Here is a 46,376-nt window from a genome sequence, read left to right on the forward strand (position 1 = left end):
AGTGGCTGGGGTCCACATCGCTCGCTCCAAGATGGCCTGAACAACCCCTTGGAATCACGAGTGCCCCAGTCGCTCAACCCTTTCGGGACGGGCTCTGAGATTTTTTGTTGAGCAGGCACTTTTTGTCTTAGTTGCCTGCGCTCAATCGCCTGCCCACCCGCTAACTCCCTGGCGATCCGCTCTTTCGCATAGCTCAAAATTGATTGACGCAATGCAGGATTGCGAACGGCCTTGGCGAGGGCGCGCTCGATCGCAACAAGCTGCGACCGAGCCGCTTTGACGGCTTCGTCGCCTGCCATCTGTCTTGCATCACCCGTTCGGAATTCCTCCGAGCGAGCCTGCCATCGAGCGCGCTGCAGGTCTCGTGGGGTGCCACTTTTTAGGGCAGCACCATCTATCGTCACGGTTGGGCGCTTTGTCGAAGGATCCTGAGCATTCTCGGGGATTGCCGTCGCTGGTCCTTTCGCAGTGTTCCAGCTTCGTGACGCACCAGCCTCCGGGAGTTCGCCTCGGGTCTTCAACCTTTCGTCACGACTTTCCGGAGGCATGACCGTTACATCGATTGGCCGCCTCGTCGCGACACCATCGATGGTCATCGTTTCGGATGCCGCAGCTTCGTGGGTCTGTGGTTTTCGAACTGTCCGTTTCAAACCCGTCTCCGGCTTTGCTCGAAACGCGAGCGCAGCTCGATCGACTGGATCGGGGTCATGGCCGCGAACCGCAAGCCCGCGCACCGACGCCTCAAGCCATGCAGTCCGCCGGAACTCCTGCGATCCGCGAACCTCGACTTCCGTCCAGCCTCGATGCTGCGCGACCGAGACCATATCCCGAACGACGCCAGCGTCTTCGAGCCGCGTCGTCATCCGTTCGGTCGAAACCTTGAATGCGAGATACTCGCCCCGCGGATCGGCATAGACCTTAGCCTCGTTGCTCGCGCCTGTGTCCGTAACATAGTATTTGCGCCGGAGCCGGTCAGGCATTCCGCTTTCAGATCGGCCTTCGTTCGCACCGCCAAGATTGAATTCAGCCTGGCCGGACCGCCTTTCGCCCTCCGGCGCTTTCGAAGCACCGCGCGATGACGAGCTGCCAGCGCCCGCATCCCTCTCTCGGCCGCGTTCAATCGTGAACTCGCTCTGATCCTGACGCTCACCTTGCACGGCGCATCTCCTTCACTGATCCGCCGGCTTCCTTTGCCGGGATGATTGCAGCATCGATAACCTGCGAGCACCAGTCTTTCAGTTCGTCCTCGGACAGGCCTTCCAGATCGACAGGCACGTCCCCGAAATCAAACGTGGCGTCGTCCGGGATAAGCGAAGGATCGGCGATCTCCTCATCCGTCATCGGGCGGGTTCGAAACGTCGCCTGCAGCTCGGCGACGGCGGATTTGAGCTCGATGATCTCGCTCGCCAGCAGCATGTTCGACGGGCCGCGATTGGGCGCGATGACCGGCGGTGTCTTTAGGCGCGTGGCGAAAGCCTTGTCGTCGAAGTAGATGATCTTGTCGCAGATGATTGGCGGCACGCTGGCCGCCAGGATGAACGCCTTGGATGACGGGATCAGCTTAAGCTCCTGCGGCAACATCAGCGCGCGGCGCTGGTCCGACATGGATTCGCTGCGCTTTCCCGCCGATAGCCCCCAAGGGCGTGAGCGGCTCTTCGCCTGGACCGTGTCATAGCCGATCCGCTCCGACAGTTCGTTGGCGACGTCCTGCTCTTTCGGCGCGAACACAACTTCGATCGCATGGTTGGTCATAATCGTCTTGGCGAGATCGGGGCCATAGATCGCCCGAAGCTGCGCCGGGCTCTGGATGATGGTCAGCAGGCGGATGCCGTAGCCGGCAACGAAGGCTACGGATTTGGCAAGCACGCCGACATGGCCGAGCGCCGGGAACTCGTCGAGCAGCAGCAGGACGCGGCGATTGAGTTTCGGGTTCTGCTCCGGCAGGTCGCGGCTGTTCAGATCGATGACCTGCTGGAAAAACAGATTGAGCAGCGGCGCCATGCGGTCGAGATTGTCCGGCGTCACGCCGAGAAAGATCGACATCGGCTGGGACCGAAGCTCGCGCAGATCAAAGTCGTTCGCGGAAGTTGCGGCGTCGATGCGCGGATTGAGCCAGAGGCCGAGCCGCGCCGTCGTGGTTTTTCGGACCGAGTTCATCGTGTTCTCGGAGGCCGACAGAAAGTCGTTCAGCGCTCCGATGCAATGTGAGGACAGCGGCGCCGTGCTTTTTGCGCGCTCCTTCATCGCGGCCAGAAAATGCGCCTTCAGATCGCTTGAGGCGGAAAGCTGCCGCAGGATCTCGCCGATGGTTAGCGGAAGGCCCGGCGTCTCGGCGACATAGCCGCCGATCGCGACGAACGCCGAACGCGCGGTTTCGAACCAGAACGGGTCGGCCCGGTTTTCGGCCGGGAAGAGCATGACCGCGATGCGCTGGAGATCGTCGTAGAGGTCGACCGGATCGCGCCGCACATAGGCAAGCGGGTTGTAGCGCGCGGTGCGCCCCTGCTCATCGAGCGGGTCGAACAGGAAGACGGCCTGCCCGCTCGCCTCCCGAAACCCGGCGGTGCGGTCAAAATTCTCCTTCTTGACGTCGAGCGCGACGACGGAGTCCGGCCAGTTCAGCAGGTTCGGGATGACATAGCCGACGCCTTTGCCGGATCGCGTCGGGGCATAAACCATCACGTGCTCGGGGCCGCCGAAGCACAGGAACTTTCCGTCTTTCCGGCCAAGCAGGATCCCCTGCTTCGACCTCAGGCCCGCCTTGCGGATATCGCGCTCGGTCGCGAAGCGCGCCTCCCCATGTAGCGAGCGCGGTTTGGTCCGCAGGATCAGACCCATCAATCCGAAGGCCGCGATCGTGCCGGCCAGCGTGCCAAAGGTGATCCAGCGGTCAAGGCGCTCGTTTGTGCCATAGTGGGGCCAGGCGATCGCAAGCTCGTTCCAGTGGAACCCGCCATCGTGGCTGCGAAGGCCCAGCAGCAGGACGTTGGAGCCGACGAACAGGAAAATGGCGATGCCGGCAAGCGCAAGCGCGATCCGGAGCACCACCCTACGCGCTGGCGAGGCGCTTTCGAACGGGGTCATAGTCGATCTCCGTGATGCGGAAGCGGCCGTGCTCGCGTTTCATCTGGATGACGATGTCGACGGTCTGGCGCAGGAGGTTGCGGATGTCGTCGCGGGCGAGGTCCCGTCCTTCCGCGCTCTCCTTCACCAGCAGCGTCAACTGCTCGAAGGCGAGACGTGCGGAATCGGCATGGACCGTCGTAATCGAACCGGGATGGCCTGAGTTCACATTGCGCAGGTAGAAGAAGGCGGTGCCGTCGCGCAGCTCCTGCAGCAGGATGCGATCGGGCCTCATGCGCAGGCAGGATTCGAGCAGCTCGCGCGGTCCGACCTTGGCGAGCCCCTGCCCGTCCTTGGCATAGAGCAGCCTGACATGGTTGGGCTGCGGCACCACCAGTTCGGCCGTATCCTCGATGGTGATGAGGCGCTCGTTCGCCGGAATCTGGGCGATCAGGCCTTTTGACAGCGTCGTCTTGCCCGATCCGGTTGCGCCCGAGATGATGATGTTGCGGCGGCTGCGAACGGCGAGCGCCAGGAATTCCCGCCATTCGCCGGCGTCGCGCAGGCGCACCAGCTCCGTCTCGTCTTCGGCGAGGTCGTCGGTCGTGACGCGGATGTCGGAGAACAGGTTGCGCTGCTCGAAATCCTCCAGCGTCATCGTGACGATCGAGGGCTTTCGGATGGTCAGGCTAACGGTGCCCGTTGGCACCGCCGGCGGCACGACGATCTGGCAGCGCTCCTCGCCCGGAAGCGTCGTCGAGACGATCGGATGGTCTGAGGCGATGTCCTGCCGGGTGTAGCCCGCGGCTGCCGTCGCAAGATGCATCAGATGCGCATGGCTCAGATCGTGGAGCTCATGGCGATGCCACCCGCCCGGGCCTTCCGTGAACACCTCGCCCGGGCGGTTGACGACGATCTCGGTGAGGTCCGGCTGCGCCAGGAAGCGCGCGAGCGGCGTCAGATAGCGCTCGAGCACGATGCGGCTGGCGCGTCGTTCGGAAGCGGTCGGAGCGGTCGGCGTGGCCGGTGCGACCGCAACGATGCAATTGGCTTCGACGGGCGCAGGCGCTAGCGCCGTCATGGCTTCGTAACGCGAGAGCTGGATGCCACACCGGCATCGATGCCGGGCACCGTTCGATCCAGAATCCGCGCGCGGCTTTCGATCCGTTTCAGATCGTAGACTGAGGAGAAATCCAGATCGCGGGCGACGAAGATGTTGACGCGCTCGCCCTGGTTCTTGTTCAGCGTGGGCGGAATGTCGATCGAGCGCTCGACGGCGATGCCGGCTGCCGTGTTGGCCGCGCCCGACGTGTTGCGGATTTCTATATCGGCGTCGTCGAGCTGCTGTCGGCCAATCGCGGCCGCGTCACTGACGATCGAGAGCAGTAGCGCTGCGCCAAACCGCTCCCAGAAATGCGTGTCGATCTCGCCGTCGAAACCGGCCCGGCCGAGCGCGTCGGTCGCTGGCGAGGCGAGCGCGACGATGACGCCGGTCGGGGTTTTTGCCCGCGTCCAGAGCACGAACATGCGCTTGGAGCCCTTCCGGACCTGGCCGCGATATTCGCCGACAATCTGGGTGCCCTTTTCCATCAGCACGACGTGGCCGGAATCCGACAGCACATCGCGCAGCACGACACAGGAGACGAAACCCGGAACATCCGATGACATTGCCGTCTCGAGCACGCATGGGATCGCAGTGCCCTGCGTCACCAGGAGATTGCGGTTGGGCAGGCGCGCGGCGCGCACGCCCTCTATCACGGTCGCTTTCAACTTGTCGGCGAGCTCGTTGCGCGGATCGGCTGCGCCCGCCAGCAGAGGCGATCCCGGCAGAGCAGCGCCCTGCCCTGCCCCGTCGCTTGCCGGTCCGCGCCCCGGTCGATTGAAGGCGAGCACCGGCGCCCGGCGGGCGCTTTCCATCAGCTTGTCGGTTTGCGGCGGAGTAGCGGCAGGAGCGAGCTGAGGCGGCAGAACCGGCAGGGCGGCCTGCTGGATGGGCGACGGCGCTGGCGGCTCTCGAGCGGGCTCGAACGCAGTGGTCTGGCGGATGATCGGCTTGGCGCCGCCCTGCTCGACGGGTTTCTCGGATTTCCAGGTGCTCCAGATCACGAGCACCGAAAAGACGATCAGCGCAGCCGCGCCGATGCCGCGCTTGGCGAGCGCCCGGCCCGAGCCCTCGACGGGACCTGAGACGGGGGTGATGCCGCGTTCGCCTTCGACGCCGGATGACGCGTTCTGATCGGTCATGACATGCTCCTCAGCGTCGCCGCGCTGGCGCTGGCTGCTTTTGGGTGCGGGCGACACTGGGGCTCGTCGTGCCGGTGCCCGGGTTCACGCCGACGGCGTCAAAGGCCTCGTTGAAGATGCAGAGCACCTCGCTGCCGCGGCGCAGCCGGAATTCGCGCGCGGTGGCATGCACCACGACAACCTCGCCGCGAACGTCCTTGGGCACGAGGCTTTCGGCGCCATCTGAGCCGACCATGTAGATCGCGGGCACCTCCCGATTGCCGGCGAAGCGGAAGCTGGTGACCTTGCCGTCGTCGAACACGCCGTCGGGTTCGAGATCGGCCGGGCCCTGCGCTGAAAAGCGCCAATTGCGCGCGCCATATTGCTGGTGAAGATCGAAAGTCTGGTCGATGACCGCGCCCTCGCGCTGCTGGCTGCGCGCCTCGTTCTCCGCCCGGCGGCGATCGGCCTCGTCGCTCGGATAGGAGTACTTCACGACGAAATAGCTCTCCTTAAGCGAGGCTTCCGCGATCGAGAGCTCGAACTGGTAGGAGCGCTTGCGGCCGTCGCGCCGCGTCGTCACGACCTGCAGGTTGGTCGGCGGATGCTTTTCGCGGGGCTTGAGGAAGAGGATCGAGCCGGCCGGTGCGACCTCCCAGGCGATCGAGTCGCCGATCGCGACATGGGCGATCTCTTCGTCCTCAGCGAAGATCACCTGCGTCGAGGCCCGGATCACGCCGTTGACCTTGACCACGTTGGCGGGGTCATAGGCGACGAACCGCACCCGCTCGTCGCGCGCGCCGGCGGTCGGGAGTTGTAGCGCGAGCGAAGGAAGCCCGAGGCCGATCGCCAGAAGTAGTCCGCACCCAACTGTGATGATGCAACGGCTCATGGCGCGACCTCCGGATCGGCGCGGTATTCCGAGACGAGGAAGCCGAGCGGGTTGATCAGACGGTCGGTCGAGGAGACCGGCGCGTTGACATAGGCGAAGGTCAGGGTCGCGATCCAATGCGTAACCTTGACCTCCTCGCCCTTGCGGCTTTCCTTCAGAAACCGGACCGAGGCGAGGTTGTCGGCGAGCAGCGAGATCGCTTTGATCCGCACCTCGGCAACGCCGAAGCGGCCATGCAGAACCTGCGGGCTTTCGGGGTTCGAGCCGCGATAAACGGCGGCGAAGCGCGCCTGCTCGGCTTGCGACGACAGCAACGCCACAGTCTGGAAATTGGTCGCCGCCTCGGCCTGGCTAAATCCCTCGCGCGAGCGGACATAGCGCCCCAGGAAATACTTGGTCACCGCCTCGTCGTAGCTGCGCGGCGATACCCCGAGCGCCGCAACTGTCTCGACGATGCCGGTCGCATTGTCGACGCGGATGACGAAGGGCTCGACGGTCTTCAATGGCGCCAGCGCCGCGACCGCGCCGACGGCGGCCGTAGCCAACACGCAGGCTGCGGTCGCGACGAACCAGGCCAGCCGCTTCGAGCGCTGCGCCGTCAGCAGCAGATCCTGTTCCCAGCGCCGGGCATTGTCGAAATAGTCCTTCAGATCGTCGGGCCTAACCATGGTGCGTCGCCTCGCTGCACGACCGGAACGAGCGCGCGATGTCGAAGGCAGACCAGACCGTGGAAGCCTGACCGATGCCACGGGAAGGCAGCTCTGGCTGGGCCTGGCCGAGCCGTTTGACGGCAGGCGTACCAGGCTGCGTCGCAGCCGGTGGCGTGGCTTCCCAATCCCAAAGCGATCGGTTCAGCGGGCGCTTGGCTGAGCCGTCACAGGACGGCGCGCCCTTGTTCCAGCCGGCGCAGCCTGACACCACCGTGGCCAGCACGAGGCTGGCAATCACGCGACAATTCATCGAATCAAATCCTTCTCGGCATCCTTGCGCGGATGCGGTTGATCCTGGTGTGGAAGGGACGTTCAGACGCGTCTGATCTCGCCGCCCTGTCGTCGCTCGCGGATTCTTGCCGCCGTGCGGCTCGCCGCGGTCCGCGCGCCGGCATAGGCGCCGACGGCGGCGGAGGCTGCGTTCGCGGTGATGGCGCTGGTGACGACCCGGGCCGCGAGCGAAGCGCCGCCACCAGCGAGGCCGCCCGCGATGGCGGGGAGCTGCAGGGCAATGTAGGCAGCAAGACCGAGCACGGCGCTGATCGCCACCGCGCCGACCATCAGCCCGCCGCCGGTCGTCGTGCTGGCTCCGTACTTCTCGACGAAGCCCTGGACCGAAGTGAGCATCAAGCCGACAAGGGCGACGACCAGCACATGCAGGATCAGGAAGTTCGCGACCTGACGTGTCCATGCTTCCGTGAACGGACGCGTAGCGTCGAACAAGGCGAGCGCGATGAAAATCGGCCCGAGCGCAATGACGACAGCCAAGCCGATTTTGGCGTAGAGCAAGATGGCGAACTGCAGGAAACCCGAAACGGCTGTGAAAACGGCGAGGATGGCCGCAATGAGGGCTGGGGCGATCGTGGTAAGCCCGGCCTGCTCATAGATCTTCTGCGACACCTCAATGCCTTTGGTCAGAAGGCGATCGAACGGCTGGCCAGACGACGTGTCCAGTGCGCTTCCCGCTAAAGCGTTCCCGATCTCTCTCGGCAACGACGTGAAGAAGAGATCGGTCACGTACTGCTGAAAAGAGCTCGCATTCGACGCGAGAAGCACGATCAGAACGAGCCTCATGGCTCGCCAAGCAAACTCCTGGATCGGCTCGGCGATCGCGCCGCGCATGACCGCAAAACCGTACAGCACGACATAAAGCAGCACGGCCACCCGCAACGGACCATCGACAAAGGACGCGAGGTTCGAGACAGACGTCGACACGAAGGTCGTGATCGGCTGTTCGAACTCTTTCAAAAAATCGTCGAAAATCGTGATGGCCATGTCTGATCACTGCTTCAGGGAACTGAGTGCGCGCTCCCGGCCGAGCATCAGCACGCGTTCATGCGCCTGACCGGCATTCACGCACGCGGCTTTGGAACCGTGCTCGCCGGGATTGGACCGACACAGCTTCCATGTTCCTTCCAGCGCATCTGGATTTTCGAGGAACCAGACGATTGTCGGAGCCGTGGCGCGACTGATCAGCTGGTCGGGGCTGCTGTCGTTGCTGGTCGATGCGTCATTGGACTGTTCGCCGCATCCAACGAGCAGCAGGGAAACGGCCAGCGAGATCACGAAAACTCGCGTCACTGCAGCGCCGCCTTCATCTCGTCGACAAGCTGGCGCTCGCGCTCTTTCTGACGCTGGCCGTCCATGTCGCTCCGCGCCTGCTGCACCATGGCGAGCCCCTGCATGCGCAGCACCTCGTTCTGGAGCATCGCCTGCTCGGCTTGAATGCGGGCGGAGAGATCCAGCACGTCCTTGGCGTCCTTGGACGCCGTGATCTTCTGGCGGAGCTCCTCCAGCCCGTCGATGCGCTTGGAGGCCGTATCGTAAACGCTCTGACCGATCGAGTGCTTTGCGCCGGTCTGGCGCGCGATGCGGTCGAGCTCGGTGCGATAGAACGAGTTCGCGTCACCGCCCTGATACGCGCGGTTCTGATCGAGATAGCGATCGACGACGCCGGCGAGCGATCCGCCGCCACCCGAGACGAGCTTCTCGATCTCGCTGAACTCTTTTGGCAGATGCTTCCGGAACTCCTCGCTGCTCAGGAGCGAGGCGATGTCGTTGACGTCGGTCAGCTTGTTGAAACTCTCGTAGAGCTGCTTGGCCTGCGTGAGCTGCGCCTCCATCGTCTTGATCTGCTCGGTCAGCTTGCCGATCTGCTCGACATGTTTTGCGATCGCGCCAGCGTCAAAGACCGGCACGCCCTGCTGGGCAAAGCCATGTGCCGGCAGTCCAACCAGTGCTGCGGCGATCAGGAGGCGAGACACTCTCATCGGTCGATCCTTCTTTCGGCATGGAAGCGGGGCAGGAACGCTGCAGGTTCATCGCCGACCACGGTCCGGATGCGATCGAGCAGCTCGACGGTCTCGGTGCGGCCCGACAGCACGGCGAGCGCTTCATCCATGCCGCCGAGGTCGAGCTCGGCGACGACGGACTGGCCGTTATGCTTGATCAGGAAGCGCCGGCTCTCGGCCGAGAGCTCTTCCTTGATCAGCCGGAACTCGGTCTCGGTCAGATGGAAGCCATCGACATAGTCCGAGCGCGTGCCGCGCGGGTTCGGCATGAAGATCTGCGTCGGGCACTGCTCGACGATCGTGTGGGCGATCGGAGACGCCAGCGCATCGCGCGGCGACTGCGTACCAAACACCATGACGCCGTTTTGCTTGCGGATGGTTTTGAGCTTGTCGTTGGCGAGCGCTCGAAAGGCGTCATCGCCGAGCGCCTTCCAGAACTCGTCGATGTCGATGATGATGCGGCGGCCGTCGATGAGCTGTTCGACGCGATGGAACAGCACCATCATCAGCGGCGTGCGCACGACGGGGTGATCCAGCACATCGGTCATGTCGAAGCCGATGAAGCTGGCATCGAGTGCGATCGCGTCCTCTTCGGCATCGAGCACCCAGCCGAGAGGTCCGCCGCTGCACCAGCGTTCAAGCCTGGCGCCGATGCCCTCGCGATCCTGCTGCCCGAGAAACGCCCGCAGCGCCGATAGCGAGCGCTCTTGACGCGGCAGAGCGCGCATCGCCTCGAGGCTGGAATCGATCCGCTCCTCGTCGACGACGGAGAGCGCCCTCCCCTCCACCGTGACGAGCTTGCGGACGAGCTCGCCGAGGAAAGCAAGATTGGCCGGCGTCAGCTCGAGCGCCTTCAACGGCGCGCATCCAGTCGGGACGCCGTTCTTTAGGGTGAGGTAGGTTCCGCCCGAGGCGCGGACGAAAATCTCGGCGCCGCGGTCCTTGTCGAACATGACGCGTTGGCAGCCGAACTTCTCCGCCTGGGCGAGCAGGAAGTTCTGCAGCACCGTTTTGCCCGAGCCCGACGGGCCGCAGATGAAGGTGTTGCCGAGATCGCCGGCATGGAAGGAGAAATGGTACGGCGAGCCCGAAGCTGTCTTCAGCATGGCGACGGACGGTCCCCAATGGTTCCCGTCTGGCTTGCCGACTGGATAGCTGTGGAAGGGTGACAGCGCGGCGAGATTGCGCGAGGTGATCGCCCCGGACCGAGCGCGGTGCTTGAACAGACCCGGCATCTGCGCCCAGTAGGCGGCCTCAAGCCCAAGATCCTCGCGCGCGACGACAGCGCCGGCCTCGGCCAGCACGCGGCGCGCCTGAGCCATCGTCTCCAGCAAAGCCTTCGGGGTCTCAGCGCGGATCAGCAGCGAGAGGTGGTGATCGCCCATGACGAAGCGGTTGGATTCGAGGTCGTCGAGCGCATCGTTCAGATCGTCGATCTGGGAAGCGGCGACATCCTGGGTCGAGACGAGCTGGTTCTGCTTGCGAGTCAGCACCGTCTTCGCGTCGGTCTTCGACAGGAAGGCAAAACTCTGCGAGAGCACGAACTCGAACGGGGCCGAGAGCAGGCCGTTCAGCATGCCGGGCCTGGTTGAGGCCGGGTATTCCTTGAGGCCGAACATCCCTGAGAAGAGCGAGCCGCCTGCGGCGCGAACCTCGATCGCCTCGCGGCCGAAGATGACGCGGTTGGTATAGATCGCCGATCCGATCCGGCCCTGCGGCAAGGCCGTCGGCATATCCTCGCTGGACGCCAGCAGATGCAGGAGCCGCATTGGCTCGGAGAAAATGAGGCCGTTCTCTTCAACCAGGCTAAGCTGAGTGGCGCCATAGCGGCCGAGCGCGGCGGTGACGTTGCGAGCGGCGTCGTTCAGGCGTTTCAGCGCAGCGGCATCGACCTCCCCTCCCCCGCGACGCGCCTGACCGAGGCGTGCCACGAAGCCGGCTGCGACCTCCGCCCGGTCGCGGCCGGGATGGGCGACGATGGTGAGGAAAAGCTCGTTGCGGAACAGGTTTGCGCCCTGAAGCGCCTCGCGATAGCCGATGTCGAGATCACGCGCGAAGGCCGAGCAGAAATCGCCCTCGGGATAGCCGGTATCTCGCCGCCGGATCAGATGCGTCCAGATCGCGAGCCGATCGTCGGCGAGATTGCGCAGTGAGAGATTGAGTTTGGCGTGCAGATCGTTGAGGTCGCCGATGTCGGCGGTCTCGAAGGCAATGCCGTCGAGGCGGATCGTCGTCATCAGCGCCCGGGTCGCGAGGCTGATCACCGTCTCCGTTACATGCCGGACGTAAGGCAGATGAACGTCCGGTTCGACCTCACGAGCCAAAAGGCGGGCGGCGTCAGCCATGGGCCACCTCGGCGGTTTTGTAGCGGCGCACGAGGCGCAAGGGCGTCGGCGACGAGCCGCCCCAGAACGCGGCATTGCGTGCGCGACCACGGGTTTCCAGCCAAGCGACGAGCAGCCGGAACTGGTTTGGATCATGCCGGCAGATTGCGCGGCAGATCAGATGGATTGGCAGGGCGATCAGCCCATAGACGATCGAGCCCGCCATCAGGAACAGGATGCAGGAGGCCATCACGTTGATGGCCATCGCCTCCATCGTGACGCCCGCGATCATCGCAGGCCTTGTGCAGGCGAGGAACAACGTGTCCTCAGTCAGACGCTCGGGCTCTGTCGTCATCACGGCCGAGCCTCAGGTGCCGCCGGTCAGCGTGGATACGATCTCAGAGGCGCCGAAGACGATGGCGACACCGAGCACGACATAGGCCGCCTTGCGCAGATCGAGATAGCCGAACATCCAGGCGATGCCGACGATGATCACGGCGAGCGTCGCCAGCAGGCGCGCGACATTGCCGGTCAGCATCGTGACGATGTTCTGCAGGACGCCCTCGATATTGGCGGTCTGCGCGAGCGCGGGTTCAGCAGCGAGGAGAACGAGCACAGCCGCGATAGCGGTCGGTGCGGCAATTGTTCGAAACGGCAGGGGCATTCACGGTCTCCAGGCAAGCGTGTTGGACGCCGCACATCGCGGACGATCAGGGGAATGGAAGCTGGGTTGACTCAGCGGCTGTAGATCAGAAGCGAGGAGCCGCGTTTTGCGCCGTAGACGTTCCAGGACGGCGGGTCGTTTGCGGATGCGACCTCCTCTCGCGGAAGGTCGGCCTCGGTCTCCAGCTCCGACGGCGTGTCCGGCTTGGCCGAAGCGGCAGCAGGTGCTGCGCTCCGAGTCGATTTAAAGGACGATCGCGCGCGTTCGTCCGCGGCTTTATTGTCAAGGCCGCCCGACACGAGCTTCGCCTTCCGCTCCTGAAACACGCGCCCAACGCCGGCTATATGCACGCACGGGTCGAAGGCAGCAGAGATGGTGAGCCCGGCTGCTTTGAGGTCGGCAGCATCGAGCTGAGCCAAGCCGATCCGAACAGGCTGTCCCGCTGCGACGGCTTCGCTTGCAAGCGCGATGGCCTCAGGCTTCGAATCGGCCAGAACTCGGATCGCTCGCTTGCTCGCGATCGTCACCAGCAAGGGCTCGAACTCGCTCGCCTGGCGCATGATCGCGGCAACCGGCCGCGCCAGCGTTGGCGCGGCGCAGCGATCGATCAATGTCATAATGTCAGCGGCTTCCATCAGAACCGCACTCGCGTGCTGACGCCGTCCGATCCGGTGACATCAATGAAATTGGGTTGGGCGCGATGGCGGACCGCCTGGACGTCATGCGGCTGGCAGGCTTCGTCCGCGCGGTCGCAGTCGTGAACCGGCTTGCTCGACACACAGGCCGGTTGACTTGCACCATCGCGCCCAAGCTCGCGCAGGACGTAGCCATCCTGGCATGGCTCATACGGGTCGTAGCCGATCGGCGATGCGCTCGATCCCGCACCTGAGCAGGTCGGAAAGGCCCCTCCCCGCTTCAGATGCGACCAGAGCCGCGTCACGGGCGGGACGCAAGCTGCGTATTGCGTTGGCCCGCTCGGATTGGCGAGGCACAGCAGGACAGTGCAGCCCCAGTCGTCGGCGCGAGCAGCGCCGGCCGACAGGCCCACAAGGCCGGCGGCTAGAAGCGTGATCCTGATCATCTGCACAGCCATCACGCTGCGAGCGGCAGCGGGATTTCGATCGGAAGCACCGGTGCGGTCAGGCCGCCATGGCGTCGAACTGCTGCGAGCGCAGGCTGCCCGATCGGCAGCAAGCCTGCGACGGCGATGGTCGATCCGATCCGCCGTGGCGCGCCGAGACGTTCAAGCGTCCATCCCGCCCGCCGTAGAATGCGCTCCATGCGCAGATCGGTCACGGTCGCGATCGACGCCAGTCCCCTCGCCTCGCCCCATTCGAGCATGGCTGCAAAAAGCATGAACGTCGCACGTCGCAGCCCGCCATCGGTTTTGGCGTCGGTCGCTTCCGTATCGACGCAGAAGCGCGAGCTTTCGGCGATGAGGTGGGAACGTGGCGCGGGACTGCCGTCGAGCAGCTCGGGAAACGTATCGGCCAGCATGTTTGGCCCGGTCGTCGGCAGTAGCCGCACGCAGCCCAGAACTGCACCGCGATCGGCGACGACCAGGTAGCTCACATCCAATGTGTCGTAGCGATCCATCTCGAGATCGCCCGTGGTCGATACCGACCAGTCGAGCCGATCCTTGAACACTTTTCGCCGCAGCCGATGCATGCCCATCAGCAGCGAGATGTTGGCGCCATATCCGGCGCGGCTCAGTTCGACGACCTGCATGGCCACCTCCGAATCGCGTTGATCTGGCAGCCAATCAATCAGAGGCGGCCTCGAACCGAACCTGTCGGATCTGACAGGATAGATTCGCTCTAAGGTTGTGGCCGCTCTCTCGCCACATCTTCCCGGCAAAGGCCGTCGGCATCGATCGCATGAGGATCATCAGGCGCGTGAAGCAAGGCGCCGCAACACAATGGAGACCCGATGAAAACGGTCGAAAGGGCCTATCAAGAGCTGGTCGACGGTCTGCACTCGTCGGGCGCGGAAGCGGAGTTTGGGCGCGTCGGCCAACGTGTCGCCGAGAGCATGGGCTTCCGGTACTTCGCCTATCTCGGCTTTGGTGAAGCCGATCCGGTTTTGATCTCGTCCTATCCCAAGCGCTGGAGCGAGCATTACTTCGGAGAGGCCTATCAGGACGTCGATCCCGTGGTTGCCTTCGCACGAAGCGGGCGCTCGACGCTGCAATGGACCCGCGACGGTGGGCACCGGTTTCCGCTGCGCGCCCAGAAGCGGCTCTTCGATGACGCCGACGAGTTCGGCATCCGCCATGGCGTTTCGGTCGCGATCGCCGGCGGCTTCGATCGGTTCGCGGCCTTCACCTTTGCGGTCGACGAAGTCAGCTCAGCTCATGGGAGGATGGTCACCGAATCGAACGACATCGTCCAACTGATCGGGCTGACATTCCACGCGCATGCCGAGGCAAAACTGGGGCTGCGGCCCGCATCCCAGGACGCTTCACCGCTGACCCAGCGCGAGCGGGAATGCCTGACATGGGCTGCTCGCGGGAAGTCCATGGAGGCGACCGCGAAGATCATGGGTGTCACGCCGCGGGTGGTGAAGTTCCACCTCGATAACGCCCGGGCGAATCTCGGGGCCGAGACCCTGCCGCAGGCGGTCGCGATCGCGCTTAGAAGGCATGTCATTCGCTGAGTCACGTACCCCCCTCTGGACGACCCGAGTGCCGGCGGCTTATGGACGTTGGCCGCAGAAAGATATACATTGCTCCGAGTAGATCAGGGAGGCCGTCTTGCAGGTTGCGCGTTGGGGAAACAGCTTGGCAGTGCGACTGCCTTCGTCCGTTGTCGAGGCGCTCGATCTTAAGGAAGGCGATGAGATCGCGATCCAGATCGCCGGCGAACGCGCGTTCGATGTCGAGCGAGACCGGAGCCGAGAAAGAGCGCTCGAGCGCATCCGCGTGCTTCGCAGGCCCCTCCCCTCGGGTTGGCGCTTCGATCGCGAAGAGGCCAATGGCCGGTGACATCGCCGCGTGAGTTCGTGGACACGAACGTCTTGATCTACGCGTTCTCTATAGATCCGAAGTCGGTTCAGGCCGAAGCGCTGCTGGCCAAAGGATGTGCGACGAGCGTGCAGGCACTCAACGAGTTTGCCAATGTTGGGCGCCGCAAACTGTCCCTTGACTGGCGCGAGCTGCGAGACGCGCTCGACGCCATCAAGACGCTGGTAAAGCCGATCGCAGCGCTCGATCTCGAAATCCACTCAGTCGGGATTGAACTGGCTGAACGGTATCAATTCTCCGTCTATGACGCGATGATGTTGGCGGCTGCATTGCGTATGGAATGCTCGACATTCTGGTCCGAGGACATGCAGGACGGCTTTGACGTCGATGGTCGTCTGACGATCAGGAACCCGTTCGCCGGTGGGCCGCTTGACCCATAATGCAGGCACCCCGCCATTTGGAATCGGCGAGTTGCCGGCCGGCAACTTTGTCAGGCGCCCATGTGTTAACCACTCATTAACCCTTAATCGCTTGCCAGACTCAGGGAATCGGGTGATCTTGTCACGGCAATCGGCGCTATGCGCGCTACTTTCCGTGTTTACGCGAGATCGCTGTGGAACCCGCCTTCAATCCTGTCCAGTCCAAGAAGGCGATCCACGAGTTGGTCGGCGCTCACGCGCGCGAGTTGTCGTCTAAGCTACAAGCTCACCGACTCCAGCTCTTCCCGCCTGAAGCCCGCAAGACGCTCAGGCGCTTTTCGTCAATCGAAGCGGCCAAGCTGATTGGAATAAATGACGGCTACCTGCGGCGACTGTCTCTCGAAGGCAAAGGCCCGCAGGTGGATGTCGGCCGGCAAGGACGGCGGTCATACACTGTCGAAGATATCCAGGCGCTCCGAGAATTTCTCGATATCGGCGGAAAAGCCGATCGCAAGTATATCCCGCGTCGTGACCGCGACGAGCATTTGCAGGTCATCACCGTGGTTAACTTCAAAGGCGGCAGTGGCAAGACGACGACTGCGGCCCATCTGGCCCAGTATCATGCTTTGCGCGGTTACCGCGTCCTAGCGATCGATCTTGACCCGCAAGCTAGCCTGTCGGCCCTCCACGGTTTCCAGCCGGAATTCGACGTCGGCGACAATCAGACCCTCTACGGAGCGATCCGTTATGACGAACAGCGCCAGGATCTAAAAGAGGTTATCAGAAAAACCTACTTTGCCAATCTCGATCTGGTGCCGGGCAATCTCGAGCTGATGGAGTTTGAACACGAAACTCCGAAAGCGCTCATGGGCCAGAAGCAGCTTGAGACGATGTTCTTTACGCGGATGGATGCGGCGCTGGCATCGGTCGCAGACGATTATGACATCGTCGTCGTCGATTGCCCTCCCCAACTCGGTTTCCTGACGCTGTCAGCCCTGTGTTGCGCGACGGCGGTGCTCGTGACGGTTCATCCGCAAATGCTCGACGTCATGTCGATGTGCCAGTTCCTCATCATGACATCCGATCTGCTCAGCGTCGTCGCAACTGCCGGCGGCAACATGGGCTATGACTGGATGCGATATCTCGTCACCCGATATGAGCCCGGCGACGGCCCTCAAAACCAGATGATGTCGTTCATGCGCTCCATGTTTGGGGAACATGTCTTGAACTATCCCATGCTGAAGAGCACGGCCATTTCGGATGCTGGCATTACTAAGCAGACGCTTTACGAGATCAGCCGCGACCAGTTCACCCGTTCGACCTATGACCGAGCGATCGAGGCGTTGGACAACGTCAATGGCGAAATCGAGCAGCTGGTCCTCTCTGCCTGGGGCCGAGGCTGATGGCACGCAAGAACCTCTTGGCCGGGCTACTGGATGAAAAGTTGCCGGCCGGCAACTCAGCTGTGGCGCCGCAACCTGCGAGCCCGACACAGCCAATCCAAGGCATGCAATCGAGCGCATTTGGCCCGCGAGGTGGTGCCATTGGCGCGGTTACGCGTTCGATCGAACAGCTGAAGGCGCACGCGGTACTCGACCTTGCAACCGACGTGATTGACGCGTCACTGATCGCCGATCGTCTGGCAGACACAGGCGACGACCACAAGCTTCTGGTGGCGTCTATTCGAGAACATGGCCAGCAGGTGCCAATCCTGGTGCGCCCCCATCCAGACCACGAGGGCCGATATCAAATAGCCTATGGCAGGCGCCGGCTACGAGCGCTGAAGGAACTCGGGCAGACCGTTCGAGCTATCGTCAAGCCTCTTTCGAATGAGCAGTTAGTCGTTGCTCAGGGGCAGGAAAACAGCGCGCGTACGGATCTATCCTTTATCGAGAAGGCCCTCTTCGCAGCGCGCCTAGAAGAAGGGGGATTTGACCGCGAGACGATCATGGCGGCTTTGTCGGTCGACAAGTCCGGCCTGTCCCGGCTGATCTCCTCGGCCGTCAGAATTCCCAACGACATTATCGAGGCTATCGGGCCTGCGCCGAAGGCTGGGCGCGATCGTTGGATTGAGTTGTCAGCGAGGCTTGACGGCGCAGCTGCCATTGAAAAGGCGCGTAAAGCGATGGCTGCGGCACAGTTCTCTACATTGAGTTCAGATGAGCGGTTCAGCAAGATCTTCGAGGGCGCGGCGCCAAAGAAAGCAAAGGCCGTACGGCCGACGATATGGAGATCTGACGACGGCCTTCGCATCGCCAGCATTCGCGATGATCCAAAAGCGCTGACCGTTACGATCGACAAGAAGGTAGCCGCAGATTTTGGTGCTTATCTCGTCGAGACTATTCCTGAAATCTACGCGGCGTTCAAACGCCGCGCAGGGGCGTGAACCGCGTACTATCAACACGGAAAGGAGCGTTTGAAGCAAAGAAAAAGGCCCCCGAAACGATGTTCCGGAAGCCCTTCTCATTCCTGGCAGTCTGAGAATCGCACTTCCACGAATCACCGTCAAGAGTCTCGTGTGAGATTCAGCGCCGTTTCGGCGAGCAGGATTTCTTTGCCCTAAACGAGGCAAGGATCATGGAAACACGACCCTCGACGACGCCCTTTGGGCGGCGATCGCTGACGCTTGCACATGTGGCGAGCCAGGCGAGCGCAAAGACGCGACCGCCGGAAAAGGCAGTCCACAAATGGAACATCTTTCGGGCGATCTGCACAGCCAAGAATGCTTTGGGTGTGCCTGAGCGCACTCTGGCCGTGCTGGACGCGCTATTGTCCTTCCACCCCGAAACCGTCCTGACGGGCGAAGGCCTCGTCGTCTTTCCTTCGAACCACCAGCTCAGCCTGCGGGCGCACGGCATGCCGATGGCGACGCTCAGGCGCCATCTGGCGGCTTTGGTTGACGCCGGCCTGATCATCCGGCGCGACAGCCCCAACGGCAAGCGCTACGCCCGCAAGGGCAGCACAGGGGAGATCGAGTTCGCCTTTGGCTTCGACCTGGCCCCGCTCGTCGTGCGGGCCGAGGAATTCGAAGCCTTGGCGGCCGAGGTCGAGGCCGAAGCGCGGGCGCTGCGCCTGGTCCGCGAGCGGATCACGATCTGCCGGCGCGACATTGCGAAAATGATTGCGACAGGGATCGATGAAGGTGTCCCAACGCAGCAGGGCGGTCAGGGCCCGGCCGACTGGGCAGAGGTCCATCAGCTCTATCGCGGCATCATGGCGCGGATTCCGCGCAGTGCGACGCGCCTGGTGCTGGAGCCGATCGCAGACGAGCTCTCGTTGCTGGCTGACGAAATCCTCAACCTGCTGGAAACTCACATCAAAACTCAAGATATGAGCGGCAATGAGTCTCAGAATGAGCGTCACATACAGAATTCAAATCCAGACTCCTCTGTTGATCTTGAACCTCGCTTTCCAAAAAGCAGGGGGGCTGGTTTGGAGATCGTGCCGGAACCGAAGCGGATGCCGGAAGGGACGTTCCCGCTCGGGATGGTTTTGGACGCCTGCCCCGACCTGATCGATTATTCGAAAGGCGGGATCAAAAACTGGCGCGACTTCCTCGCCACTGTCGGGGTTGTGCGGCCAATGCTGGGGATCAGTCCCAGCGCCTGGGAGGAAGCGATCGGCGTCATGGATGAGGTCCAGGCCTCGATCGTCGTGGCGGCGATCCTGCAGCGCGGCGAGGCGATTTCTAGCGCCGGCGGCTATCTGCGCGAATTGACCCGAAAGGCCCAAGCCGGCGAATTTACACTCGGGCCGATGCTGATGGCGCTGATCGGCAGCCGGCGGCGCGAGAAGAAGCGGGCCTGAGGGTGATGCGGCGCCGCCACGCTCGACCTGGATGTTTGCTGGAGCCGAGCGAGACCTTGCAGGCGCCGCCGCAAAAGCTTGTGATGACCGGCATGGCAAAGCTGTCGCGCGCGATCCTCACCGTACTGCTCGCAGGCCGCCACGCGGCGGTCGGGGGACGCAACTCTCGCGAAAGAGCGGCCAATCTGGTGCGGATCGCGGCGGCCTATAGCCGGGTCGAGCTCGAGGCGGAAAAGGGCATTGGACCCGCGCGGGCGACGGCGGTCGAGCGCTGGCTGGCAGGGCAGGGGGTGTCGCTGAGGGTCGAACGAGATTGCGCTGTCTCGACGATGGCTCGTGCCGAGGTGATCATGGCGGGCGGCGCGGAGCGGGTAGAAAAGTTGGAACCCCGATGACGGATGTCAGCTTCTGTCCGGCAACGATGTGCCCGCTGTTCGCAGCCGAGGGATCGCGTTTCAGCGGAGCGGTCAACGCGCTCTGCGAACGCGAGGCGTGCCGCTGGTTCGATGGCGAATCTGTCAGGCCGGACGCGTTGCGACCGGCGAGGTCGCGATGGCCTCGGCTGGGCAGGGTGGGGCCTGGCCACACCTGAACGATCCGATGCGTCGTCGCGAATTCGATTGCCCGCGCGCGCATGAATGTTCCTGGCAACAGCAATCGCCGGGTGGCCTGTGTGCTCCGCGTCGCGCCTTGGCGCACGGGCTCGACCCCCGCCGCTGTCGATAGGAGGCTACCGGGGCGGGTTCGAGGAGCGCTGTTCCAGGCGCAACAGGGCCGCGGCTCGACACATTTTCTCCTCCTGCCAGCGCGCCTCGACCTGATCGGCGATCAAATCCCTGTCGACGATGACGATACGCAGCATGCCGAGCTTGAACGAGACCTCCGACAGCAGCGACAGCTCGTCTTCGGGCAGATCGTAGGCGCCGCCGTCGAATACCGGGGCCAAGGCCGCCTTGGCCGCGTCGATCGCCTGGTCGAGCTGCGCGCAAAAACGCTGTCGGTTGTCGTCGCTCATCGGCATGGCTGCGTCTTTCGTGAATTGTCTGGAAGCATGCAGGCTGTCGGACCCGAAAGAAAGCTCAGATCGCCAGTCGCGCCGCCTTGCCCAGCGCCTGATCGGCCTCGTTGTAATAGCGCGCGGCCTGCTGGACCGAGCGATGCTGGGACTGGCGCATCGCGGCGGGCAGGGCGACGCCGTTGCGGGCGGCCTCCGTGAGATAGCCGGAGCGCAGTCCGTGCGCGGAAAACTCCACCGGATCGAGCCCGGCGATCGTGCAGCGACGTTTCAGGATCAGATTGACCGCCTGCGGCGTCAGGGCCCGATCGTCGATCGCCTCCCAGCGGTCGATCGCCCGGAACACCGCGCCCTTCTTGATGTCCGCCCGCTCGATCCATTCGCGCAATGCTGCGACCGGTGACCCGATCAGCAGCACGCGAGAATCGTCATCGTCGGCCTGGCCGATTTTCGTTCGCCCGAGCGCGATTGCGATGCAGGGCAAGCGCGGGGAATTCGGATCGTCGGGATCCAACGGCACATCAGCCTCGTCGGATAATTGCTCGAGCCGCAGCCGCGCGACCTCGCTTCGACGGCGCCCGCCCGAGGCGAAGGCCAAAAGCAAGATTGCGAGATCGCGCGTGTCGGCCAGCCGATCCGACTGGCATGTCGCGATCAGACGATCGAGCACGTCGCGCGTGACCGCGCGCTTGCTCTTGCGCCGGCGTGCTTTTGCGCTGGCCCTGACCGCCAGGCGCACGCTGGTGCGGAGCGCCGGCGTTCCGAGCGGGCTCTCGAGCCCCTTCCAGCGGTGCAGCGTCGCCCAATGCGCCAGGCGGCGTTTGACGGTCGAGCTGGCGTGCGGGCCCTCAGCTCTCAGATGGTCGCCGGCGCGCATGGCGGCCTCGACCTCGGCCGGCATGCCATGGGCGGCGTCCTCGCTGCGACGGGCCGGATCCCAGAGGTGATGCGCGACGAATTTCAGCACCAACTCCTCGGGCGCCGGCCAGGGCAGGGGGGACCCTGTCGAAGCCAATGACCAAGCTTCGAGATAGGCCAGGTCGGACGCCAAGGCGCGCAGCGAGTTCTCGCCCATGCCCTCGCGGGCGAGATGACGCAGCGTCGCGACATCGTCATCGGTCAGAATGGTGGCGAGCTTGTCGCGCCGGTCCATCGGCAGGATTCCGGCGAGCGCGTCGAGCTGGAGAGCGCGGCGGGTTTCGGTCTCGGCCGAGAGCAGGGATGTCGATGTCACGGCTGCTCCTGGTGCGGCCGATGCGGGCCCATTTCGTCGACCGGACGCACGGCTGACGCCGCCGGCGGCCTTCCGGAGCGCGAGAATCGCCGATTTCCAAGACCATGTCTATCACTATCGATAAACAGTCCTTATCGATAGTGATGGATCACCGCTACAAGGCATCGCTATCGGACAATCTAATAGCTATTTAGCTTGTTTATGATAGCTTGATGGCAATGAAGACAATGTCTTATGATCTTTCATTCGCCGATCGGCAGGCACTGGTTTCGGACTGTGCCGCAGCCGCCGAGATCGCGGCGATTGTGCTCGCCCGCTTCGACGAGCGTCTGCTTCGCGCGGATCCCGTTCTGGCCGAAGGCGCGCGTCAGCGCGGCCACGCCTTTGAGGCCCAGGCCCTGATCGGCCTCACCGGGGGCGTGTGCCCGCTCGAGGATCTCGTCCTCCACGATGCCAGTACCGACGTGCGCGCGCCAACGCGCGAGATCACCAGGGCTGCCGCCATCTTGGACGAGCGCAGGAGGCTGGCGCGGCGCGAGCCGGCCGACGTCTTGAGCCCAAGCGCCCTGCGGCTGCGACTTGGCATCGAAACGTTAGACGAACCGGATCGGACAGAAAGGGTGCCGACCTGGTCGGGGGCTGTGAAAAAGACCGCGGCGCCGTGGGAGCAGCGCGGCCTTGATGACGACGATGAAGGCCGCGGCGACGAGGAAGATCTGGACCTGGAAGACGAGGACGATCACGCCGATCCGGCCTTCGCCGACATCGACGCGCTGCTGGTGCGAACGCGAAAAAAACTCGATGCCTGGAACGATCTGTCCTCCGACGCGGGCCGCAGAAACCTGACGCTGCGCGATCCCGCCTATGACCCCGCCGGGCGGTTCGCGCGCTGGCTCGCCATTCTGGAGGAGGGCAAGGGGTTGCCGGCGATCCTCGCGACCGCGCTTACGCTCGACGCTTGGCTGTGGCTCGAGCCGTCGGAGCGCTCGGGAGAGCTCGGCTTTGCGCTCGCAGCGACGGTGTTGCGGCAGCGTGGAGTGACCATGGCGCATCTGCCGGCGATTGGGCTGGGGTTGAGGCGGGGGAGGTTTCGATGGAGCCCGCACCAGGTGCTCAGCGCCCGGGTCGCGGGGCTGCTCGGCGCCTTTGGCGAGGCGGCCGCGTTTGGGCAGGCGGATCTTGATCGGCTGACCTTGGCTCGAGCCGTGATGTTGCGGAGGTGTGAGGGCAGGAGGGGGAATTCGAAACTGGCGGAGCTGGTCGATCTGTTCGTGTCAGCGCCGCTGGTCACCGTGCAGCTGGCGGCGGCGCGGCTAGAAGTCTCGCCACAGGCGGTCGAGGCCATGCTGAAAGAGCTCGGCGGCAGCCTGCCGCGCGAGCTTACGGGCAGAAAGCGGTATCGGGCTTGGGGAACTCTATAATGCCGCGCGAGCAGCGACAGCGCCTTCGTTGATCGTCCCGCGTTTCGAAAATGAGGCGGGTTCATCCAGCCGTGCTGCAAGGGTCAAATATACTTTCGATAATCTGTGCTCTCGACTTGACCATCTTTCACGTACTTCAGGATTTCCCCAACCATCCGAGCAGCACGTATCGGAATCGGCGAACGCTGGTTCATTTGGGTCGAGTTCCAGTTGATCTTTGTCAACGAGAACACCTCCTCGGCAAGTTGCGTCACGGTGCTGTCGCAGCTCGAATGCGGGCAAAGCAGCAGCGGCCGTGGGTCATACTGACCAGGGTAGGTTCCGTAGTAGGGCACGCTGCCATTTGTATAGAGCAAGCCCTTGCCGCCCAGGTCGACGAAGGTGCCGCGCAGCACCGGGTAGTTGCCATCACGAAGCAGCTTGATTGAATAGGATTCCTGCACCCAGACGAGGTCTCGCAGCTCCGTTCCCGCCGCGTCCATCGCCTCGAGGATGCCTTCGGCCTCCTCATCCTTGAATCGCGAGGTCTTGAGCACGATCACGCGGGCCGGCAGCGTTTTATGGTGAGTCTTGTAGGCGGACAGGACGTTGGTGACCAGTTCGCGCGCATCGTCCCGAGTCATGTATGGGTGGCGCCCTCGACTTTCTGTGTAAGCCCGTTTGCCCTTGAGCACGAACCCGCGGCCGCGCTCGTCGAACATCTGGGCGGCGCTGGTGAAGAGCTGCTGCCCGCCGGCTTCGCGGTAGAAACTGATTCCAACGTAGCAGGCCGTATACTCGCCCTCTTTCCGCATCCGCCGCCAGGGAATACGGCCGCTCGCCTTGTAGTAGAGGGTCGTGAGCAGGTTCCAGCTGCGCCCCGCCACATCCTGGATCTGGCGAGCGCTGCTCTCCTTGATCTTTCGAGGAATCAACGCCTTCTCGTCGACCACATCCTCCCAGACGATCTGAATCGGGAAGCTCAAGCCCATGGCCTTGGCCTTGAGCATGCCGCGAAAGTTAGGTGCGTCCGAACCGCTGCTGTCCTCCTTCTCGGTCGTGCTGCGCGCGTCGACCTTAGCGCTCCAGACGCGTTCGATCAGCCGGACCGGGAGGGCGACGATCGCCACATGCGGCCGGTGGCCGCTCTCATCCAGCCCGCGCAGCTCGGCGACGATTTCGTCGACTGCCATTTCGACAGCCTTCTCATGGTCAGGCTCTTTGCAGATCTTGTCGAGCTTGCTCTGCGATAGGGTGACGGTCGCGCCTTCCTCAATGTCGAAACGGCAGCGATAGGGACTCTGGTTACCCAGCCCGGGAAAGGCAGGATGCAGGTTTGGGTGTTTTTCTGACATGCCGTCGACGCCGCTGGCGACGGTCTCGAGAAACTTACGAGTATCCGCGACGGTCTTCGCACTTCCGACCACGCCGATCTTGATGACGTCGCCGACGAACGGTTGAAGCGGGCCGGCTTCGAACAGGCCGAGACGCGGATCTGGATGGTGGTGGCGATCCCCAAACTCCAGCTCGGGCTCGTCGAAAATCTGGGTCTCGAACGTAATCATACGAACAGCCCCTCGGTTGGCTCGAACGCCTCCACTTTCTTCTTGGGAGCGCCCCAGACGTCTTCGGGGACGCGGGTGCGAAGCTGCACGGCCGGTGGTTCGCCGAAGCGCAATCGCGGCTCCTCCGAAACGGCCTCCGCGAAAAGACCTGCGGCGGCGCGCTGCGCCGCCTTGTCGGCTGCTGTCAGAAACCGATGCCACATCACGACCTGGCCCCGCAACGAGGCACTGTTATCCATCCGCTTCTTGCCGGCCAGCAGCGCGGCCGGATGCGAGTGTGGGATGAAGCCATTTGTGGTGAAATAATAGGTTGGGTTGACGATCAAAAACCATTGAGCGCCGAGTCGTTCGAACCGTGGCACAAACGCGTGATGCCGAACGAAATCGACTCGTCCGTCTTCTTTTTTGCTCAACGCGACGTTGACGACGTCGGCGTCAGTTTTCTTTTTCGAGGCATTGTAAGCGAAATTGCGCGTTGTATTGGCATGCAGGGCCCGGAAGTACAGGAGCTTGCGGTCCTTGCTCCAGGTAAGGTCCTCGCGAAGCTGATGCTTCAGCGCGTTTCGCAACAGAAAGATGAAGTTGTTCTGCTCGTCCACTTCGTCGTGAAAGGCAAGCTGGTCGGTGTCGATCGCTTCGACCTGATCGAGGTCGACGATCTTGCGGCATGGAGACGTGCGAGGGTCGTGAAGGGACCAAAACTCGCTACCCCGGATTACCCAATCGAAGCGGGCTGGTACGTCGGCGTCGAGCAGAACGGCCGCCGCCTTGCGGCCATTGTAGGGTGTGGTGGCGACGAACATCTCTTTGGGGAGGGTGATCGGCAGGATGTTGACCAACGCCTCTTCGCCGCCGCCAAGCGGCGGCACGTAGTAGCCGAATCCCGCCTTTGGCACGGTCAAGGCGGCAAGACGATCGACAGCGTTCCGGTCTAGGACGTCGTGCGCCTTGTCGAACTGCAAGCGGCGCTCGGCCGGACCCGAGCCACGTGGAACCTCTTGCCAAAAGAAGGTTTCGTCGGATCGGCGATAGACGACGATGATCACCGGCAGATTTGAACCGCGCCAATAGTCGAGATCTTCGCTGCGAAGCAGATAGGTGAATCCTTGGTCTGTTTCGGATGCGTAGCGGCCGGACTCCTTGGCCTTGACCTGAACGGCGATCATGCGGGCCATCGGTCGGCCTTGGTCCATGACTTCAGCAATGCCGTCAATGCCCGCTTCCAGTCTGGAGCGGGCGTCGAACTGGAAGCCCATGGTGAGGAAACGACCGCGCACGGCGTTCTCGCCAAGTTCGCCTAGAATCTGATTCGGCGTGAGCAGTTTCGACATGCCGTCACCATAGAACAATCAACGAACATCGGGTAGTGCGATTACGCCGCTGCCCCCAGCTCGTGACTCTAAAGGTCAGCGGATCGTCAGAATCTTCACACCGCAGCCGAGTAAGAGCTGGTAAAAGCTGTCGATGGTGACCCTGGCACCGCGCTGTGCACAGTAGGTAAAGAGAACGCGTTGCTTGGCGCGGGTGAACGCCACGAAAAAGCCCGCCGTCGCCTCGACCTGGTCCTCGATAAAACTACGACTCCAAGCGTCGTCGTCGAGGCCGACAAAGATCACGGTATGATATTCGAGCCCCTTGCTCTTATGAATCGTCATGAGGGGGACCGCGTGGACGCCCTCATAGGTATCGAGCGCCGCCGCCCAGTCCGGAGCGCTCGCGGCCGACGTGGTCAGGTGCAGCACTGCCGCCTGCAGAACTTTGCCGAGCCAACCGCCTTGCGCATACGCGGGATGGGTTGCGAGGAGGCGGTCGGGGCCGATGAAGGCAACGATCTCGCGGACCAGTGCGACGACTGCGGCGCGGTCTGCCGGCGGCGTTGGGTGGCGCTTTGCGAGGTCAATGGTAAAGTCATCGAGCGCGCGCGCAAAACGCTCCTGAGCGGCTTCATCGTCCGGGCCGATCCCCCGAAGCGCCGACAACGCTTCTTGGCACTCTGACCAATACCGACCTGCACGGGGGTTCGTGGCGAGACGAAGGAGGCCAATCATGAGCCGCGAGGCCTCGTCCGGCAGGAGGTCCTGCAGCGCGACGGCTCCGATCATGCTTGCCTCGTTTCGAAGCGCAAGTCCGGCGGCCTTAAAGGCCGGCTCGAGCACGGCCGCATAGCGGTCGGCACGCTGCCGGATGAGTAGCACGAATTCGCGCGGGCTAAGGCCACGTGCTTTCATCTCCGCCGCGACGAAGGCGGCGAGGCGCGCCGCTTCGATCTGGGGCGTCGCAAAGTCCCAGATGGCGCAGCTGTCGCCGTCGATCGTCGGCTTGGCTTTCGACACTGGCTGGACGGAGCCGGGGTCGAGCGCTTGGGCCAGAATATGCTGGATCCGCACTAACTCGGGCGAGGAACGATAGTTGTTGAACAGCGGGGTGCGCGTGGCAGCAAAATCGGTGTCGAAGGCGGCGAACGGGTCGTCCATCGCCATCGCCCACCGCATGATTTGCTGCTTGTTATCGCCGACCGCCGTGATGGTGGCGTTGGATCCCAGGAAGATGGTCTTGACCAGATCATATTGAACTTGGGTGGTGTCCTGAAACTCATCCATAAAGATGTGCGAATAGGTCAGGCGCAGTGCCTCACGGGCGATCGGGTTCAGCCGCAGCAGGAGTTCGGCAAGCCGGCCGATCATCGGGAACGACAGGCGGGTCTTCGGGCCTTCGTGCAGGGCGGATTGCCAAAAGCGGCCGGCGGCCCATTGCGCGGGCGTGGGACGCACCCATCCCTCGACAGAAAGCGGGCGCCCGACGAGGTGACGGCGTTCGAACGCGTTGACACCGATCGCTTGAATTTCGGCTCTCGTGCCGATTGATGCTGGCGGAGATCCGACCTGTCGCCGAAGGAATTCGCTGAACAGGTCATAGTTGGTCCACATGATTTCGTAATCGGGCCGCGGTCTCCAACGTTCGGGCAGCACTTGGCCGAACCGATCGACGAGCCCTTTGGCGAAAGCGTCGAAGGTCATCGAATCGAACCGCGCGGCATGGGTGCGATGACAGCGCTGACGCACGCGCGCGGCAAGGTTTGTGGCGGCATCGCGCTTGTAGCTGATCGCCAGAATACGTTGCGGCGATGGCGCCGAGCCGGTTTGCAGTAGGAAGGCGGCGCGCTGTGCAAGCAGCTCGGTCTTGCCGGCGCCAGGACCGGCGATGACGGAGCGATTATCGTCGGACTTGGCGACGAGCATCGCATTGGCCTCGAGCGCCTCGACTCCGGATGGCGCCCAGTCGTCAGAATGGATTCGGCGTGCGAGCACGGCCATGATCAGTCGCGTTTCAGGTTCTTGGCGATATGCGCGAGAAGCGCGGCGAGCACCTCTGGCATGTCGGCCTTCAGTTCGCTCTTCTTCATATGAGTCAGCGCGGCGAGGTGGGTCGCCGGCTTGCTTTGTGTGAGGAAGTGGTAGCGATAGGCGGGGAAGAGCGGCTGATGATCTTCATAGGGGCCGGTGTAGAGCGCTACGCCAGGACCTTTGGCTCCCAGCACGGCTTTGGTCGCGTCTTCGACCTCCATCCGCGGCCCGCCGCCTGCGGGTATTATTGCCTTGTAGGCATCCGGAAACGCCGCCAGCATGGCGAGATCGAGATCGAGCGGCTCCGAGAAGTAGACCCCATAGGTCGCTAGCGCGTTGATCCAGCCGCGCAGCGTCTCGTGCTCGCCTTCAGTCGTCCAGGTGTGCATCTTGCCGAAGGCCTCGTTGCTGAGCACGCCCTCGTCAGTTTGGAGCAATTCGTCCTTTGGCGCGCCGATCTCGATAAGCTTCTCGATCGCGGTCTTGACCCGGCCGTACCCGCCGCCCGCGCGGCCTAGATCCAGGTCGAGCAGCGTCGCGTAGGGGATGTCGAGTTGCGCCAGCAGTCGCCAGAAGTGCTGCACATGGCGTCCACCGAGCGGAACGATCGCGACAAAAGCCGGATCAACCAGGAGATCGAGCGCCTCGGCCAGGCGCGGGAGCACAACGCGTTCGGAGTCACCTTCGACAAGGAGAACGAAGCGCGCAAAATAGAGCTCGGGAAAGGCCAGTATGGCGCCGCGGACGAACTTCGCTTCCTCGCCAACCCCTTTCGGCAGCTTGATCTTCTTGATCGTGGAGACGCGGGTCTCAGCATCGCAGCGGCAATATCGAACCTCGCGCGGGTCAACACGGCTCAGCACCGCGGGCGAGTGACTGGTGACGAGCGCTTGCGCGCCGCTATTGCCCGTCAGTGAACGGACCTGCCGGAGAATGCGGGCGAGGAAGTAAGGGGAGAGATGATTCTCAGGCTCCTCCAGCGCGAAGATTGAGAGCGCCGGAATGCGTAGCTGATCCTTGGCGAAGCCTGCGACCTTTCCGGTCACGACTTGGCGTTCCATATCGAAGACGGCGGCCGTGAGCGCAAAGTAGAAGAGCGATTGCTGGCCGTCGCTGAGGGCATCGAGTCCGCGTTCGTGCCCGTCGGGACCTTGCTCGAACATGACCGCGATCTTACCGACCACCTCCTCGAAGCGGCGGCTGACCAGACTGAGACGAGGTTTCGTGTCGACAACTTCGTCGTGGAGTGCGGACCAGCGCGTGCGCAGGGCCTTGGCGATCGCCTTGATCGCGGCCTCGCCTTCGAATGCTTCCGTCAGTGCGTTGGTGGCTTTATCGACCTTGTTTCGAGCATCATCAGACCACTCGATTGCGCGGAGCAGGCGGGCGGCCAGGGCGCCCGTGGTAGCGCGCACCTGCGCGCCGGCGTCACGGCTCGCCGGCGTATAGTAGAGCTGGATGAGGCCGCGATCGGCGGGCGGGACGGGATGCTTCTTCGCATCTGCCGGGATCTCGTCCAGCGTGTCGACCCAGTAAAGATCTTGGGATACCTCGCCTTCAACTGTGCTGTCATCCTCCCAGCGTGCTTCGAGACGCATGCGGCAGACTGGGGTCTTGTCTTCCCGCGTGATTAGCATGTGCCGAAAGGACGGCGCGACGGTCTCGGTGGTCGCAGTTCCGTCCGTAAGCTCGGGAAGCGCGATTAGGACGTCGATAACAAGATTTTTTGCAGTGCGGTCGTCTGGATCGGCGTCAGCAGCCAGGTGAAAATCGGAACGCTGGATGGTGCGCTCGGCGCGGCTGACGCCGAATACCTTGGACAGCGCCTTCAGCAGCGCGGTCTTGCCGGCGGCATTGGGACCAACGACGGCGGTGACCTCGGGGCTGAGCGGGACTTTAAGCGGGTCTGGGCCGAAGCAGCGGAAGCCAGAGATGGAGACGCTTTCGAGACGCAAAGGACGAGCTTTCGTTGCTAATGTTCAGGTTGTCGGAAGCGGGTCGGTGCCCTCGCTGAGGATGGCGAGGTAGCGCCGATACCCGAAGACGCGGCCGCGGCGACGGCCGGTCACCTCTTCGACGATGCCAAGGCGCTCCAAGTCAGCCAGCGCGGCGTTTACGGTCGGCGAAGATAGGCCCGTGCGCTCGACGAGCTGGTTGCTTGTGACGTAAGGGTTCTGCTGCATCAGGTCGTGGATGCGCAGGGCCGATCCGGCGCGCTCGCTCTCGGCCGTGATGCGTTCACGATCTTCCTTAAACAAACCGACGATGCGCGTCGCCGCTTCGAATGCCTGGTTGGCGGTCTCGGCGACACCGTCGAGGAAGAACTCGAGCCAAGCTTCCCAGGCGCCGCGCTCGCGAACTTCCTGGAGAAGGCGGTAGTAGTCGGCGCGCCGTGTTTTCAGATAGAGGCTGAGATAAAGGAGCGGCTTGCGAAGGACACCGTGGACGCAGAGGTAAAGCGTCACAAGCAAGCGCCCGATACGTCCGTTGCCATCGAGGAAGGGGTGAATCGTTTCGAACTGAACGTGAAGGAGGCCAGCCTTGATGAGGGCGGGTAAGCGCGACTGATCTTCGTGCATGAAGGCTTCGAGTGCGCCGAGGCTCGCATCGAGCTCCGTCACGGGCGGCGGGACAAAGAGCGCATTGCCCGGCCGGCTGCCGCCAATCCAGTTTTGCGAACGTCGGAACTCGCCTGGGCTCTTGGTGCCGCCGCGTCCACTTTGAAGGAGGCGGGCGTGCATCTCGCGGATGAGGCGGAGTGAGAGCGGCAATTCGGTCAGCCGCTCGAGCCCAAACATCATCGCATCGACGTAGTTGGAGACTTCACGGATGTCGTCGATCGGTTCGCCGGCCTGAGCCTCGGTTTCGAAACGGAGCAGGTCGGACAGCGTCGACTGTGTGCCTTCGATCTGCGACGACAGCACCGCTTCTTTGCGGACATACATGTAGAGAAACAGCTCTTGGCGAGGCAGAAGCACGGTAATGCCGTCGAGCCGGCCGAGCGCGCGCTCGGCAACGCTCAGACGATCAAGCAGCGAGAGCAAGTCGACAGGCGGCTCGGGCGGGAGCGCCGGGGGAACGAAGGCGCGCACGATCTCGCCTGCTACGGGCGCCTCAATGAACCGGCCTAGCCGGTTGTTGGCGTTTGGAGTTTCGACCATGGACCGATCATGTGCGAATCGCGTTGTTAAAGCAATCTGCCCTTGGCTTAAATAACAGTTTTGCTAAGGTAAGCGGCCTTAAATAAGAGCGCGGAGGCGGGAGTGTCGGGCTATACACAGAGAGTCAGGGACAGCATCCTACCGCTTTCCGTCGCAGGAACCCTGCCCGCCGCCTTTGCCGAATGGGCTTTCACCGAGAACACGGTCGATCACGAGGCGCCTGTCGAGACCTGCAAACTTTGCGGTCAGCAGGATCTACGATATCATTTTGAGATCGCTAACCGTTACACGGAAGCGACGCTCTGGGTTGGGTCGCACTGCATCCTGCAATTCGACGTCGCCGTCTTGGAGGACGGCCGGCGGCTTTCACAGGAAGGTGCAAAGCGGCGTCTCACAAAGCTTACCCAGCAGATGCAGCTGCAAAGCTGCATCAAGGCGCTAGAACGGCTTGCGGCCGCCGAGAACAATCCGATCCTGACCGGTGCGCTCGAATATTATCGGCGCAACAAGAAGCTGACACCGAAATACGCAGCAGTCGTGCTCTGGAAACTTCAGAGCTTCCGCATTGACCATCACCCGTCCTTCTTCCAGGTCGAGCTCCGCCGCGCGCAACACATCGAAGATCTACGCCAGATGCCGACGAGCCGCGTGCATCAATTCTGGGGGTCGTTGAGTACCGCGCAACGCCGAAGGGCGGAGGAGCTTGGTCATCGGCCGCCGGCTCGGGCGAACTCGACATAATCAATCTGCACCAGCGTTATGGCGTCACGCGTGAGATAGAGCGTCGGCTCAGCGTCCAATCCGGAATTTGAAAGCGTCTGATCTAGCGTAAAGCGTGCGGGTGAGCAGCGTGCCGGTGCAGCGATGCGTCCGAACGGGCTGGCCACCGAGAGCAGCGCAATCCCGCTCTTTGGGGATGGCGTCCTGGTCCGGTTCCGGATCTTCCACGATCAACCCGCAAGGGGTCGGCTACGCGAGCGTGCCGCCGCTGCGGCTGACGCCTTCGCGGTGATCGCGACCGGCCCCGGCCCTTCGAGGAGCCATCGAGCGGGAATTGCCCCGCTCCCGGATGGAGCCTCACGATGTCGAATGATCTTGTCCTTGCCCAGAGCCACGCCTTCGCAATCGCCCGCACGCTGATGGTCGCGGTCACGGTTTTCCAGATCGATGGCGCCTATGGAGTGCTGCCGAGCGACGAGATCAACGACGCAGACGAGCTCCGCATCATCCACGAATTCGACCCCCACGACCGCCGGCCGGCTCACTGAGCCGGGCCTTAGTGCCGCTGGCGAGCAGTCACCCGCAAGGGAGGCTGCGCCGCGGACGATTGATCTCCACTTCCCGTCGACCGTCGATCCGCGCCCTTGCGCGCGCCGCTCTTCGCGGCGGTGGGGGTGGTGCCGCCTGATGGGCAGAATGGTGGATGAAAGAGAGAGGCCGGACGGAAGGCGCCGGAAAAGATGATGGAGCAACGAGAACTCGAGGAACTGAAGGGGCGCGTGCTTTGCGCGGCGGTGCTGGAGAAAGCCGGCTTCGCCGTCGATCTGAAGGAGAGCACGCGCCGCGCCGTCAAGCACCGGCGCGGCAGCGACATTGTCATCGTGATCCACGAGGGCAGGGGCTGGTTCGATCCGCTATCGGACGCCAAGGGCGATGTCTTTTCGCTGATCCAGCATCTGGATGGCGTCGCCTTTACGGAAGTGCTTTTGCGCGCGGCCGAGCTGGTCGGGTATCGACCGGCTGAAACTGCGTGGCAAAGACCGCGCACGCAAAGGCCCACTGTTTCTCTTGCCGAACGCTGGCGCGCGCGCCGAGCCCTTCGGCCAGGCTCCGCCACCTGGCGCTACCTGCGTCACGAACGCCATCTCCCCGAAATCGTGCTACGCGCCGCAATTCGGCAGGAACGGCTGCGGGAGGGTCCGCTTGGCAGCCTGTGGGCCGCCCATGTCGACGACGGCGGCATTGTCACCGGATGGGAAGAGCGAGGTCCGCAATGGCGCGGCTTTTCGACCGGCGGGGCAAAGGTGCTGTTTCGGCTCGGCGTGCCCGCGGGATTACGGTTCTGCGTCACCGAGGCTGCGATCGATGCCATGAGCCTCGCGGCGATCGAAGGGCTGCGGGATGGCAGCCTCTATCTCAGCACCGGCGGCGGCTGGTCGCCGGCGACTCAGGCCGCGCTGCAAACGCTCGCTGCACGTCCCGGCGCCCAGCTTGTCGCAGCGACAGACGCCAATAGCCAGGGTGAAGCCTATGCCAGCCGGCTGCGCGAGATCGCCGAGGCCGCGGGCTGCGACTGGCTCCGGTTGAGGCCTGCGGCTGACGATTGGAATGAGGCTTTGAAGGAGAAGGCGAGGGAGGAGGTGGAAAGACGACAGAGGAGAGGAGGCCTGCCGCATGCCCGCCGGCCGCATCAAGGGTGACGCTTCGCCCGGCTGCGCCGGCCCTTGACCCGGCCGATCAGGGAAGCGGCCGCGGGGGAGGGGTCAGGAAGAGCCGAAGATGATGGCGATGTCGCGAGGATGAGCCGCGCTCCGGTCTGACGAGACCATAGGAGCTAGCTCATGACCCTCTCCCCGATCCGCAAGGTGTTCCAGGGTGTCGCCGACCGGCGGCAGATGTTCCGGATGTTCGACCGCCATGCCCAGCGGCCCGATCGCCGACCGGACGACAGCAGCTCGCTCTACGCCGGCGAATGGTTTGAGATCGGCCAAGCCGAACACGACTACATGTTCGAGGCTCTGCCGCCAGTCATCTTGGCGGTCGATATGTTCGCGCTGCGCGAGTTCTTGACCGGCTCGATCACCAGCATCTTCTTCACATTGTGGATCGACGGCCGGGCCCGGTACTTTCATGGCTACTGCGATCTCGCCGACATCGATTTCGGCAGGCGCATGCGCGAGGCAATCATTGAGCGCGAAAGCCGACCGGTTCGGGCGATGACACGGCAGGAGCGTCTGGAGCATATCTGGTCGAGTACCCATGACGACTATCGCGGCTATGCCGGCGAGCGCTGGCCCGCGCCCGACCGGGCCAAGCGCGCTGTCACGGTCTATGGCGGTCGACACGGGACGACTTTGAGGCTCCTCGACGGCTTGACGGACAGCGAGATCAGCGAAAAGCTCCCCGTGCATCTGCGGTACCTGCCCGACGCGATTGCGGCGTGATGGGCGGCGGCAATGTTCAGCATTTCCGTCACGGATGTCCGCGCCGTCATCACGCGCGGACGGATCGACGCTTTCATGAATGGCGGCTTTCGCAATTCGCATGGCCTTAGCGCCGGCAAGGATGAACGGCCAGGCCTATGGTTGGTCGGCGATGAGGGTGTCTACATCATGTCCAACGGCAAGCTCGCCGAGGATCAGCGTCCGCTCGTGGTCTACGCCCAGGAGTGCGATCCCAAGACCAACCCGGACTACTGGCATTACAAGCGCCAGCACTTTGGCGGCGATGACGACGTCGAATTTCTCGATGCCGCCGTGCTCGTGAAGTTGATCGACGCCGCACCGACAGCGACGCATCTCACGATCGCGATGGCAGACGACGCCCTGTCGCTCGCCTTGGTCCGGCGCTGATCCGCCGGGCTGCCCGGCCGCCCCCATCCCTCGCCCCGCGACCATCGCAACTTTCGTCGGACCCAATCCGGCGGGAGCGATGGCGCGCGCCCCGATCACAGGAGAATTCGCCATGGCGCAAGATCACCGCCTCAATCTCGATCCTTTCACTATCGACCTCTTCAACAACACCGCGCTCTCATCGACCTTCAGCCTCGGCGTCACCACCTTCGCCGGCCACGACCCGGCCAATGACGACGACGAGCCTGAGCCCACGCCGCCGTCTCCGGCGCAGCGGATCACTCCGCCCGCGACGCGGCCCTCAACGCTTGGTCGGGGCGTCAATTTCGTCCTCGACGGCGACCGTCGCCTGGCCGGGGGCTGGAAGGATCGCGCTCGCGACAGCATCGCGGCGATACGGCTCGCCGCACAGATCGAGGCCGAGGAGCGGCCGGCGACGCCGGACGAGCAGCGCAGGCTGATCCGCTTCACCGGCTTCGGCGCATCCGACCTCGCCAACGGCGTCTTCCTGCGACCGGGCGAGACGGCGTTCCGGAAGGGCTGGGAGACGATCGGCGGCGCGCTGCAGGATGCGGTCAGCGACGCCGACTACGCTTCGCTCGCCCGCTGCACGCAGTACGCCCATTTCACGCCGGAGTTCATCGTCCGGGCAATCTGGGCCGCGCTGCAGCGGCTCGGCTGGCGCGGCGGCCGCGTTCTGGAGCCGGGTATCGGCACCGGGCTGTTCGCGGCGCTCATGCCGGAAGCTTTTCGCGATTGCGCGCATGTCACCGGCGTCGAGCTCGATCCGACCACCGCGCGCATCGCCCGGCTGCTGCAGCCGCGCGCCCGCATTCTCACTGGCGACTTTGCGCGCACCGAGCTGCCGGCGAGCTTCGATCTCGCCATCGGCAATCCGCCGTTTTCCGATCGCACGGTCCGCTCTGACCGCGCTTATCGTTCGATGGGCTTGCGGCTGCACGACTACATCATTGCGCGGTCGATCGATCTGTTGAAGCCCGGCGGGCTTGCAGCCGTCGTCACCTCGCACGGCACGATGGACAAGGCCGACGCTTCCGCGCGCGAGCACATTGCGGATTCCGCCGACCTGATCGCCGCTATCCGCATGCCGCGGGGAAGCTTCCGCGCCGACGCCGGGACGGACGTTGTCGTCGACATCCTGTTCTTCCGGAAGCGGAAACCCGGTGAGCCGAGCGGCGATCGCGCCTGGATCGATCTCGATGAGGTCCGGAAAGCCACAGCCGACGAGGGCGCGATCCGCGTCAATAGCTGGCTCGCGCGCCACCCCGGCCTCGTGCTCGGCACGCATGCCCTCGCCTCAGGCCCGTTCGGCGAAGCCTATACCTGCCTGCCCCAGGCCGACGTCGCGCTCGATGCCGCGTTGGACGCTGCCATCCGCCTCCTCCCAGAGAGCCTTTATGACGGCGAGCCGGAAACCGTCGATCTTGACGACGATACCGCGCCCGACACGAATCTCGCGCTCCCGCAGCAGGCCCGAATTCGCGAGGGCAGCTACTTCGTCGACACGCGCCGCGGGCTGATGCAGCTCGTCGATGGCCAGCCGGTCGCGGTGAAAGTTCGGAAAGGGCGGAGCGCCGAGGGCGTCCCGGAAAAGCACGTCCGGATCATCCAGAAGCTGATCTCGATCCGCGACGCCGTGCGCGAGGTCCTCAGCTGCCAGGAGCAGGACCGGCCCTGGAAGGATGCGCAGGTTCGCATGCGCATCGCCTGGTCGAGTTTTTTGCGCGACTTCGGCCCGATCAATCACACGACGGTCTCGTTCTCGGAGGACGAGGCAACCGGCGAAATCCGCGAATCCCACCGGCGGCCGAACCTGCAGCCGTTTCTCGACGATCCCGATTGCTGGCTCGTCGCCTCGATCGAGGATTACGACCTCGACACCGACACGGCAAAGCCCGGTCCGCTCTTCAGCGAGCGCGTCATCGCTCCGCCTGCCGCGCCTGTCATCACCTGCGCCACGGACGCCCTTGCCGTCGTCCTGAACGAGCGCGGCCGGGTCGATCTCGAGCACATTGCCGAGCTGCTGCATCGGGATGTCGCCGATGTCGTCGCGGAGCTGGGCGACGCGATCTTCCAGAACCCGGCCGACGGCGCCTGGCTGATGGCGGACGCCTATCTGTCGGGGCCGGTGCGCGACAAGCTGAAGGTGGCGGAAGCGGTTGCTGCGCTCGCCCCCGCCTTCGACCGCAACGTCCGCGCCCTCGTCGCGGTCCAGCCTGCTGATCTGGGTCCGTCCGACATCACCGCGCGTCTCGGCGCGCCCTGGATTCCAGCGTCTGATGTCGTGGCCTTCGTCAAGGAGACGATGGGCGCCGAGATCACGATCCGCCACATGCCGGAGCTGGCGTCATGGACGGTGGATGCGCGCCAGCTCGCCTGGCTGGCGGCGGGAACGTTCGATTGGGGCACCGGCCGCCGCCATGCCGGCGAATTGCTGACCGACGCGCTGAACAGCCGCATCCCGCAGATCTTCGATACGGTGAAAGAGGGCGGCAGCGAGCGACGCGTGCTCAACGTCGTCGATACCGAAGCCGCCAAGGAGAAGCTGCATAAGATCAAGACGGCCTTCCAGAGCTGGGTATGGTCTGAGCCCGACCGCACCGACCGGCTGGCGCGGGTTTACAATGACCGCTTCAACAACATCGCGCCGCGCGCCTTTGACGGCACCCATCTCAATTTGCCCGGCGCGAGCGGCGCCTTCACCCTCTACCCGCACCAGAAGCGCGGCATCTGGCGGATCATCACAGCGGGTACGACCTATCTCGCCCACGCGGTCGGCGCCGGCAAGACCATGACTTTTGCCGCCGCAGTGATGGAGCAGCGCCGTCTCGGCCTGATCGCCAAGGCCATGCTGGTCGTGCCGGGACATTGCCTGGCGCAGGTCGCGCGAGAGTTTTTGGCGCTCTATCCGAACGCCCGCATCCTCGTCGCCGACGAGAGCAATTTCACGAAGGAGAAGCGCCACCGCTTCCTGTCGCGCGCCGCGACCGCGACCTGGGATGCGATCATCATCACCCATTCGGCGTTCCGCTTCATCGACGTGCCGTCCGCCTTCGAGCAGCAGATGATCCAGGACGAGCTCGAACTCTATGAGAGTCTCTTGACGAAGGTCGAGACCGACGACCGCGTCTCGCGAAAGCGCCTCGAGCGCCTGAAGGAGGGCTTGAAGGAGCGGCTGGAGGCGCTTTCGACCCGCAAGGACGATCTTCTGACCATCTCGGAACTCGGCATCGACCAGATCATCGTCGATGAGGCGCAAGAGTTCCGGAAGTTGTCCTTCGCCACCAACATGTCGACGCTGAAGGGCGTCGACCCCAACGGCTCGCAACGCGCCTCGGACCTATATGTAAAGTCGCGCTTCGTCGAGACGAAGAACCCCGGCCGAGCGCTCGTGCTGGCTTCGGGCACGCCGATCACCAACACGCTCGGCGAGATGTTCTCGGTCCAGCGCCTGATGGACCTTGCAGCGCTTCACCAACGCGGGCTGCACGAGTTCGACGCCTGGGCCTCGACCTTCGGCGACACCACGACCGAACTCGAGCTGCAGCCATCGGGCAAATACAAGCCGGTCTCGCGCTTCGCGAGCTTCGTCAACGTGCCCGAACTCATCGCGATGTTCCGGAGCTTCGCGGACGTCGTGCTCCCCGACGATTTGCGGCGTTATGTGAAGGTGCCGGCGATCTCGACCGGCCGTCGTCAGATCCTGACTGCCAAGCCGACATCGGCCTTCAAATCCTATCAGCGCCTGCTCGACGAGCGCATCAAGGCGATCGAGATGCGCGACCGGCCGGCGGAACCCGGCGACGACATCCTGCTCTCGGTCATCACCGATGGCCGTCATGCCGCGATCGATCTGCGCCTTGTCGATTCCGACAACGACAACGAGCCTGAGAACAAGCTCAACCTGCTGATCGCGAACGCCTTGCGCATCTGGCGGGAGACCGCTGATGCGGCTTACGTCCGCACTGACGGCAAGCCGTATGAGGTCGCCGGCGCCGCGCAGATGATTTTCTCTGATCTCGGCACGATCAGCGTCGAGAAGAGCAGGGGGTTTTCGGCCTACCGCTGGATCCGCGACGAGCTCGTCCGTCGTGGGGTGCCGACCTCCGAGATCGCCTTCATGCAGGACTTCAAGAAGTCGGAGGCGAAGCAGCGGCTGTTCGGCGATGTCCGCGCCGGCAAGGTGCGGTTCCTGATCGGCTCGTCGGAGACGATGGGGACCGGAGTCAACGCGCAGCTCCGCCTGAAGGCGCTGCATCATCTCGACGTGCCCTGGCTGCCCTCGCAGATCGAGCAGCGCGAGGGCAGGATCGTGCGGCAGGGCAACCAGCACGACGAGATCGACATCTTCGCCTATGCCACGCAAGGCTCGCTCGACGCCACCATGTGGCAGAACAACGAGCGAAAGGCCCGCTTCATCGCCGCGGCGCTTTCGGGCGACACCTCGATCCGCCGGCTGGAGGATCTGGGCGATGGGCAGGCCAGTCAGTTCGCCATGGCGAAGGCGATCGCATCAGGCGATCAGCGGCTCATGCAGAAGGCCGGGCTGGAGGCCGAGATCGCCCGGCTCGAGCGCCTACGCGCCGCTCATCAGGACGATCAGTTCGCCGTGCGCCGGCAGCTTCGCGATGCCGAACGGGATAGCGCGGTCTCGACCCGCCGGATTGACGAGATCGGGCGCGACATCGAGCGCCTCGTGCCGACGGCCGGCGACGCCTTCGCGATGACCGTGACGGAGAAGGCTTATGTGGAGCGCAAGGAGGCCGGTCGCGCCTTGCTCAAGGAGATCCTGACCCTCGTGCAGATGCGGCAGGAGGGCGAGGTGACCATCGCCAAGGTCGGCGGGTTTGACCTGGAGTTCAGCGGCCAGCGCGGCGGGCGCGACGGCTATCGCTATGAGACGATGTTGCTTCGCACCGGCGCTGAGCACGAGATCGATCTGCCGGTCACAGTCTCGCCGCTCGGCGCGGTGTCGCGGCTCGAACACGCGCTCGGGGATTTTGAGGGCGAGCGGGAGCGGTATCGTCAGCGGCTCACTGAGGCCCAATGCAGGCTGGCGTCGTATCGGTCGCGCGAGGGTGGCACGTTCGCCTTCGGCGACGAGCTGGCGGAGAAGCGCCGACAGTTGGTCGAAATCGAGACGGCGCTGGCGAGCGATATCGACCGGCCGGGTGCGATGAACCCGGTCGCTGCTTGATCTGAGAAAGGACGGAGAGCGGGCGAGAGAGAAAAATGAATCTTGCTCGCCGACCGGCCATTCCGGTGACGCTGACGCTCAACCGCCGCCGTCGCGATTCCGGCCCGTCGTCCTTCGCAGGGCTTATGCCCCGCTCGTCCGGCCGGGCCGAGATGCTCGGCCGCAGTTGCACCGGCCTGTCCGCTCCGCGGGCTTGAGAGGGGTCTTCGGGAAGAAGACTGAACCGGACAGGTCGAGGCCATGTCCTGCACCCTCTGAAGGAGCTTCCCCATGCATCTCATGAAAGTCGATCCGCGCGCGCTGAAGGAGAATTCCGATCGCTCGCGTCAGACCAAATCCACTCCGCAGGCCGACGCGTTGCTGCTGGCGACGATCAAGGCGGTCGGCCTCGTCCAGCCGCCGGTGATCGCGCCGGAAAGCGATGGCGGCAATGGCTACATCATCGATTCCGGGCACCGCCGCGTAAGGCAGGCGATCGCGGCCGGTCTGGAGGAGATCGACGTCCTGGTGGTCGATGCCGCCAACGACAACGGCGCCATGCGCAGCATGGTCGAGAACATCGCCCGCGATCCGTTGAACCCGGTCGATCAGTGGCGGGCGATCGAGCGGCTCGTCGCGCTCGGCTGGACGGAAGAAGCGATCGGCGTCGCGCTCGCACTGCCGGTGCGCCAGGTCAAGAAGCTCAGGCTGCTGGCGAACGTGCTGCCTGCGATGCTCGATCACATGGCGAAAGGCGACATGCCCAACGAGCAGCAGTTGCGCGCGATCGCGGCCGCCAATCTCGACGAGCAGCGCGAGGTCTGGAAAGCGCAGAAGCCGAAGAATGGCGACCCGCAGGTGTCCTGGTGGAGCGTGGCGAATGCTTTGTCGAAGAAGCGCATGTACGCGCGCGACGCGAGCTTCGGCGACGATCTCGCCCAGGCCTATGGCATTTCATGGGTCGAGGATCTGTTTGCGCCGGCCGACGAGGACAGCCGCTACACCACCAATGTCGAGGGGTTCCTCGGCGCCCAGCAGGAATGGATGACCATCCACCTGCCCAAGCGCGGTGTCATCACCGACGTCAACAACTATGGCGAGGTCGTGCTGCCGCCGAAGGCCGAGCGGGTCTATGGCAAGCCGGGCAAAAGCGATCGCACTGCGATGTATCTCGACCGCGAGGGCAAGGTGCAGAGCGTAAACTTTCGGCTGCCGGAGCCGAAGAAGAAAAGTGCGGACGAGGCGGAGGCCGACGAGGCGATCGTCATGCCGAAGCCCCGGCCGGACGTGACGCGCAAGGGCGTCGAGATGATCGGCGATCTGCGCACCGACGCGTTGCACGAGGCGTTGGCCCGAGCGCCAATCGAGGACGACACGCTGATGGCGCTGCTCGTGCTCGCGCTCGCCGGTCGCAACATCTCGGTCCAGTCGGGGGCGTCCGACGAAGTCTACGGGTTTGCCGGGATGGAGCGCCATGCCGTGCAACTGGTCGATGGCGACGGCAAGCTCACCTCCGATCGGGACACGCTGCGCGTCGCGGCCCGGTCCGCCTTGATCGACGTCCTCTCCGCCCGCGAAAACCGGACGAAAAGCGGCATCGTCGCACGCCTCGCCGGCGACGCGATCGGTGCGGACGGATACCTGCCCACGATGGGCACGGAGGAGTTCCTGTCGTGCCTGTCGCGCCAGGCGCTGGAGCGCTCCTGCAAGGATACGCCCGTGCTTCCGCGCGCCCGGGTGAAGGATACGCGCGCCGCGCTCGTCGAGCATTTGAAGGAGCAGCGCTTCGTCCATCCGTCGGCGGCGTTCGCGCCAACAGCAGCCGAGGTCGCGAGTTGGCGGTCCAAGAGCGTGGTTGGCGCGGATGACGACGCCGACGTCACGGCGGACGATGCTGATATCGGGTCCGGCGATGCCGCTGCACTCGACGACGTCGATCCTGACACGATCGACGAGGCCTACCGCGTCGCGGCGGAATAGCCCCGACCTCCTCATTCACGTCCGATCGACATCCCGCCGCCGGCCCTCGTGCCGGCGGCGGTTTCGTTTCCACGCCGCGCCATCACGGAGGACAAAATGTCCGCGCACGCCATCTTCGACAATGCCCCCATCGGCTCGATCATCGCCTGGTCCGACGGCATGCCGCGCCCGCCGGAGCGCTTCACCAAGAAACTCGCGGCTTGGCTGACCAATAACGGCAAGGGCCGTCTGATCCGGAAGCAGCCCGGCAGAAGCATGGGCAATCTCAGCCTGTCCGCCAGCTTTACCTTGCATGAGGCCGATCTCGGCGCTGGCGGCGTGGTGGCCATCCGCGTCCATCGCACCTTCTCGCTCGACTCCTCGCTGCACTTCAGCGTTGTCGAGCGCCCGACGATCGGTTCCGTGCGCGTCTTCGACCGGCCTGGCGAGGATGCCGAGCTTGTCCATCTCGCGTCGCATCGGCCGGCTGCGGAGGAATGGCTCTCCCGTCATGGCTATCCGCGCGCAGTGCTAGAGGAGGTCACAGCCGACGAGGTCGGCGCCGCTATCATCGAGGGGAGAGCGGCATGAAAGGCGCCTTCGATTGCGATACCGCGACCGATGCGGCTCCTGCAAATCCAGAGATCGAGTTCGGGCGGTCGGCTGAGGGTTTCCCGGTCGCCCGCGTCGGCGACAGTGCCTTCGCCATGCTGTCGACGCTCGACGGGCGGCATTATCTCGCGACGGGCTGGCAGATCGCGCGGCCACTCGCGGAATGGCGTCGGTCCGATTTTTACGGCCATTCCGGCGAACTGGATAATGAGGCCGCGTTTCGCGCCAAGGTTCTGGAGCACGCTCAGCATCAGCGTGACAAGAGAACGCTCGGTCGCCGTGAGGTCCATAGCAGGGCGCAGACGCCATGGGGCATCTCACATGGCGCGACTGTCTACGCCGAGGGCGTCGAATCCCATTCGACCGCCGGCCATGGTGGCTTCAAGCTCTCGGCCGAGCGGAACGAACATGTCCACCCACTCCTGCGAGCGATGGACGGTTGGTACGAGGAGGACTGCGCCTGGGCGATCGTCGCCATCACCTTCCCCGACCTTTTCACCAGTTTTGAGCGGCGTTGCGCCGAGCGCTCGGTCAAGGATAGCTGGCCCGACGCATGGGAGACGATCTTCGGCGTCGTGCTCGGACCGGGTGAATCCTACGAGAAGGACCGGCGTGCCTTCCACGAGGCGCATGCCGACGACTGGATCGTGGTCTCGGCAATCGCATCCGGACATCACGAGGGGTTTGTCGAGTGCGTCGCCACGCCCGGCGGCCGGCGCGGCGCGGGCACCGAGGAGCGCCGCTTTCTCGTTCCCGCGGACGAATATGCGGTCGGCCGGTTCGGCTTCGTCATCGATCCGAGCCGTAAAGCTGTCTATGGCGGGCCTTCCAGCTTCATCGGCTGGCAGCGCGGAGCGTCACGGTCATGATGGCGCCCGACGCATTGGCGCAGCTCTCGCGCATGGAGGAGGCGCGCCGGCAGGTTCAGCGCCAGCTCGAGCTGATCGACCGCCAGATCACGCGCCGGGCGGCTGCGCTGGTCCCGCAGCAGCGAAGACGCCATGGGGACCGCCGAGGGAAATCGTCCGGCGCATGCACGGTTCTGGAACGCTATCGCTCGACGCATGCTGCGCTGACGGTCGAGCGTCAGCCGGAGATCGACGCGCTGTCGCGCAAACTTTCGCGGCAGGATCAGGCCATCGCCGCCCATTACGAGCGACAACAGATAGCGCTTTCGCGCGCGGCGTGACCGGTGATGCGGAGGGCGGGCGTTGCAGGTCCGTCAGATCGGAGGCAATCGGCGGCGCATGTGGACGAGGCCCCGAGTGTCCGTTTCGGTTGCGTCACTGAGGCGAGGCCGGGCTGGCCCTTGTCCTCTCGGGTTTGCTGCGGTCTGAACCGTCGGCCAGGCGCTTCAAGGCCGCGTGCCGCGCCGCGTGGCGGCCGGCCTCCGCCGATCTCGCAGACGGGGCTGGCGTCCTTCGCAAGGGCTTGCGCCCTGCTTGTTCGCAAGCCTCGTCCGCTCGCCTGGCATAGGCCGTGCCCTGATGCGCCAGAGCTTTCGACGGTTCGGGTCGACCGCACCCGAGGGGACGACGGCCAAGCGCCGATCCGGCTCCAAGGGCGCAACCGAAGAAAGGACTTTCCCATGGCCAAGACCGCACATTCACCCCGACAGACCGCCCGCGTCGTGCCGCTCCGCAAGAGCACGACCATCGAAATGACCCGGCTTGCCTGCCCCAACGCTCAGCAGGCGATCCTTATCTCCGAGAGTTTCGGGCTCCCGGTCCTCGACGGCGACGGCATCCGCGACATGCACGAGCGGCTGATCGTCGAGACGGCCGCCAGCCTGCAGGACGGGCTCGGCGAGCGGGCCATGCAGATCCACCTGCAGCGCATTGTCGGGGCCTATGTCGGTTCGGCTCATGGCGCCGGGCAGTTTTATTCCCGCGCGGTCACCGAGGCGCGCGACGCCACCGCCAAATCGGCCTGCGACGCTCGCGACGAGGATGTCGATGGCCCGGTCGGCTTCGACGGCCCCGCCCAGCGCAAGCGAGAATTTGCAGCCGATATGGGCGTCCAGGCCCATGCGCTGCTGATGGCGGCCGAGGGCGCGGTCACGGCCTACGAGCAGGTCATCGGCGAGAGGTGGAAGCCCTTCGAGCGAGCCGCCGAGACCACAAGTCCATCCGTCGATCGCAAGGCGGCAGCGGTTCAGATGGCCGCCTTCGGCTGAGCCGGCGCGAGCGGGGCGCCAAGCCCCGCTCGTCATCTATCAAATTCCTAGGCGAGCCTGGCGAAACAGAGAAGAGCGGGTTGGCCGCGGCGATCGCGACCCGTCCCGGTCGGCGGTCTTGGCCGGGACGGCATCGGCTGCAACGGCTTCGCCGTCTTCCACTTCGTTCCAGCCCTTCGGGTGCAGCCATCGCCTGACCCCAGGCTTTTCGACCTCCGTGACGGGGTCGCGATCAGCGCGACCTCCACGATGGAGGTTGGATCATGAGCAGGTCAGAAGAGAAACCTCGCGCGGACATCTATGCGCGGATCACAGACAGGATCGTCGCCGATCTGGAGAAGGGCGTGCGGCCGTGGATGCAGCCATGGCGTTCCGGAAACGGCAACGGAGGCGTGACACGGCCGCTGCGGCATAACGGATTGCCCTATAGCGGGATGAACGTGCTCCTGCTCTGGTCTGAAGCCGCAGCGCACGGCTTCTCCTTGCCGATCTGGATGACGTTCAAGCAGGCGCTCGAACTCGGCGGCGCTGTGCGCAAGGGCGAGAGCGGCTCGACGGTTGTCTTCGCAAGCCGCTTCAAGAAAACCGAAACCGATGCCTCGGGCGACGCCGTCGATCGCGAGATTCCGTTCCTCAAATTTTACACGGTCTTCAACGCCGAGCAGATCGACGGCCTGCCCGCCGATGATCGCGGGCAATCAGAATGGTCGCGTGATCCGATCGAGCGGATCGATCATGCTGATCGCTTCTTCGCCCAGACCGGCGCCGTCATCCGACATGGCGGCGACCGCGCCTACTACTCTCCCGCGACGGACCACATTCAGATGCCGCCCTTCGCGATGTTTCGCGACGGGGGCTCTTATGTCGCGACGCTGAGCCATGAGGTGACGCATTGGACGGCGGCCCCGCATCGCGTGAACCGCGATCTCAGCCGCTACGGCAACGACCGGAGCGAGCGGGCGCGCGAGGAGCTGATCGCGGAACTTGGAAGCTGCTTCCTCTGCGCCGATCTCGGTATCACGCCGGAGCTGGAGCCGCGTCCAGATCATGCCAGCTATCTCGCTTCCTGGCTCGCGGTTCTGTCCAGCGACAAGCGCTTCATCTTTGCGGCCGCGGCGCATGCACAGCGGGCCGTCGCCTATCTCCACGGGCTTCAGCCGCAGACCAGCTCGATCGCGGAGGCTGCGTGAGTAGCCGAGCTCGATGATGCCGGATGCAGTTAGGGATCAGTGCAGGGCGCTACCACCATGCGTTCCCCGGCTGTTTCCAAGGGCCTTTCCGTCCACTGCGTCCTCGTTGGGCATGTCTGACCGGAGGCCGTCGTCGCTGGCGCGCCGTCTCGCTCTCACACCTGCAACGGCCGTCCACGACTTTCATCCCCTGGGTCCTGCGGTCCCATTCCTCGCGGGACAAGAAAGGCGCTCCCGGCCGTCCTTCACTGCGTTGCGGTCCCTTCAGGATGCAGGTCGAGCGCCTCCGGTCTTTCGACTGCCATCGAGGCCGCGATGGGCGATAGCCTCGAGCAACCAGAAGGAATTACGACATGGCGATCATCGGCAGCTTCACCTCGAACGGCGACGGCTTCAACGGCACGATCAAGACCCTCAACCTCAACGTCAAAGCCAAGATGGTGCGCCCGGAGCGGTCATCCGAAAAGGGTCCGGCCTTCCGCATCCTGGCGGGCACCGTGGATTATGCGTAGCGCGGGATTATGCGGAGTCGTTGGCTGGCAGCCGCGGTTTTGCGGGGTTTTGTCGCCGTGCCGCTCCGCATAATGGCGGACCGT

Annotated in this window: 43 protein-coding genes and 1 pseudogene; 21 read left to right on the forward strand and 23 right to left on the reverse strand. The window is 64.1% G+C overall.

Going from position 1 to position 46,376, the window contains the following annotated elements; translation table 11 throughout:
- The 16 genes from ACFPOB_RS26635 to ACFPOB_RS26710 all read right to left on the reverse strand — a co-directional run.
- On the reverse strand, positions 1-1,157 hold a 1,157-nt coding region (locus ACFPOB_RS26635; RefSeq protein ID WP_377801322.1), incomplete at its 3' end, for an LPD7 domain-containing protein.
- A complete protein-coding gene (locus ACFPOB_RS26640) occupies positions 1,147-3,084 on the reverse strand; it encodes a type IV secretory system conjugative DNA transfer family protein (RefSeq protein WP_377801323.1) in 1,938 nt (645 codons plus the stop codon). The genes ACFPOB_RS26640 and ACFPOB_RS26635, both read right to left, overlap by 11 nt.
- Positions 3,050-4,144 carry a P-type DNA transfer ATPase VirB11 gene (virB11, locus tag ACFPOB_RS26645; protein WP_082736581.1) on the reverse strand — a complete coding sequence of 365 codons (1,095 nt, stop codon included), beginning with the start codon at positions 4,142-4,144 and terminating at the stop codon, positions 3,050-3,052. Before virB11 ends, ACFPOB_RS26640 begins: the two co-directional genes overlap by 35 nt.
- Positions 4,141-5,307 carry a type IV secretion system protein VirB10 gene (virB10, locus tag ACFPOB_RS26650; RefSeq protein WP_377801324.1) on the reverse strand — a complete coding sequence of 389 codons (1,167 nt, stop codon included), beginning with the start codon at positions 5,305-5,307 and terminating at the stop codon, positions 4,141-4,143. Before virB10 ends, virB11 begins: the two co-directional genes overlap by 4 nt.
- 10 nt (positions 5,308-5,317) lie before the next feature.
- The gene (gene virB9 / locus ACFPOB_RS26655) at positions 5,318-6,178 is read right to left on the reverse strand and encodes a P-type conjugative transfer protein VirB9 (RefSeq protein ID WP_068178579.1); all 861 of its coding nucleotides are present in this window, start codon (positions 6,176-6,178) and stop codon (positions 5,318-5,320) included.
- Positions 6,175-6,846, reverse strand: a complete 672-nt coding sequence (locus tag ACFPOB_RS26660) for a VirB8 family type IV secretion system protein (protein WP_068178581.1) — start codon at positions 6,844-6,846, stop codon at positions 6,175-6,177. Before ACFPOB_RS26660 ends, virB9 begins: the two co-directional genes overlap by 4 nt.
- Positions 6,839-7,138, reverse strand: coding sequence for a hypothetical protein (locus ACFPOB_RS26665; RefSeq protein ID WP_082736582.1), 300 nt, complete (start codon positions 7,136-7,138; stop codon positions 6,839-6,841). The genes ACFPOB_RS26660 and ACFPOB_RS26665 overlap by 8 nt, the downstream gene beginning before the upstream one ends.
- Positions 7,139-7,200: 62 nt before the next feature.
- Positions 7,201-8,163 carry a TrbL/VirB6 family protein gene (locus ACFPOB_RS26670; RefSeq protein ID WP_377801325.1) on the reverse strand — a complete coding sequence of 321 codons (963 nt, stop codon included), beginning with the start codon at positions 8,161-8,163 and terminating at the stop codon, positions 7,201-7,203.
- A 6-nt stretch (positions 8,164-8,169) separates the two neighbouring features.
- Positions 8,170-8,454, reverse strand: a complete 285-nt coding sequence (locus ACFPOB_RS26675; RefSeq protein WP_377801326.1) for an EexN family lipoprotein — start codon at positions 8,452-8,454, stop codon at positions 8,170-8,172.
- An 11-nt stretch (positions 8,455-8,465) separates the two neighbouring features.
- Entirely contained in the window at positions 8,466-9,158 is a 693-nt protein-coding gene (gene virB5 / locus ACFPOB_RS26680; protein ID WP_068177002.1) for a P-type DNA transfer protein VirB5, read from the reverse strand.
- Positions 9,155-11,524 carry a VirB4 family type IV secretion/conjugal transfer ATPase gene (locus tag ACFPOB_RS26685; protein ID WP_377801327.1) on the reverse strand — a complete coding sequence of 790 codons (2,370 nt, stop codon included), beginning with the start codon at positions 11,522-11,524 and terminating at the stop codon, positions 9,155-9,157. Before ACFPOB_RS26685 ends, virB5 begins: the two co-directional genes overlap by 4 nt.
- Complete coding sequence (locus ACFPOB_RS26690; protein ID WP_068177007.1) at positions 11,517-11,858, reverse strand: VirB3 family type IV secretion system protein; 342 nt, start codon at positions 11,856-11,858, stop codon at positions 11,517-11,519. The genes ACFPOB_RS26685 and ACFPOB_RS26690 overlap by 8 nt, the downstream gene beginning before the upstream one ends.
- Positions 11,859-11,870: 12 nt before the next feature.
- Positions 11,871-12,167: a TrbC/VirB2 family protein gene (locus tag ACFPOB_RS26695; RefSeq protein WP_068177010.1), complete on the reverse strand. Its 297-nt coding sequence runs from the start codon at positions 12,165-12,167 to the stop codon at positions 11,871-11,873.
- Between the two features lie 71 nt (positions 12,168-12,238).
- Positions 12,239-12,802 carry a lysozyme family protein gene (locus ACFPOB_RS26700; RefSeq protein ID WP_156448828.1) on the reverse strand — a complete coding sequence of 188 codons (564 nt, stop codon included), beginning with the start codon at positions 12,800-12,802 and terminating at the stop codon, positions 12,239-12,241.
- Positions 12,802-13,248: a hypothetical protein gene (locus ACFPOB_RS26705; RefSeq protein ID WP_377801328.1), complete on the reverse strand. Its 447-nt coding sequence runs from the start codon at positions 13,246-13,248 to the stop codon at positions 12,802-12,804. The genes ACFPOB_RS26700 and ACFPOB_RS26705 overlap by 1 nt, the downstream gene beginning before the upstream one ends.
- Positions 13,249-13,259: 11 nt before the next feature.
- Positions 13,260-13,895, reverse strand: coding sequence for an acyl-homoserine-lactone synthase (locus tag ACFPOB_RS26710; protein ID WP_068177934.1), 636 nt, complete (start codon positions 13,893-13,895; stop codon positions 13,260-13,262).
- Positions 13,896-14,096: 201 nt separating this feature from the next.
- Here ACFPOB_RS26710 and ACFPOB_RS26715 point away from each other — a divergent pair, with 201 nt between their 5' ends.
- From ACFPOB_RS26715 to ACFPOB_RS26745, 7 genes are all read left to right on the forward strand, one after another.
- A complete protein-coding gene (locus ACFPOB_RS26715) occupies positions 14,097-14,822 on the forward strand; it encodes a helix-turn-helix transcriptional regulator (protein WP_377801329.1) in 726 nt (241 codons plus the stop codon).
- A gap of 97 nt (positions 14,823-14,919) precedes the next feature.
- On the forward strand, positions 14,920-15,150 hold the full coding sequence (locus ACFPOB_RS26720) for an AbrB/MazE/SpoVT family DNA-binding domain-containing protein (RefSeq protein ID WP_377801330.1): 231 nt from the start codon (positions 14,920-14,922) through the stop codon (positions 15,148-15,150).
- 17 nt (positions 15,151-15,167) lie between these two features.
- Positions 15,168-15,569 (forward strand): PIN domain-containing protein, encoded by a 402-nt coding sequence (locus ACFPOB_RS26725; protein ID WP_377801331.1) that lies wholly within the window; start codon positions 15,168-15,170, stop codon positions 15,567-15,569.
- A gap of 167 nt (positions 15,570-15,736) precedes the next feature.
- Positions 15,737-16,951, forward strand: a complete 1,215-nt coding sequence (gene repA, locus ACFPOB_RS26730) for a plasmid partitioning protein RepA (RefSeq protein ID WP_377801355.1) — start codon at positions 15,737-15,739, stop codon at positions 16,949-16,951.
- On the forward strand, positions 16,951-17,934 hold the full coding sequence (gene repB, locus ACFPOB_RS26735) for a plasmid partitioning protein RepB (protein WP_377801332.1): 984 nt from the start codon (positions 16,951-16,953) through the stop codon (positions 17,932-17,934). The genes repA and repB overlap by 1 nt, the downstream gene beginning before the upstream one ends.
- Before the next feature lie 191 nt (positions 17,935-18,125).
- Positions 18,126-19,355, forward strand: coding sequence for a plasmid replication protein RepC (gene repC, locus ACFPOB_RS26740; RefSeq protein WP_377801333.1), 1,230 nt, complete (start codon positions 18,126-18,128; stop codon positions 19,353-19,355).
- A 35-nt stretch (positions 19,356-19,390) separates the two neighbouring features.
- Complete coding sequence (locus ACFPOB_RS26745; RefSeq protein ID WP_377801334.1) at positions 19,391-19,750, forward strand: hypothetical protein; 360 nt, start codon at positions 19,391-19,393, stop codon at positions 19,748-19,750.
- Positions 19,751-20,085: 335 nt separating this feature from the next.
- Here ACFPOB_RS26745 and ACFPOB_RS26750 read toward each other — a convergent pair whose 3' ends face one another.
- On the reverse strand, positions 20,086-20,370 hold the full coding sequence (locus tag ACFPOB_RS26750; protein WP_377801335.1) for a hypothetical protein: 285 nt from the start codon (positions 20,368-20,370) through the stop codon (positions 20,086-20,088).
- Between the two features lie 64 nt (positions 20,371-20,434).
- The gene (locus tag ACFPOB_RS26755) at positions 20,435-21,604 is read right to left on the reverse strand and encodes a tyrosine-type recombinase/integrase (RefSeq protein WP_377801336.1); all 1,170 of its coding nucleotides are present in this window, start codon (positions 21,602-21,604) and stop codon (positions 20,435-20,437) included.
- Between the two features lie 212 nt (positions 21,605-21,816).
- Between ACFPOB_RS26755 and ACFPOB_RS26760 the strand changes: the two genes are divergently transcribed.
- Positions 21,817-23,025, forward strand: a complete 1,209-nt coding sequence (locus ACFPOB_RS26760; RefSeq protein WP_377801337.1) for an RHE_PE00001 family protein — start codon at positions 21,817-21,819, stop codon at positions 23,023-23,025.
- Between the two features lie 83 nt (positions 23,026-23,108).
- On the opposite strand, the gene ACFPOB_RS26765 is transcribed toward ACFPOB_RS26760, so the two are convergent.
- The 5 genes from ACFPOB_RS26765 to ACFPOB_RS26785 form a co-directional block, all read right to left on the reverse strand.
- Positions 23,109-24,569, reverse strand: a complete 1,461-nt coding sequence (locus ACFPOB_RS26765; RefSeq protein ID WP_377801338.1) for an argonaute/piwi family protein — start codon at positions 24,567-24,569, stop codon at positions 23,109-23,111.
- Entirely contained in the window at positions 24,566-25,900 is a 1,335-nt protein-coding gene (locus tag ACFPOB_RS26770) for a DUF4365 domain-containing protein (RefSeq protein ID WP_377801339.1), read from the reverse strand. Before ACFPOB_RS26770 ends, ACFPOB_RS26765 begins: the two co-directional genes overlap by 4 nt.
- Positions 25,901-25,975: 75 nt before the next feature.
- Entirely contained in the window at positions 25,976-27,883 is a 1,908-nt protein-coding gene (locus tag ACFPOB_RS26775; protein WP_377801340.1) for a UvrD-helicase domain-containing protein, read from the reverse strand.
- Positions 27,884-27,885: 2 nt separating this feature from the next.
- The gene (locus tag ACFPOB_RS26780; RefSeq protein WP_377801341.1) at positions 27,886-29,868 is read right to left on the reverse strand and encodes an ATP-dependent nuclease; all 1,983 of its coding nucleotides are present in this window, start codon (positions 29,866-29,868) and stop codon (positions 27,886-27,888) included.
- Positions 29,869-29,892: 24 nt separating this feature from the next.
- Complete coding sequence (locus ACFPOB_RS26785; RefSeq protein ID WP_377801342.1) at positions 29,893-31,074, reverse strand: Fic family protein; 1,182 nt, start codon at positions 31,072-31,074, stop codon at positions 29,893-29,895.
- Between the two features lie 102 nt (positions 31,075-31,176).
- Here ACFPOB_RS26785 and ACFPOB_RS26790 point away from each other — a divergent pair, with 102 nt between their 5' ends.
- From ACFPOB_RS26790 to ACFPOB_RS26850, 13 genes and pseudogenes are all read left to right on the forward strand, one after another.
- Positions 31,177-31,815: a hypothetical protein gene (locus ACFPOB_RS26790; protein WP_377801343.1), complete on the forward strand. Its 639-nt coding sequence runs from the start codon at positions 31,177-31,179 to the stop codon at positions 31,813-31,815.
- Positions 31,816-32,156: 341 nt separating this feature from the next.
- The gene (locus ACFPOB_RS26795) at positions 32,157-32,342 is read left to right on the forward strand and encodes a hypothetical protein (protein WP_377801344.1); all 186 of its coding nucleotides are present in this window, start codon (positions 32,157-32,159) and stop codon (positions 32,340-32,342) included.
- Between the two features lie 195 nt (positions 32,343-32,537).
- On the forward strand, positions 32,538-33,494 hold the full coding sequence (locus ACFPOB_RS26800; RefSeq protein WP_377801345.1) for a DUF3991 and toprim domain-containing protein: 957 nt from the start codon (positions 32,538-32,540) through the stop codon (positions 33,492-33,494).
- A gap of 141 nt (positions 33,495-33,635) precedes the next feature.
- The gene (locus tag ACFPOB_RS26805) at positions 33,636-34,238 is read left to right on the forward strand and encodes a DUF1419 domain-containing protein (RefSeq protein WP_377801346.1); all 603 of its coding nucleotides are present in this window, start codon (positions 33,636-33,638) and stop codon (positions 34,236-34,238) included.
- A 12-nt stretch (positions 34,239-34,250) separates the two neighbouring features.
- Entirely contained in the window at positions 34,251-34,646 is a 396-nt protein-coding gene (locus ACFPOB_RS26810) for a DUF3085 domain-containing protein (protein WP_377801347.1), read from the forward strand.
- A gap of 112 nt (positions 34,647-34,758) precedes the next feature.
- Positions 34,759-39,864: an N-6 DNA methylase gene (locus ACFPOB_RS26815; protein WP_377801348.1), complete on the forward strand. Its 5,106-nt coding sequence runs from the start codon at positions 34,759-34,761 to the stop codon at positions 39,862-39,864.
- Between the two features lie 270 nt (positions 39,865-40,134).
- Positions 40,135-41,823 (forward strand): ParB N-terminal domain-containing protein, encoded by a 1,689-nt coding sequence (locus tag ACFPOB_RS26820; RefSeq protein WP_377801349.1) that lies wholly within the window; start codon positions 40,135-40,137, stop codon positions 41,821-41,823.
- A gap of 96 nt (positions 41,824-41,919) precedes the next feature.
- Positions 41,920-42,393 (forward strand): hypothetical protein, encoded by a 474-nt coding sequence (locus ACFPOB_RS26825; RefSeq protein WP_377801350.1) that lies wholly within the window; start codon positions 41,920-41,922, stop codon positions 42,391-42,393.
- Positions 42,390-43,283, forward strand: coding sequence for a DUF7007 domain-containing protein (locus ACFPOB_RS26830; protein ID WP_377801351.1), 894 nt, complete (start codon positions 42,390-42,392; stop codon positions 43,281-43,283). Before ACFPOB_RS26825 ends, ACFPOB_RS26830 begins: the two co-directional genes overlap by 4 nt.
- Positions 43,283-43,603 (forward strand): hypothetical protein, encoded by a 321-nt coding sequence (locus ACFPOB_RS26835; protein ID WP_377801352.1) that lies wholly within the window; start codon positions 43,283-43,285, stop codon positions 43,601-43,603. Before ACFPOB_RS26830 ends, ACFPOB_RS26835 begins: the two co-directional genes overlap by 1 nt.
- A 399-nt stretch (positions 43,604-44,002) precedes the next feature.
- On the forward strand, positions 44,003-44,590 hold the full coding sequence (locus ACFPOB_RS26840) for a hypothetical protein (RefSeq protein ID WP_377801353.1): 588 nt from the start codon (positions 44,003-44,005) through the stop codon (positions 44,588-44,590).
- Between the two features lie 263 nt (positions 44,591-44,853).
- Complete coding sequence (locus tag ACFPOB_RS26845) at positions 44,854-45,780, forward strand: ArdC family protein (protein WP_377801354.1); 927 nt, start codon at positions 44,854-44,856, stop codon at positions 45,778-45,780.
- A 353-nt stretch (positions 45,781-46,133) separates the two neighbouring features.
- Positions 46,134-46,283: pseudogene (locus ACFPOB_RS26850) on the forward strand (DUF736 family protein); the annotation flags it as partial.
- Between the last annotated feature and the right edge of the window lie 93 nt (positions 46,284-46,376).

Origin of the sequence: Allobosea eneae (assembly GCF_042657265.1) — a bacterium.
Classification (GTDB): Bacteria; Pseudomonadota; Alphaproteobacteria; order Rhizobiales; family Beijerinckiaceae; genus Allobosea; species Allobosea eneae.

Bases quoted from the DNA above. Each gene is read 5' to 3' on its own strand.
- ACFPOB_RS26640 (WP_377801323.1), bottom strand. From the start codon at position 3,084: ATGACCCCGTTCGAAAGCGCCTCGCCAGCGCGTAGGGTGGTGCTCCGG.
- virB11 (WP_082736581.1), bottom strand. From the start codon at position 4,144: ATGACGGCGCTAGCGCCTGCGCCCGTCGAAGCCAATTGCATCGTTGCG.
- virB10 (WP_377801324.1), bottom strand. From the start codon at position 5,307: ATGACCGATCAGAACGCGTCATCCGGCGTCGAAGGCGAACGCGGCATC.
- virB9 (WP_068178579.1), bottom strand. From the start codon at position 6,178: ATGAGCCGTTGCATCATCACAGTTGGGTGCGGACTACTTCTGGCGATC.
- ACFPOB_RS26660 (WP_068178581.1), bottom strand. From the start codon at position 6,846: ATGGTTAGGCCCGACGATCTGAAGGACTATTTCGACAATGCCCGGCGC.
- ACFPOB_RS26665 (WP_082736582.1), bottom strand. From the start codon at position 7,138: ATGAATTGTCGCGTGATTGCCAGCCTCGTGCTGGCCACGGTGGTGTCA.
- ACFPOB_RS26670 (WP_377801325.1), bottom strand. From the start codon at position 8,163: ATGGCCATCACGATTTTCGACGATTTTTTGAAAGAGTTCGAACAGCCG.
- virB5 (WP_068177002.1), bottom strand. From the start codon at position 9,158: ATGAGAGTGTCTCGCCTCCTGATCGCCGCAGCACTGGTTGGACTGCCG.
- ACFPOB_RS26685 (WP_377801327.1), bottom strand. From the start codon at position 11,524: ATGGCTGACGCCGCCCGCCTTTTGGCTCGTGAGGTCGAACCGGACGTT.
- ACFPOB_RS26690 (WP_068177007.1), bottom strand. From the start codon at position 11,858: ATGACGACAGAGCCCGAGCGTCTGACTGAGGACACGTTGTTCCTCGCC.
- ACFPOB_RS26695 (WP_068177010.1), bottom strand. From the start codon at position 12,167: ATGCCCCTGCCGTTTCGAACAATTGCCGCACCGACCGCTATCGCGGCT.
- ACFPOB_RS26700 (WP_156448828.1), bottom strand. From the start codon at position 12,802: ATGGAAGCCGCTGACATTATGACATTGATCGATCGCTGCGCCGCGCCA.
- ACFPOB_RS26705 (WP_377801328.1), bottom strand. From the start codon at position 13,248: ATGATCAGGATCACGCTTCTAGCCGCCGGCCTTGTGGGCCTGTCGGCC.
- ACFPOB_RS26710 (WP_068177934.1), bottom strand. From the start codon at position 13,895: ATGCAGGTCGTCGAACTGAGCCGCGCCGGATATGGCGCCAACATCTCG.
- ACFPOB_RS26715 (WP_377801329.1), top strand. From the start codon at position 14,097: ATGAAAACGGTCGAAAGGGCCTATCAAGAGCTGGTCGACGGTCTGCAC.
- repB (WP_377801332.1), top strand. From the start codon at position 16,951: ATGGCACGCAAGAACCTCTTGGCCGGGCTACTGGATGAAAAGTTGCCG.
- repC (WP_377801333.1), top strand. From the start codon at position 18,126: ATGGAAACACGACCCTCGACGACGCCCTTTGGGCGGCGATCGCTGACG.
- ACFPOB_RS26750 (WP_377801335.1), bottom strand. From the start codon at position 20,370: ATGAGCGACGACAACCGACAGCGTTTTTGCGCGCAGCTCGACCAGGCG.
- ACFPOB_RS26760 (WP_377801337.1), top strand. From the start codon at position 21,817: ATGGCAATGAAGACAATGTCTTATGATCTTTCATTCGCCGATCGGCAG.
- ACFPOB_RS26765 (WP_377801338.1), bottom strand. From the start codon at position 24,569: ATGATTACGTTCGAGACCCAGATTTTCGACGAGCCCGAGCTGGAGTTT.
- ACFPOB_RS26770 (WP_377801339.1), bottom strand. From the start codon at position 25,900: ATGTCGAAACTGCTCACGCCGAATCAGATTCTAGGCGAACTTGGCGAG.
- ACFPOB_RS26775 (WP_377801340.1), bottom strand. From the start codon at position 27,883: ATGGCCGTGCTCGCACGCCGAATCCATTCTGACGACTGGGCGCCATCC.
- ACFPOB_RS26785 (WP_377801342.1), bottom strand. From the start codon at position 31,074: ATGGTCGAAACTCCAAACGCCAACAACCGGCTAGGCCGGTTCATTGAG.
- ACFPOB_RS26795 (WP_377801344.1), top strand. From the start codon at position 32,157: ATGTCGAATGATCTTGTCCTTGCCCAGAGCCACGCCTTCGCAATCGCC.
- ACFPOB_RS26800 (WP_377801345.1), top strand. From the start codon at position 32,538: ATGGAGCAACGAGAACTCGAGGAACTGAAGGGGCGCGTGCTTTGCGCG.
- ACFPOB_RS26805 (WP_377801346.1), top strand. From the start codon at position 33,636: ATGACCCTCTCCCCGATCCGCAAGGTGTTCCAGGGTGTCGCCGACCGG.
- ACFPOB_RS26810 (WP_377801347.1), top strand. From the start codon at position 34,251: ATGTTCAGCATTTCCGTCACGGATGTCCGCGCCGTCATCACGCGCGGA.
- ACFPOB_RS26815 (WP_377801348.1), top strand. From the start codon at position 34,759: ATGGCGCAAGATCACCGCCTCAATCTCGATCCTTTCACTATCGACCTC.
- ACFPOB_RS26820 (WP_377801349.1), top strand. From the start codon at position 40,135: ATGCATCTCATGAAAGTCGATCCGCGCGCGCTGAAGGAGAATTCCGAT.
- ACFPOB_RS26825 (WP_377801350.1), top strand. From the start codon at position 41,920: ATGTCCGCGCACGCCATCTTCGACAATGCCCCCATCGGCTCGATCATC.
- ACFPOB_RS26830 (WP_377801351.1), top strand. From the start codon at position 42,390: ATGAAAGGCGCCTTCGATTGCGATACCGCGACCGATGCGGCTCCTGCA.
- ACFPOB_RS26835 (WP_377801352.1), top strand. From the start codon at position 43,283: ATGGCGCCCGACGCATTGGCGCAGCTCTCGCGCATGGAGGAGGCGCGC.
- ACFPOB_RS26840 (WP_377801353.1), top strand. From the start codon at position 44,003: ATGGCCAAGACCGCACATTCACCCCGACAGACCGCCCGCGTCGTGCCG.
- ACFPOB_RS26845 (WP_377801354.1), top strand. From the start codon at position 44,854: ATGAGCAGGTCAGAAGAGAAACCTCGCGCGGACATCTATGCGCGGATC.